The sequence below is a fragment of the Mobilisporobacter senegalensis genome, assembly GCF_003752155.1.
GTDB lineage: Bacteria > Bacillota > Clostridia > Lachnospirales > Lachnospiraceae > Mobilisporobacter > Mobilisporobacter senegalensis.
This window is the reverse complement of sequence record NZ_RJVG01000001.1, coordinates 576,713-634,383: the sequence shown is the minus strand read 5'-3', so window position 1 is coordinate 634,383 and position 57,671 is coordinate 576,713. Positions and strand designations below refer to the sequence as shown.

At 33.5% G+C, this 57,671-nt stretch carries 53 protein-coding genes, 1 other RNA gene and 1 riboswitch (2 of these 55 running past the window's edge); of the genes, 34 read left to right on the top strand and 20 right to left on the bottom strand.

Features of this window, described 5'->3' with window-relative positions; genetic code table 11:
- The 5 genes from tadA to EDD66_RS02815 all read left to right on the top strand — a co-directional run.
- Positions 1–265, top strand: partial view of a tRNA adenosine(34) deaminase TadA gene (tadA, locus tag EDD66_RS02835; RefSeq protein WP_123608030.1) — the 3' portion only. The gene continues 191 nt to the left of window position 1, outside the view; the window shows 265 of its 456 coding nt (coding positions 192–456); its start codon lies beyond the left edge, outside the window; the stop codon is at positions 263–265.
- Positions 266–360: 95 nt separating this feature from the next.
- Positions 361–622, top strand: an RNA gene (ffs, locus tag EDD66_RS02830) — signal recognition particle sRNA large type.
- A 319-nt stretch (positions 623–941) separates the two neighbouring features.
- Positions 942–3,278 carry a cyclic nucleotide-binding domain-containing protein gene (locus EDD66_RS02825; RefSeq protein WP_123608029.1) on the top strand — a complete coding sequence of 779 codons (2,337 nt, stop codon included), beginning with the start codon at positions 942–944 and terminating at the stop codon, positions 3,276–3,278.
- A 120-nt stretch (positions 3,279–3,398) separates the two neighbouring features.
- The gene (locus EDD66_RS02820; RefSeq protein WP_123608028.1) at positions 3,399–5,003 is read left to right on the top strand and encodes a hypothetical protein; all 1,605 of its coding nucleotides are present in this window, start codon (positions 3,399–3,401) and stop codon (positions 5,001–5,003) included.
- Between the two features lie 34 nt (positions 5,004–5,037).
- Positions 5,038–6,696: a putative manganese-dependent inorganic diphosphatase gene (locus EDD66_RS02815; protein WP_330510797.1), complete on the top strand. Its 1,659-nt coding sequence runs from the start codon at positions 5,038–5,040 to the stop codon at positions 6,694–6,696.
- Between the two features lie 35 nt (positions 6,697–6,731).
- On the opposite strand, the gene EDD66_RS02810 is transcribed toward EDD66_RS02815, so the two are convergent.
- Positions 6,732–7,073: an Ig-like domain-containing protein gene (locus tag EDD66_RS02810; RefSeq protein ID WP_123608026.1), complete on the bottom strand. Its 342-nt coding sequence runs from the start codon at positions 7,071–7,073 to the stop codon at positions 6,732–6,734.
- 129 nt (positions 7,074–7,202) lie between these two features.
- On the opposite strand from EDD66_RS02810, the gene EDD66_RS02805 reads away from it, so the two are divergent.
- From EDD66_RS02805 to EDD66_RS02795, 3 genes are all read left to right on the top strand, one after another.
- Entirely contained in the window at positions 7,203–7,772 is a 570-nt protein-coding gene (locus tag EDD66_RS02805; protein WP_123608025.1) for a flavin reductase family protein, read from the top strand.
- 25 nt (positions 7,773–7,797) lie between these two features.
- On the top strand, positions 7,798–8,304 hold the full coding sequence (locus EDD66_RS02800) for a shikimate kinase (protein WP_123608024.1): 507 nt from the start codon (positions 7,798–7,800) through the stop codon (positions 8,302–8,304).
- Between the two features lie 126 nt (positions 8,305–8,430).
- On the top strand, positions 8,431–9,729 hold the full coding sequence (locus EDD66_RS02795; protein ID WP_123608023.1) for a UDP-N-acetylglucosamine 1-carboxyvinyltransferase: 1,299 nt from the start codon (positions 8,431–8,433) through the stop codon (positions 9,727–9,729).
- 177 nt (positions 9,730–9,906) lie between these two features.
- Here EDD66_RS02795 and EDD66_RS02790 read toward each other — a convergent pair whose 3' ends face one another.
- The gene (locus tag EDD66_RS02790) at positions 9,907–10,998 is read right to left on the bottom strand and encodes an HD-GYP domain-containing protein (protein WP_123608022.1); all 1,092 of its coding nucleotides are present in this window, start codon (positions 10,996–10,998) and stop codon (positions 9,907–9,909) included.
- 463 nt (positions 10,999–11,461) lie between these two features.
- Between EDD66_RS02790 and EDD66_RS02785 the strand changes: the two genes are divergently transcribed.
- Complete coding sequence (locus EDD66_RS02785) at positions 11,462–13,054, top strand: DEAD/DEAH box helicase (RefSeq protein ID WP_123608021.1); 1,593 nt, start codon at positions 11,462–11,464, stop codon at positions 13,052–13,054.
- A gap of 225 nt (positions 13,055–13,279) precedes the next feature.
- Here EDD66_RS02785 and EDD66_RS02780 read toward each other — a convergent pair whose 3' ends face one another.
- The 7 genes from EDD66_RS02780 to EDD66_RS02750 all read right to left on the bottom strand — a co-directional run bounded on the left by EDD66_RS02780 (position 13,280) and on the right by EDD66_RS02750 (position 19,627).
- Positions 13,280–13,822, bottom strand: a complete 543-nt coding sequence (locus tag EDD66_RS02780; RefSeq protein ID WP_123608020.1) for an NADH peroxidase — start codon at positions 13,820–13,822, stop codon at positions 13,280–13,282.
- 152 nt (positions 13,823–13,974) lie between these two features.
- Positions 13,975–14,367, bottom strand: a complete 393-nt coding sequence (locus tag EDD66_RS02775) for a Fur family transcriptional regulator (protein ID WP_123608019.1) — start codon at positions 14,365–14,367, stop codon at positions 13,975–13,977.
- Positions 14,368–14,493: 126 nt separating this feature from the next.
- Complete coding sequence (locus EDD66_RS02770; protein ID WP_123608018.1) at positions 14,494–16,239, bottom strand: NADH-dependent [FeFe] hydrogenase, group A6; 1,746 nt, start codon at positions 16,237–16,239, stop codon at positions 14,494–14,496.
- Positions 16,240–16,273: 34 nt separating this feature from the next.
- Positions 16,274–18,061: an NADH-quinone oxidoreductase subunit NuoF gene (locus tag EDD66_RS02765; protein WP_123608017.1), complete on the bottom strand. Its 1,788-nt coding sequence runs from the start codon at positions 18,059–18,061 to the stop codon at positions 16,274–16,276.
- Positions 18,062–18,064: 3 nt separating this feature from the next.
- Positions 18,065–18,439, bottom strand: a complete 375-nt coding sequence (locus EDD66_RS02760) for a (2Fe-2S) ferredoxin domain-containing protein (RefSeq protein ID WP_123608016.1) — start codon at positions 18,437–18,439, stop codon at positions 18,065–18,067.
- 121 nt (positions 18,440–18,560) lie between these two features.
- Positions 18,561–19,118, bottom strand: a complete 558-nt coding sequence (locus EDD66_RS02755; RefSeq protein WP_123608015.1) for an ATP-binding protein — start codon at positions 19,116–19,118, stop codon at positions 18,561–18,563.
- Between the two features lie 14 nt (positions 19,119–19,132).
- Entirely contained in the window at positions 19,133–19,627 is a 495-nt protein-coding gene (locus EDD66_RS02750) for an NADH-quinone oxidoreductase subunit NuoE family protein (protein WP_123608014.1), read from the bottom strand.
- Positions 19,628–19,914: 287 nt separating this feature from the next.
- On the opposite strand from EDD66_RS02750, the gene EDD66_RS02745 reads away from it, so the two are divergent.
- From EDD66_RS02745 to EDD66_RS02690, 12 genes are all read left to right on the top strand, one after another.
- Positions 19,915–20,265 carry a DRTGG domain-containing protein gene (locus EDD66_RS02745; RefSeq protein ID WP_123608013.1) on the top strand — a complete coding sequence of 117 codons (351 nt, stop codon included), beginning with the start codon at positions 19,915–19,917 and terminating at the stop codon, positions 20,263–20,265.
- Complete coding sequence (locus tag EDD66_RS02740; RefSeq protein ID WP_123608012.1) at positions 20,262–20,684, top strand: ATP-binding protein; 423 nt, start codon at positions 20,262–20,264, stop codon at positions 20,682–20,684. Before EDD66_RS02745 ends, EDD66_RS02740 begins: the two co-directional genes overlap by 4 nt.
- Before the next feature lie 82 nt (positions 20,685–20,766).
- The gene (locus EDD66_RS02735; protein WP_123608011.1) at positions 20,767–22,035 is read left to right on the top strand and encodes a [Fe-Fe] hydrogenase large subunit C-terminal domain-containing protein; all 1,269 of its coding nucleotides are present in this window, start codon (positions 20,767–20,769) and stop codon (positions 22,033–22,035) included.
- A gap of 11 nt (positions 22,036–22,046) precedes the next feature.
- The gene (locus tag EDD66_RS02730) at positions 22,047–22,382 is read left to right on the top strand and encodes a hypothetical protein (RefSeq protein ID WP_207667739.1); all 336 of its coding nucleotides are present in this window, start codon (positions 22,047–22,049) and stop codon (positions 22,380–22,382) included.
- Positions 22,375–23,085 (top strand): PHP domain-containing protein, encoded by a 711-nt coding sequence (locus tag EDD66_RS02725; RefSeq protein WP_123608009.1) that lies wholly within the window; start codon positions 22,375–22,377, stop codon positions 23,083–23,085. Before EDD66_RS02730 ends, EDD66_RS02725 begins: the two co-directional genes overlap by 8 nt.
- Positions 23,086–23,104: 19 nt before the next feature.
- Positions 23,105–23,350, top strand: coding sequence for a (2Fe-2S) ferredoxin domain-containing protein (locus EDD66_RS02720; RefSeq protein WP_123608060.1), 246 nt, complete (start codon positions 23,105–23,107; stop codon positions 23,348–23,350).
- Positions 23,347–25,077 carry a [Fe-Fe] hydrogenase large subunit C-terminal domain-containing protein gene (locus tag EDD66_RS02715; RefSeq protein WP_123608008.1) on the top strand — a complete coding sequence of 577 codons (1,731 nt, stop codon included), beginning with the start codon at positions 23,347–23,349 and terminating at the stop codon, positions 25,075–25,077. Before EDD66_RS02720 ends, EDD66_RS02715 begins: the two co-directional genes overlap by 4 nt.
- Entirely contained in the window at positions 25,074–26,246 is a 1,173-nt protein-coding gene (locus EDD66_RS02710) for a SpoIIE family protein phosphatase (protein WP_123608007.1), read from the top strand. The genes EDD66_RS02715 and EDD66_RS02710 overlap by 4 nt, the downstream gene beginning before the upstream one ends.
- 97 nt (positions 26,247–26,343) lie before the next feature.
- Positions 26,344–26,527, top strand: a riboswitch (cobalamin riboswitch).
- A gap of 90 nt (positions 26,528–26,617) precedes the next feature.
- Positions 26,618–27,028 (top strand): DUF4430 domain-containing protein, encoded by a 411-nt coding sequence (locus tag EDD66_RS02705; RefSeq protein WP_123608006.1) that lies wholly within the window; start codon positions 26,618–26,620, stop codon positions 27,026–27,028.
- A 1-nt stretch (position 27,029) separates the two neighbouring features.
- The gene (locus EDD66_RS02700; protein WP_123608005.1) at positions 27,030–27,515 is read left to right on the top strand and encodes a hypothetical protein; all 486 of its coding nucleotides are present in this window, start codon (positions 27,030–27,032) and stop codon (positions 27,513–27,515) included.
- A gap of 171 nt (positions 27,516–27,686) precedes the next feature.
- Positions 27,687–27,995, top strand: a complete 309-nt coding sequence (locus EDD66_RS02695) for a winged helix-turn-helix transcriptional regulator (RefSeq protein WP_123608004.1) — start codon at positions 27,687–27,689, stop codon at positions 27,993–27,995.
- Between the two features lie 248 nt (positions 27,996–28,243).
- Positions 28,244–28,843, top strand: coding sequence for a nitroreductase family protein (locus EDD66_RS02690; RefSeq protein WP_123608003.1), 600 nt, complete (start codon positions 28,244–28,246; stop codon positions 28,841–28,843).
- A gap of 137 nt (positions 28,844–28,980) precedes the next feature.
- Here the strand turns inward: EDD66_RS02690 and EDD66_RS02685 are convergent, their stop codons facing one another.
- Both EDD66_RS02685 and EDD66_RS02680 read right to left on the bottom strand, forming a co-directional pair.
- Positions 28,981–29,751: a hypothetical protein gene (locus tag EDD66_RS02685; RefSeq protein ID WP_123608002.1), complete on the bottom strand. Its 771-nt coding sequence runs from the start codon at positions 29,749–29,751 to the stop codon at positions 28,981–28,983.
- On the bottom strand, positions 29,744–30,235 hold the full coding sequence (locus EDD66_RS02680; protein ID WP_123608001.1) for an RNA polymerase sigma factor: 492 nt from the start codon (positions 30,233–30,235) through the stop codon (positions 29,744–29,746). The genes EDD66_RS02685 and EDD66_RS02680 overlap by 8 nt, the downstream gene beginning before the upstream one ends.
- 530 nt (positions 30,236–30,765) lie before the next feature.
- Between EDD66_RS02680 and asnS the strand changes: the two genes are divergently transcribed.
- Both asnS and EDD66_RS02670 read left to right on the top strand, forming a co-directional pair.
- Complete coding sequence (asnS, locus tag EDD66_RS02675; RefSeq protein ID WP_123608000.1) at positions 30,766–32,157, top strand: asparagine--tRNA ligase; 1,392 nt, start codon at positions 30,766–30,768, stop codon at positions 32,155–32,157.
- A gap of 105 nt (positions 32,158–32,262) precedes the next feature.
- Positions 32,263–33,300, top strand: coding sequence for a LacI family DNA-binding transcriptional regulator (locus tag EDD66_RS02670; protein ID WP_123607999.1), 1,038 nt, complete (start codon positions 32,263–32,265; stop codon positions 33,298–33,300).
- Here EDD66_RS02670 and EDD66_RS02665 read toward each other — a convergent pair.
- Positions 33,288–34,301 (bottom strand): aromatic acid exporter family protein, encoded by a 1,014-nt coding sequence (locus tag EDD66_RS02665; RefSeq protein WP_123607998.1) that lies wholly within the window; start codon positions 34,299–34,301, stop codon positions 33,288–33,290. The genes EDD66_RS02670 and EDD66_RS02665 overlap by 13 nt on opposite strands.
- A 237-nt stretch (positions 34,302–34,538) precedes the next feature.
- A complete protein-coding gene (locus tag EDD66_RS02660; protein ID WP_123607997.1) occupies positions 34,539–35,027 on the bottom strand; it encodes a QueT transporter family protein in 489 nt (162 codons plus the stop codon).
- Positions 35,028–35,329: 302 nt separating this feature from the next.
- Between EDD66_RS02660 and EDD66_RS02655 the strand changes: the two genes are divergently transcribed.
- From EDD66_RS02655 to EDD66_RS02645, 3 genes are read left to right on the top strand one after another with little or no spacing between them, the layout of a single operon-like run.
- Positions 35,330–36,394: a metallophosphoesterase family protein gene (locus tag EDD66_RS02655; RefSeq protein WP_123607996.1), complete on the top strand. Its 1,065-nt coding sequence runs from the start codon at positions 35,330–35,332 to the stop codon at positions 36,392–36,394.
- A gap of 4 nt (positions 36,395–36,398) precedes the next feature.
- On the top strand, positions 36,399–38,219 hold the full coding sequence (locus EDD66_RS02650; protein ID WP_123607995.1) for an ATP-binding protein: 1,821 nt from the start codon (positions 36,399–36,401) through the stop codon (positions 38,217–38,219).
- Between the two features lie 35 nt (positions 38,220–38,254).
- Positions 38,255–40,543 carry a transglycosylase domain-containing protein gene (locus EDD66_RS02645; protein WP_123607994.1) on the top strand — a complete coding sequence of 763 codons (2,289 nt, stop codon included), beginning with the start codon at positions 38,255–38,257 and terminating at the stop codon, positions 40,541–40,543.
- 103 nt (positions 40,544–40,646) lie between these two features.
- Here EDD66_RS02645 and EDD66_RS02640 read toward each other — a convergent pair whose 3' ends face one another.
- The 4 genes from EDD66_RS02640 to murC form a co-directional block, all read right to left on the bottom strand.
- Positions 40,647–41,813: a ribose-phosphate pyrophosphokinase gene (locus EDD66_RS02640; protein ID WP_123607993.1), complete on the bottom strand. Its 1,167-nt coding sequence runs from the start codon at positions 41,811–41,813 to the stop codon at positions 40,647–40,649.
- A gap of 140 nt (positions 41,814–41,953) precedes the next feature.
- Positions 41,954–42,943: an ATP-binding protein gene (locus EDD66_RS02635; RefSeq protein WP_123607992.1), complete on the bottom strand. Its 990-nt coding sequence runs from the start codon at positions 42,941–42,943 to the stop codon at positions 41,954–41,956.
- 11 nt (positions 42,944–42,954) lie between these two features.
- Positions 42,955–44,013 (bottom strand): DnaD domain protein, encoded by a 1,059-nt coding sequence (locus EDD66_RS02630; protein ID WP_170164225.1) that lies wholly within the window; start codon positions 44,011–44,013, stop codon positions 42,955–42,957.
- Positions 44,014–44,494: 481 nt separating this feature from the next.
- Positions 44,495–45,877 (bottom strand): UDP-N-acetylmuramate--L-alanine ligase, encoded by a 1,383-nt coding sequence (murC, locus tag EDD66_RS02625; protein ID WP_123607990.1) that lies wholly within the window; start codon positions 45,875–45,877, stop codon positions 44,495–44,497.
- Positions 45,878–46,337: 460 nt separating this feature from the next.
- On the opposite strand from murC, the gene EDD66_RS02620 reads away from it, so the two are divergent.
- From EDD66_RS02620 to EDD66_RS02605, 4 genes are all read left to right on the top strand, one after another.
- Positions 46,338–47,612 (top strand): glucose-1-phosphate adenylyltransferase, encoded by a 1,275-nt coding sequence (locus EDD66_RS02620; protein WP_123607989.1) that lies wholly within the window; start codon positions 46,338–46,340, stop codon positions 47,610–47,612.
- Positions 47,609–48,730, top strand: coding sequence for a glucose-1-phosphate adenylyltransferase subunit GlgD (glgD, locus tag EDD66_RS02615; RefSeq protein WP_123607988.1), 1,122 nt, complete (start codon positions 47,609–47,611; stop codon positions 48,728–48,730). The genes EDD66_RS02620 and glgD overlap by 4 nt, the downstream gene beginning before the upstream one ends.
- Positions 48,731–48,790: 60 nt before the next feature.
- Positions 48,791–49,081: a septation regulator SpoVG gene (gene spoVG / locus EDD66_RS02610; protein WP_123607987.1), complete on the top strand. Its 291-nt coding sequence runs from the start codon at positions 48,791–48,793 to the stop codon at positions 49,079–49,081.
- Positions 49,082–49,227: 146 nt separating this feature from the next.
- Positions 49,228–49,698 (top strand): GNAT family N-acetyltransferase, encoded by a 471-nt coding sequence (locus tag EDD66_RS02605; RefSeq protein ID WP_123607986.1) that lies wholly within the window; start codon positions 49,228–49,230, stop codon positions 49,696–49,698.
- Between the two features lie 431 nt (positions 49,699–50,129).
- Here EDD66_RS02605 and EDD66_RS02600 read toward each other — a convergent pair whose 3' ends face one another.
- On the bottom strand, positions 50,130–51,257 hold the full coding sequence (locus EDD66_RS02600) for an aldo/keto reductase (protein WP_123607985.1): 1,128 nt from the start codon (positions 51,255–51,257) through the stop codon (positions 50,130–50,132).
- A 278-nt stretch (positions 51,258–51,535) separates the two neighbouring features.
- Here EDD66_RS02600 and EDD66_RS02595 point away from each other — a divergent pair, with 278 nt between their 5' ends.
- Positions 51,536–52,363, top strand: coding sequence for an undecaprenyl-diphosphate phosphatase (locus EDD66_RS02595; RefSeq protein ID WP_123608059.1), 828 nt, complete (start codon positions 51,536–51,538; stop codon positions 52,361–52,363).
- Between the two features lie 26 nt (positions 52,364–52,389).
- Here the strand turns inward: EDD66_RS02595 and EDD66_RS02590 are convergent, their stop codons facing one another.
- Together EDD66_RS02590 and EDD66_RS02585 are read right to left on the bottom strand one after the other, a co-directional pair.
- Positions 52,390–53,040, bottom strand: coding sequence for an SdpI family protein (locus tag EDD66_RS02590; RefSeq protein ID WP_170164224.1), 651 nt, complete (start codon positions 53,038–53,040; stop codon positions 52,390–52,392).
- A 5-nt stretch (positions 53,041–53,045) separates the two neighbouring features.
- Positions 53,046–53,330: an autorepressor SdpR family transcription factor gene (locus EDD66_RS02585; RefSeq protein WP_123607983.1), complete on the bottom strand. Its 285-nt coding sequence runs from the start codon at positions 53,328–53,330 to the stop codon at positions 53,046–53,048.
- A gap of 386 nt (positions 53,331–53,716) precedes the next feature.
- Between EDD66_RS02585 and EDD66_RS02580 the strand changes: the two genes are divergently transcribed.
- The 3 genes in view from EDD66_RS02580 to EDD66_RS02570 are tightly spaced (at most 53 nt apart) and all read left to right on the top strand, a layout consistent with a single transcriptional unit that may run on beyond the window.
- Positions 53,717–55,414, top strand: coding sequence for a methyl-accepting chemotaxis protein (locus EDD66_RS02580; protein ID WP_170164223.1), 1,698 nt, complete (start codon positions 53,717–53,719; stop codon positions 55,412–55,414).
- 53 nt (positions 55,415–55,467) lie between these two features.
- Positions 55,468–56,475, top strand: coding sequence for a substrate-binding domain-containing protein (locus EDD66_RS02575; protein ID WP_170164222.1), 1,008 nt, complete (start codon positions 55,468–55,470; stop codon positions 56,473–56,475).
- On the top strand, positions 56,459–57,671 hold the 5' portion of the coding sequence (locus EDD66_RS02570) for a histidine kinase (RefSeq protein WP_170164221.1). It continues 317 nt past the right edge of the window; only the first 1,213 of its 1,530 coding nucleotides appear in the window; the start codon lies at positions 56,459–56,461; the stop codon falls past the right edge of the window. Before EDD66_RS02575 ends, EDD66_RS02570 begins: the two co-directional genes overlap by 17 nt.

Genomic DNA, 57,671 nt, shown 5'->3' with positions numbered 1-57,671 from the left:
AGGAGACTGGAGATTAGAAGAGTGTACTATGTATATAACATTAGAACCTTGCCAGATGTGTGCTGGAGCCATTGTACAGGCCAGGGTGAAGAAAGTTGTAATTGGCAGTATGAATCCGAAAGCAGGATGTGCAGGTTCCATCTTAAACCTTTTACAAATGGAGGAATTTAACCACCAGGTAGAAATAGAAAAGGGAGTTATGGAAGAGGAATGCAGTAATCTTTTAAAAACTTTTTTTAAAGAACTAAGAGAAAATAAAAAGTAAATAAAAGGAAGCCGAAACCACTTGACACCGTCATAAAAAGCATATATACTAAGTGTTACACTGTTTAAAAGTGTATTAAATATGTCATAAAGTTTCCGTGCAGCCGGGGAGATAGCGGTGCCCTGTACCTGCAATCCGCTATAGCAGGGGTGATGTCTTGCCTCGGATCCTTCATTGTAGGGCTGCCCTTTATAAGTGATGTTGACGTCTGGGTCTTACGCAACAAGAATTTGTGAACCGTGTCAGGTCAGGAATGGAGCAGCACTAAGCAAAACCTCTTGTGTGCCGTAAGGCTACCTGGGCCGAGTTAACTGTAAAGGTAACGCCTATGAGGAGGATACAAAGTAAGACGCACGGAATTTAAATAAGAATCGAACCCTCACTTGGCAGAGGGTTTTTTTATTATAGGAAAGTCCATGCCGGTAATGTATGAAAGTATATAATTATATGAATAGATACATATTCTTCAAAGACATCAGATATCGCTCCATAAGACTGGGAATTTTATGGTAATTTAGTCCTATTAGAATCGAATTTTATCGTATTAGGGAAATTTTTGCTTTCCGTAATAGCAAATATGGATTATAATAAGGTTAGATTAAGCATTATAATAAGATTAGATTAAGGGAGAAAAATAGAAAAAAGTATATGAACTTAATTCTATAGAGGTGACTAAATGGCAACGAATCTTAACTTAAATGCGGTAAACCAAATTACAAAAGGTTCATTCCTATATGAACAAAATCAGAAAGTAAATACCATAAGTTTAATTCTAAAAGGAAGAGTTCTTGTCTATAATAATGGGATAAAGACTCTTATGGGATCGGGTAGTTTTCTTGGTGTCAGCGATTTTTATCAAGGAAATTTTGTTAGTAATTACATTGCATATGAGAATCTTGTAATTTATGTTTTTCCCATTACCAGTATTGAAGAAATTGAGAATATTATAAATGTGAATAAAGATTATAGTGGTCTTATGGTAGCATATTTAAACAAATATCTTTTTGAGCTTAATAAAACAGAGACAGCACTTAGAAAATGTGCGGATAGTATATATATGTTCGTGAAAGAAAAGTATGAGGATTATATCAGAATATGCAGACAGAGCGGGTTTACCCCCGTTTCTATCAGAGGAATCTCTGAAATTGAAAATTATGATTCAGATAATATTCTTGATAGAAATAAAATAAACTATTATGTGGAGTGTACTAAAATTCCTAATGATATTCAAAAAGATTTCTTTTCCTATAGCAATCAGGTTACATTATATCATGTGAGTGATCAATCTGAAATTATTGGATTACAGAATAAAGAATGTATCCAATTAGTTACGTTTATCAGCAAGTTTTTTGAAGCACTAATTAATAAAGATACGGATTGTTTATATAAAACAATTGCCAAACTTGCACTTGATATTGCTTCTAATGGCGGAAGAAATGAAGAACTCCTATCTATGATAGATGAAATTGTTGAGCATATTAATAGTACTGAAAAGCTATTTGTAGAGAAATCAGGATATAAACTGGATGCAGACAGAGAGAAGATGGAAGAAATCTATTTCATGCTGATCACTGGCGGTAAAAAAGATTCTGTAAGCACAGAAACACAGATGAAATATACAAACCAGGATGCAGAAACAGCTATGAATGATATGAAGGATTCTTTAAAACAAATTCTTGATTATTCAGAACTGGAAGAGGGTAGGGCACAAGAAGTTACGAAGTTAATTATCAATTTTAATAATTTAGTTGATAAAACATCTACGGAAGATAAGATCAGGACACTTAGAAGAAGAATATCAGAAGCTTTTTATGAGATTTATCAAAAAGTATTTTTAAAGGCATATAAGGATGATAACGCTGGAAAAGTAATTGACATGTTCTTAAAATATGGTTTTATGGATGAAAATCTTCTAACAAAAGATCAATGTATTGAACTCTATTATTTGCAGGATGAAAATAATAGAAAGGGACCTTGTAAAGTATACAACATAAAGGACTGGTTAATTGAAATTTATGAGGGAAGAAAAGAACCTTCTAAAAGTGAATTTGATTTAGATTATGCAGAAAATCTCAGGGAAATAAAGAAAACACAGAAAGTTTCTGAAAAAGAAGAGAAAGAATATCTGACAAATCCAATTCGCAAAGTAGAATATGAGATTAAAAATATGTTCCGATATAATAATAGACTTGCTAATGGACAAATTAGTATTTTTGTGCCTATTCTTTATAAAGAGAACATGAATGGATCTTTTAGCAAAACTTTTTTAACAACGGATAAAGTAAATACAACATTAATTCAACTTCTTGAGATCGATTATTCTGTTTTTTATAGAGAAGTTTTATATTATGATAAAGAAAAGGGAATCAAAAAAGAATATATTATGAAACAGGTATTCCCAGATATTATCCTTTTGCCAACAGTTGGTGTGAACTCTGTTATGTGGCAGGAAATTGACGGAAAGAAGAGAGATACAAGTGGCAGATTCTTATTTCCTATTTTCTGTGAAAGTGATTTGACGGATCTGTTTATCAAAGCACTTGGAAGATTCCGCTTTGAGTTATGCCGTACAATACAGGGAACTGCATGGAATAATATAAAAGAGAGATCATTAACATCTGAGTATGTAGATTACATTCAGTTTTATAGAAAAAACAGAGAATTAACAGAAGAAAAAAGAGAAAAACTTAAGCTTCAGATTCAAAAAGGAAAGAATAATATGAGAGAGATTTTTTTAATTGACTATATTCTGTGGGTTAAAAATGAATCACAAGGAGCCATAAGGCTAAATAAACCAGTCAGAGAAATTCTTTCCACATATTGTCCATTTTCAAAATCCATTAGAGAGAAAATGATGCTTCAACCGTTATTTGAAGAAAGTATGGCCAGGTATAATAGAGAAAAAACAAAGAAAATAAAAGATTATGATTTGCGGATCAGGGCATTAATAAAAGAAGGAATAGAAGTCCCTGTTGAAGTGGAAGAAACTCAAAAATATTATAATGATCTATAGACTTAACTTATATACCCACGACTTTGGTTGTGGGTATTCTTGCATAAGTAGTTTATAGGACAAAAATATTTAGAAAGGTAAATATGGGACTTAAATCGAAATCCTATATAAGGTAAAGATATGGATAGAGTAACAAATCTAAAAATGACCGAAATTAAAAAGTTAGTGAATGAAGATCAATATGAAGAAGCTTTAGATGTGTTAAATACAATAGATATAAGTAAATTTAAAACGGTAAAAGATTTAAGTTTATTCGCCTTTATTTATGAGAAAAACAAACACTATATGGAAGCTAAAAATATATTATTGGAAATTTACAATAAAAATAAGACAAGAAGAGTAATTCACTATCTTGTTACTATTTTTATTAAAATGAAATATTTAGAGGAAGCAGAGAAATTTTATAAGGAATATTTAATAATTGCCCCAGATGACATTGACCGCTTTGTGTTAAAATATAGGCTAGATAAAGCAGCAAATAAGCCTTATGATCAATTAATCAAAGATCTTGAAGAATTAAAAGTACAGGAATATATGGAAGAATGGTCTTATGAGCTTGCCAAATTATATCATAAATCAGGAAATAAAGAGAAATGCATTAAAGAATGTAATGATATAGTGCTTTGGTTTGGGGAAGGAATTATTGTTGAAAAGGCAAAATTATTAAAAGAATATTATTTGGGTGATTATGAAACAATGGATGCCCTGTGTGCCAAAAAGCAGGAGAAAGAAGATAAAACAGAAGAAATTAATATAAATCAAGAAGCAGAAGGCAGAACAGAAGAAACTGATATAAATCAAGAAGCAGAAGGCAGAACAGAAGAAACTGATATAAATCAAGAAGCAGAAGGCAGAACAGAAGAAACTGATATAAATAAGGAAGAAGAAAACAAAATAGATCAAATTAATATAAGTAAAGCAGAAGAAAATAATACTGAAATAATTAAAGAGGCACAAGAGTATGATGATATTAATATTAAAATAGAAGACACTAAGTTAAAGAACATTCTGGGCAGTTTTCTGGAAGTAGATGGTTTGAAGGAGCAAATTATTACTGTCCTGGAAAATTATTCAGAAACGAACAAACACCTGATTATTACAGGTTTGGATAGGTGTGGAAAAACGAGTCTTGCAAAAAAACTATTGACAGCTTTCTTTAAGATGGGTTATATTAAGACAGCTAAAATTGCTAAAATAGAGAGCAATAAATTAAACCAGCTGAATTTAGAAGAGAAATATGAAAAGCTTTTAGGAAGATGCTTAATTGTTGAAAATGCAGGTTCGTTAAGCTATGCATCTTTAGAACAATTAATCTGCCTTATGAATCAATTTGGAGAAGAAATTATTGTCATATTAGAAGATAAAATAGAGGAAATGAACCAATTAATATTAGATAATCCAGAGCTATTAAAACTAATACATCAAAGAATAGATATCCCGGAATATGGTTTGGAAGAATTAATAAACTTTGTAACGGAATCCTTATTAAAAGAAGAATATGTACTTGATGAAGATGCAAAGATAAAATTATATGAGATAGGGAATAAACTTATCAAGAAGAAAAAGCCAGAGGAAAGATTAGGTGGCTTATTCCAGGTCGTAAATAAAGGAAAAGAATTAGCAGAGCAAAGAGGTATATTAAATCTAGGCAAAATTGCAGAAAAAGGGGATTATGAGAAGCTGGATTTATTTAAAATCAAAGCAGAAGATTTGATATTTGATTAATAGCCTTTTTGAACAATATAAAAGGAGGAATATGATGGAAACAGGTACAAGTCAAACAATATATGTAATTGGGCATATTAATCCTGATACAGATTCAATATGTTCAGCTATTGCATATGCTGAATTAAAGAGGAAAATAACTGGAGGTATGTATAAGGCAAAGAGGGCCGGTCAAATTAATTCGGAAACAAGATTTGTATTAGATCGATTTAAGATGAATCCACCAGGATATCTTCCGGATGTACGAACACAAGTCAGAGATGTTGAAATAAGGCAGGTTGAAGGGGCAAAGAATAATATATCTTTAAAGAAAGCCTGGGAATATATGAGTGAAAATAATATTTCAACATTACCGATTGTAAAAGAGGGTGAAGTTTTAGAAGGTCTCATTACTATAGGTGATATTGCACGGTCATATATGGATATATATGACAACAAAGTATTGGCAACAGCAAAAACACCATATATAAATATTATTGAAACATTAAATGGTGAAATCATTGTTGGAGATAAAAATGCTTATCTATCCCAAGGCAAAGTCTTAATTGCAGCAGCAAATCCGGATATGATGGAAAATTATATTGAAGAGCATGATGTAGTGATTTTAGGAAATCGCTATGAGTCACAATTATGCGCTATTGAAATGAATGCAGACTGTGTTATCGTATGTGAAGGCGCAACGATTTCCAAGACAATCACCAAGTTAGCACAAGATAAGGCATGTACCATAATTAGAACTCCATATGATACATTTACAGTAGCCAGATTGATCAATCAAAGTATGCCAATTAATTTCTTTATGAGAAATGAGGATTTAATTACATTTACAAAAGATCATTTTATCGATGAAATAAGAGAAATCATGGCAAAAAAGCGTTTTAGGGATTTCCCCATCGTAGATGGAGAAGGAAAACTAATAGGTATGATCTCCAGACGTAATTTATTAGGAGCCAAAAGAAAACCTTTAATTTTAGTGGATCATAATGAAAAATCACAGGCTGTAGATGGGCTTGAAGAAGCAGAGGTTCTGGAAATAATAGATCATCATAGACTTGGCAGCATTGAAACAATGAGCCCGGTATTCTTTCGTAATCAGCCACTTGGATGTACAGCCACTATTATCTATCAAATGTATAGGGAGAATAATGTGTCAATTGAGCCTAATATTGCAGGGTTATTATGTTCAGCGATTATATCAGATACGTTAGTATACCGTTCTCCAACTTGTACTGCAGTCGATAAAGAGGCAGCAGAAGATTTAGCAAAAATTGCTGGTATAGACGTGGCGGAGTATGCGAAAGAAATGTTTGCAGCAGGAAGTAATCTGCTAAATAGATCCCCTGAAGAAATTTTCTATCAAGATTTTAAGAAATTTACAGCAAGTGATGTGGTGTTTGGAGTTGGACAAATTAATTCCATGAATGCAGATGAGCTTGAGGCAATTAAAGGAAAACTGGTTCCTTATATGGAAAAAGCATTTAGAGACCATGAAGTATCAATGATATTCTTTATGTTAACCAATATTATAGAAGAATCAACAGAGCTGCTTTTCGAAGGTAATGGTGCCAAGGAAGTAGTGAGGGATGCCTTTAGAATCCGTGAGGAAAATGATAAGATATTCTTAAAAGGTGTGGTATCCAGAAAGAAACAATTAATACCGGCACTTATGTCATCTCTTCAAAAAGATAATTAAAAAATCCCCAATATAATCATATTGGGGATTACAGGTCAAAATTTAAACTGAATCCGTACGTCACTATTTAATTTTTTCCCACCTTTCGATTTTACATTTTTAGTAACATGTAAAATATAGGATTCATTCTGGGCATAAGGTTCAAGTGGTTCTATTTCTATACAATTATTAACAGCATCATAACGGATAGCTGTCTTTAAGGGAGCTTGGTTAAGAGTTGTCACGTATAAATTCACATTGTTTACACTTTGGGGATTTAAGGGAATGTTAAATTTAATTCGCCACACGAATTTACCTGTTTTAAATTTTAAGTTCTGTTTGATTTTTTCTTTAACAATACCAGAAGAAGATTGGATATCAAGATAATTCATTTGCATCTAGCATCACCTCTTTTGTTTTAAAGCTAATCCAAATTAATATTAAAGTATGTATAATATTTCGGCATTTCATGATAAAATGTTAATAGATCTAATTGAAATTATTATATGTAAAAAAAGGAAATTATTATGTCGAAAGAATTTTGGAAACCGGGAAATATGGTCTATCCTCTGCCAGTTGTAATGGTTAGCTGTAAAGATAAAGATCATAAAGCCAATATCATAACCGTAGCCTGGACAGGAACAATCTGTACCAATCCATCTATGGTGTATATATCAGTAAGACCAGAGCGTTATTCTTATGATATCATAAAGAATTCAGGCGAATTTGTTATTAATCTGACCACGAAAGAATTAGTAAAAAAAGTGGATTTTTGTGGTGTTAGATCAGGTCGGGACGTAGATAAGTTTAAAGAAATGGATTTGACACAGGAACCTGGAAAGATCGTTAGTGCACCAATGATTAAGGAATCACCAGTAAATATTGAATGCAGGGTAAAAGATATTATTCCATTGGGATCTCATGATATGTTTATTGGAGAGGTTGTTGGAGTCAATGTAGATGGTAAATTTATGAATAAAAATAATAAATTTGAACTAGATAAAGCAAACCCCATTGTTTACTCACATGGAGAATATTATTCTCTGGGAGAACGTTTAGGCAGTTTTGGTTACTCTGTGAAAAAACGGGCAAAATAAGTTATAGGATATATGAGGTTTTATAATGAAAAATATAGTATTAATTGGGATGCCAGGTGCGGGAAAAAGCACAATAGGAGTTATATTAGCAAAGGTATTAGGATTTCAGTTCATAGATACCGATTTAGTGATACAGGAAAGAGAAAATAGACTTTTAAAAGATATTATTAAAGAAGAAGGACTAGAAAATTTCATAAAGATTGAAGACAGAATTAATCAAAGCATTCAGGCCACCAAGGCAGTAATATCCCCTGGAGGAAGTGTAGTATATGGCGAAAAGGCGATGGAGCATTTTAGAGAAACAGGGATCGTCGTATACATAAAGCTAAGTTTTGAGACAGTACAAAAAAGGCTTGGAAATATTAAAAAGAGAGGAGTTGTTTTAAAGGAAAATCAGAGTTTAAAAGATTTATATTTGGAAAGATGTCCTTTATATGAGAAGTGTGCTCATATTATAATAGATGCAGAAAATATGGATATAGAATCCGTTATGGAAAAGATTAAAAATGAAGTAGAAATATATACCAAATAAGATTGTTAGGAATTACACAATTAAAAGTTTACAAATTTAAACTTTGTGGTATAATCATATTTAGAAAAAAATAAACAATTAGAGTGACGTATTATGTCCATTTTATAATAAAATCAGAGGTGCGCAATGGAGCAATATATAATTAAGGGTGGAAGGCCATTAGTTGGTGAAGTTACGATTGGTGGGGCAAAGAATGCCGCGTTAGGAATTTTGGCAGCAGCAATCATGACTAATGATACCGTAACAATAGAAAATTTACCCAATGTTAGAGATATCAATGTCTTATTACAGGCTATAGAGGGAATTGGAGCTAAAGTTGAAAGAGTAAATAGCAATATAGTTAAAATAAATGGAAGTCAAATTGGTTCTGTAAGTATTGATTATGAATTTATCCGCAAAATACGTGCATCTTATTACTTATTAGGTGCATTATTAGGAAAATATAAAAAAGCTCAAGTAGCACTTCCTGGTGGATGTAATATTGGCAGCAGGCCAATTGATCAACATATTAAAGGATTTGAAGCATTAGGGGCAAAAGTTAATATTGAACATGGTATGATAGATGCCCATGCCAAAGAATTAATAGGTAAACATATTTACCTGGATGTGGTAAGCGTGGGAGCAACTATTAATATTATGCTGGCTTCATGTTTAGCAGATGGTAAAACTACACTGGAAAATGCGGCGAAAGAGCCACACATTGTAGATGTAGCCAATTTTTTAAACAGTATGGGTGCAGATATTAAAGGTGCTGGTACCGATGTAATTAAGATTACCGGAGTGAAAGAATTAAAAGGAAGTGAATATTCTATTATTCCAGATCAGATTGAAGCAGGCACTTTTATGCTGGCTGCTGCAGCAACACACGGAGATGTTCTAGTCAAGAATGTAATACCAAAGCATTTAGAAGCAATTACTGCCAAACTCGTAGAAATTGGTGCTCAGGTTGAAGAATTTGATGATTCTGTTCGAGTTGTTGCCACAAAAAGATTGGGTCATACTCATATCAAGACATTGCCATATCCCGGGTTCCCAACAGATATGCAGCCACAGATGGCCAGTTTATTGGCTGTATCAAAAGGGACAAGTATTGTAACAGAAAGTATCTTTGAAAATAGATTTAAATATGTAGATGAACTGTCAAGAATGGGAGCAACTGTTAAAGTGGAAGGTAATTCAGCTATTATCGATGGAGTTAAGGGATTAACAGGTGCTGTTGTAAGTGCTCCGGATTTGAGAGCAGGTGCAGCCTTAGTCATTGCCGGATTAGTAGCAGAGGGATTTACCATTGTTGATCAAATTGAATATATTGAAAGAGGATACGAAGATTTTGATGAGAAGTTACAAGGTCTGGGAGCTCGTATGGAAAAGGTAGATATAGAAGATGAGAAAGCCGTTAAAAAATTTAAATTAAAAGTCAGCTGATTATAATAATATATAAGGACTATTTTTTAAGGTACAGCCTATTAGGATTAAATTCGAAATAGGCTGTATTTTAAAAGATAGTCCTATTTAATATTTGTTAAGTGAAAGATCCAGTGAATCTCGGCCTGCATAGACACTACTTGTGGTCCAAGAAGCCGGTTTGGGGGATAAAAATGGTTATATTACTTCCATTATTGATATGTCAGGATGCTTTGATAAATCGATGAATGATTTACCAATCTGTATGATTGGTTTTGTCAATGCATTTTTATTAAGCATTACAATCTTCCCTTTTTGTCCAGTGCTTAATCGCACATCGTTATGCATATATGTCTGAACGATTCCATCAAGAAAAGTCAGAAGATAATGAGGATCATATTTTTGATATCCCTCTGCCTCAAAAAGTTCAATTACTTCAAATGGGCATAAAGGCCCCCTGTATACCCTGGCAGAAGTCATGGCATCATATACATCAGCTATGGCAACTATCTTTGCGAAGTCATCTATTTGATCTCCAATCAATGCATTTGGATAACCACTTCCATCACAGCGCTCGTGATGCATTAACGCGGAATTAATTATTCTTTGATCCAGAGTCTTATTTTTAAGGATATTATAACCTTTGATGGTATGCATTTTAACAGCCAGAAATTCAACATCTGTAAGTTTAGATGGTTTTTTAATAATTTTTGCAGGTACTTTAATTTTACCTATATCATGAAGTAAACCACAAGTCGTCAAGACACGTATATCTTCGTCCGGAAGTTTCAACCAGCCTCCAAATACATTGCATATCAAAGAAACATTCAGTGAATGAACGTATGTAAGGTCATCAAACTTCCTTGTACTATGAAGCATATTTAAAACATGTAAACCATTGCGGCTTTCTGATAATACTTTATTTGTATGATCTAATAATTGGTCAAGGTTAAAATCTGTGTCATTCAAAACAACATCATCAATCGTAGTCTTAAAATCATTTACATTATCTTTAAAAGATGTAACAAATTTACGAAATTCCGGAGTTTTTCTTATCTGTGCTGCATGGAGTTTTGATTCTGTAGATTGGAGATTTATATCGTTGACTTTTACTTCATCTTCAATAAATACCGAAATTTCAAAAACTGAATAGAATTTTAATCTAGTAATGATACGGTCTGTCAAACATGTATTTTTCCCAATAATTAAGATGTTGTTAAATGTATAAACATCGTCAGCAGCAATCATGCCTGGTACTGCTTCACTTGCCAGTATTTTTTTGCATAACATAGTTCCACCTCGTATGATAATTTTACCATTCCCTATATAATAGTATAAGAACTGTCTTGTCAATTGTCAATTAAAAATAGGTAAATTTGTTGTATATCTGAAAAATATGTAGAAAATTACTAAAAACATACTCAAGTATTTGTAAAATTCACAAATAAAATGTATATTCATGTCATTTGTATAAGAGAAATATAAAGTATAAAAAATATAAAAATGGATAATCTTTAAATGAAATAATAAATATATGATATCATTTCTTGACAAACATCATCCTACTGTGATATATTGGTCAAGGTGTGTTCTCTAGGCAAAATGTTTAGAGTATAAGGATTAGTGTAGGATGATAGAATACTCTTCGTCAATAAGACCAAGAGTTTTTTTTGTAGATTTTTAAAATAAAAGTAATATATTTTCTTAGACTGATGCTTAAAGAGCAAAAGCGAAACAAGGAAGGAAATAATGAATGGAAACAATTAGATTTGAAGAATTAGAGATTGCAGAACCAATATTAAAAGCAATATTAGAGATGGGATTTGAACAAGCAAGTCCAATTCAGGCGAAAGCAATTCCGGCAGTATTGACCGGACAGGATATTGTTGGTCAGGCACAAACAGGAACAGGAAAAACGGCAGCTTTTGGAATTCCTCTATTACAGAGCATTGATACCAAAAGTAAGAATCTGCAAGCAGTTGTATTATGTCCAACAAGAGAATTAGCGATACAGGTTGCGGAAGAAATAAGAAAGCTGGCCAAGTTCTTGCATGGAATTAAAGTTTTACCTATTTATGGCGGACAAGAGATATCGAAACAGATTCGTTCGTTAAAAGCAGGTACGCAAGTAGTGATTGGTACTCCTGGTAGAGTAATGGATCACATGAGAAGAAAAACAGTAAAATTTGATCATGTTAAAATGATTGTACTTGATGAAGCAGATGAAATGCTGAATATGGGATTTCGCGAAGATATTGAGACAATTCTTAAAGAAATGCCTGAAGAGAGACAAACAGTTTTATTCTCAGCTACGATGCCAAAACCAATTATGGATATTGCAAGGACATATCAAAAAGATGCAACTGTTATAAAAGTAGTGAAGAAAGAACTTACAGTACCTAAGATTGAACAATATTATTATGAAGTGAAGCCTAAAAATAAGGAAGAAGTATTATCAAGACTCCTTGATATGTATGATCCCAAATTATCTCTGGTATTTTGTAATACTAAGCGTCAGGTTGATGAATTAGTAACAGCACTTCAAGGAAGAGGTTATTTTGCGGATGGACTTCATGGAGATTTAAAACAGCAGCAGCGTGATCGTGTAATGAATGGTTTTAGAAATGGTAAAACGGAGATTTTGGTAGCTACAGATGTAGCTGCAAGAGGAATCGACGTAGATGACGTAGAAGCGGTATTTAACTATGATATTCCACAGGATGATGAGTATTATGTGCATCGTATTGGACGTACAGGACGTGCAGGCAGGACTGGTAGAGCATTTACTTTTGTTGTAGGTAAAGAAGTTTATAAATTGAAAGATATACAAAGATATTGTAAAACAAAAATTATAGCGCAGCCTATACCATCCATCAATGATGTTGCAAGTACGAAAGCAGAAAAATTACTTGATAAGATTAATAATGTGATAGAAAATGAAGATTTATCGAAAATGATTGATATCATTGAAGAAAGAGTAAATCGGGAAGATTACACATCTTTAGATGTAGCGGCCGCATTTCTTAAATTGAGCATGGGTGAAAGTGAACAGATTGAGCAGAACAACCCCAACTATGAAGATTTCGGAAATACAGGAGCAGAAGCAGGGATGGTTCGTTTATTTATCAATATAGGTAAGAAACAAAATGCAAGACCAGGTGATATTCTTGGTGCTATTGCCGGCGAAACCGGAATGCCAGGAAAGCTCATTGGATCAATTGATATGTATGATAAATATACATTTGTTGAAGTCCCAAGAGAATATGCTTCAGATGTTATAAGAGTCATGGGCGAAGCTAAGATTAAGGGTAAAAGTATTAATATTGAACCTGCAAATCAAAAATAAATAAGCAAAAAGCAAAACAAGAGAGTGAACTGGGTGGATTCACTCTCTTGCTTTTATGATAGGGAAAATTAAAAAGGTGTATATTAAGTAAAGCTTGATTCAGATAAAATTTGAATTATATCTGAATGCCGGCTTACTTATCAAGGGGCATAGTAACTGGTGTCTCCCTCTTCTAAAGGGAGAGTTACATCTATAAATCTAAAACAGATATATGTATAAGAGAACTTATGCAAAATATCTATCCAGTAATCCTTTGAATGCTTTACCATGTCTTGCTTCATCCTTGGCCATTTCATGAACCGTATCATGGATGGCATCAAGGTTAGCCGCTTTTGCTCTGGAAGCTAAATCTTTCTTGCCAGCACAAGCTCCATTTTCAGCATCTACACGTAATTGTAGATTTTTCTTTGTACTATTAGTGACTACTTCACCAAGTAATTCAGCAAATTTAGCAGCATGCTCTGCTTCTTCATATGCAGCTTTTTCATAATACATACCGATTTCAGGATATCCTTCCCTGAATGCTACTCTTGCCATTGCTAAGTACATACCGACTTCAGTACATTCTCCAGTATAATTATCTCTTAAATCTTTAATAATATCTTCGCTGACACCTTGTGCAACACCTACTACATGTTCATCAGCCCAAGCCATTTCACCATCTTGCAATGTGAATTTCTCAGCAGGTGCTTTACAGATTGGACAGGCTTCTGGAGCAGAATCCCCTTCATGAACATATCCACAGATTTGACATACATATTTACTCATTTTTTATTCTCCTTTAATTATGAATTTAATTTTTGTGCAATCAGAGATTGTCTGATTCAAAGTAATAATTAATAAACTAATAATAGTAATCATTACTGTTATATACATATAATAAAACTTTACTTGAGAAATGTCAAGTAAAGTTTTAAAAATTATTTATTTTTTTTACATTCTTCACATATACCATAGAAATAAGTAACATGACCTTCAATATCTCCATTAAAGCCGACATTTGCTATGGCATTAATCTGATCGATCGATTCCATTTCAAGATCAAGTAATTTGTGACATTCTTTACATATAAAATGATTATGGGGTTCTCTATTACCATCAAAATGGTCGCATCCGTCACCGCATTCAACTTTAATAATTTCACCCTGCTCTAATAAAAAATTTAAATTACGGTAAACCGTACCTAAACTTATGTTAGGGTATTGTTCTCTTATATGCATATATATGGTATCAGCAGTAGGATGTTCTTTAGTATGGAATAAATACTCTTTAATTGCTTCCCGCTGTCTGCTAAATTTTATAGTAGTGGCCATAGTAACCTCCTTAAAATAGTAATAGTTACTATTATAATAATTGATAATGGCTTTTCTGTCAATGAAAATAATTGGTAAATAATATAATTAAAAAACAGCGTGTATATAACACGCTGTTTAAATTAATTATTGATTAATCGTTCTCTTTACATAAGTTGTGTGTAAAATTTCATGAGCTTTATGGCTACCTGGTTTTCCAAAGTAAGTATCGTATAATTCTTTCACGGCAGGATTTTCATGAGATTTTCTATACTTCATAGAAGAATCTAAATCATATAATACTTTAGCGCGTAGTGATCTAACATCTGTAAAGTTTCTGATGCTTGCAGGTACCTGAGGCATACCACCACCATTTACACATCCACCAGGGCATCCCATGATTTCAATAAAGTGATAATCAGCTTCACCAGATTCTACCTTTGTTAAAAGCTCTTTTGCATTGCTAAGGCCAGATGCAACAGCAACTTTAACATCCATACCAGCCACATTATAAGTAGCTTCTTTGATTCCGGCAATGCCTCGTACATCAGTAAAATCTAAATTTGCTAATTCTTCTCCTGTTAATGTTTCAACAGCAGTTCTAAGGGCTGCTTCCATAACACCGCCAGTTGCACCAAAGATAACAGCTGCACCAGTGGAAATACCTAATGGTTGATCAAAATCTTCGTCTGGCAGGGATAAGAAGTTAATACCGGCACGATCAATCATTCTGCTAAGTTCGCGAACGGTTAATGAAACATCCACATCTGGAACACCAGCTGCATCTTGATCTTCACGGCCAACTTCAAATTTCTTGGCAGTACATGGCATAATTGCCACAGAGAAGATATCTTTCGGATCAATACCTAATTTTTCTGCATAATAAGTTTTAATCGTTGCACCAAACATTTGCATTGGTGATTTACAGCTGGATAAATTCTCTGTCATATCTGGGAAATAGTGCTCACAATATTTAATCCATCCTGGAGAACAAGATGTGATTAAGGGAAGTTTGCCACCATTTTGTACACGGTCAAGGAATTCATGAGCTTCTTCCATAATAGTAAGATCAGCTGCCAGATCAGTATCAAATACTTTATCAAAGCCTAAACGGCGAAGAGCAGCTACCATTTTCCCTTCTACATTTGTGCCAATAGGAAGACCGAATTCTTCACCCAGACCGGCACGAACAGATGGAGCGGTTTGTACAATAACATATTTTGCAGGATCTGCAATCGCTGAAAATACTTCAGCAGTATTATCTTTCTCAGAAATTGCTCCAGTCGGACAGACTGCAATACATTGTCCACAGGATACACAACTGGTATCACCAAGTCCCATATCAAATGCAGATGCAATGGTAGTCTTAAATCCACGTTCATTTGGTCCAATTACACCAACTGCCTGAATCTTTTCACAAACAGCAGAACAACGTCTGCAAAGAATACATTTATTGTTATCGCGATACATGTGAGCCGCCGAATAATCAATTTCATATTCATTCTTTTCGCCATCGTATAAGCTTTCGTTATCTACGCCAAAGTCTTTTGATAATTTTTGTAATTCACAATTACCACTTCTAACGCAGGACAAACATTTTCTGTCATGATCAGAAAGAATTAATTCTAAAGTCTTCTTTCTTGATTCTAGTACTTTAGGGGTATTTGTCCAAACTTCCATTCCCTCGTTAACTGGATAAACACAGGAAGCGACAAGACTTCTTGCACCTTTTACTTCAACAACACAGATACGGCAGGCACCAATTTCGTTAATCTCTTTTAAATAGCAAAGAGTTGGAATATCGATATGAGCCAGTCTGGCAGCTTCTAGAATGGTTGAACCCTTTGGTGCAGCTACATCGACACCATTTATTTTAATATTTACGGTTTCCATTATTAACCTCCTTAAAGAATCTAATCTATCGGTATTAGTGTTTGGAAATAGCACCAAATTTACATTTTTCCATACAAGCGCCACATTTAACACATTTATCTTGATATATTACATGAATTTCTTTTACTTTGCCTTCAATTGCTCCGTTTGGACATACTCTTGAACATAAAGTACAACCTTTACATTTATCCGGATCAATTACGAAGGAGAGTAAATCTTTACATACTCCGGCTGGACATTTTTTATCTACAACATGAGCTATGTACTCATCTTTAAAGTAACGGAGTGTAGATAGAACAGGGTTTGGAGCTGTTTGGCCTAAACCACAAAGAGAATTCTCTTTGATGTGATAGCATAATTCTTCTAATTTATCGATATCTTCCAGAGTACCCTGACCTTTTGTAATCTTATCAAGCATTTCATACATTCTCTTGGTACCAATTCTACATGGTGTACATTTACCACAGGATTCATCAACAGTAAATTCTAAGAAGAATTTAGCTATATCTACCATACAGTTGTCTTCATCCATAACGATAAGACCACCGGAACCCATCATGGATCCAATTTCAATAAGGTTATCATAGTCGATTGGAATATCAAAATGTTCTACAGGAATACATCCGCCGGAAGGTCCACCAGTTTGTGCTGCTTTAAACTTCTTGCCATTAGGAATGCCGCCGCCGATTTGCTCTACTACTTCACGTAATGTAGTACCCATAGGAATTTCTACAAGACCAGTATTTTTGATCTTACCACCAAGGGCAAATACTTTAGTTCCTTTTGATTTTTCAGTACCCATCGCTGCAAACCATTCTGCGCCATTTAATATAATTTGAGGAATATTTGCATAAGTTTCAACGTTATTTAAAATGGTTGGCTTACCAAAAAGACCTTTTTGTGCCGGGAATGGAGGACGTGGACGAGGTTCTCCTCGGTTACCTTCGATGGAAGTCATAAGAGCTGTTTCTTCACCACATACGAATGCACCTGCACCGAGACGTAAGCCGATATCAAAGCTGAAATCTGTACCAAAAATGTTTTTGCCTAAAAGTCCATATTCTCTTGCCTGAGCAATGGCAATCTCTAAACGATCTACGGCAATTGGATATTCTGCACGTACATATATGTAACCTTGAGAGGCACCAATTGCATAACCTGCGATTGCCATGGCTTCTAATACCACATGAGGATCACCCTCTAATACGGAACGATCCATGAATGCACCCGGATCCCCTTCGTCAGCATTACAGCATACATATTTTTGATCTGCATCATTACCTTTTGCAAGTTTCCATTTTAATCCTGTAGGGAAGCCGCCGCCTCCACGGCCACGAAGACCACTGTCTAAAATTGTTTGGATTACTTCATCCGGTGTGTATTCAGTTAATACTTTACCTAAAGCCTCATATCCATGAGTACCAATATACTCTTCAATATTCTCAGGATTAATGACACCACAGTTACGTAAAGCGATTCTGTGCTGTTTCTTATAAAAATCAGTTTCATTTAATGATTTAATGCCATCTTCCGTAACAGTTTCATTATATAATAACCGGGTAACAATTCTACCTTTTGCCAAGTGCTCTGAAACAATTTCAGGGATATCATCTTCTTTTACCATTGAGTAGAAAGTTGCTTCAGGGTATATAATCATAATTGGTCCTAACGCACATAAACCGAAGCAACCTGTTTGTACCACAGATACTTCTTTCGATAGACCATTTTTCTCTATTTCTGCTTGTAGGGTATCAATAATCTTATGACTTCCAGAAGAAGTACATCCAGTACCACCACAAACTAAGACGTGTGAACGATACATGCTCTAAATCCTCCCTTCGGAATTAATTGTGTATTTACTTACGATCTGACCGCGAATAAGGTGCTGCTCTAAAACCTCGAGAGCTTTTTCTGGTGTCATCTTTATATAAGTAACTTTATCTTTACCTGGTTCCATAACTTCAACAATAGGTTCGTACTGGCATAGACCAATACAACCTGTTTGAGTAACAGATATATTAGTTAAATTCTTGGTCTGAACTGCATCAGAAAGAGTAGTCAATACAGGTCTTGCCCCGCTGGCAATTCCACATGTTGCCATACCAACAACAACTCTTGTTTGATTAGCATCTTCAGAACGTAAGCCAACTTGACCTTGCATCTTTTCTCTAATTGCTTTTAACTCTTCTAGAGTCTTCATATAGTATCCTCCTCGTTATTTTTTGACTTAAGTCAATCCTGTTAAATAATTGACAAACATAATTTAAATAAAAGGGCCCGAATAAATTTATGCCAAATTAATAAGATATATCAACCCATAATTAAAAAAATCTTCCATTGTTAACTTCATCTTGGTTCTCACGTAAAAAATCTTTAATATATTCAGAAATTTCTGGAATGTTAAAAGGTACATCACCAAGGATTTTACGAAATTCACGAGTGTCTAAGATAAAGCTTTTATTATCTACAGTGTAAGAATACAAAAAATCAATATCAGTATTAAATGTTATTAAAGTATGAACAGTACTTGTCATATCTCCAAGGGGCATCCTGTCTATATGGGATAGTGAAAATATTGCCGTCACACTGGTACCCTTACCTGGATCTGAATCGATACGAAAAACTCCGCCGGTGCTCTGGGCTGCATATTTGAAAAAAGGAATTCCAAGTCCCACCGACCTGGTAGTACGTGTTGTAAAAAAAGGATCTTCTACTTTTTTTAATTGTTCCTTTGACATGCCGAGACCGTTGTCCAGTATTTCAATTAACAATTGATCTTGCATAGTATTAATTGAAACAGTTATCTGTATAAGGCTCGATTTAGCACGTATAGAATTTTGCGCCACATCTAATACATTAAGTGAAAGTTCTGTCATCATAATCTATGTATCACTTACTCATATTTCTTAAGTATACCAGATATGTCGTCAACAGTTAATCGTCCATAAACATCTTCATTGACAGTAAGAACAGGAGCCAGGCCACATGCACCAATACAGCGGCAGGCTTCCAATGAGAATTTACCATCTGGTGTACATTCACCACCATCAATGTGAAGCAAGTCTTTTAACTTATTGTAAAGATCACCGGAGCCTTTTACATAGCAAGCGGTACCAAGACAGACAGAAATCTTATACTTTCCTTTTGGGCTTAATGAGAATTGTGAATAGAAAGTAACTACACCATAGATTTTTTCTAAAGGAATATCCATCTCATTAGATATCATGGTTTGTACTTCAATTGGTAAGTAACCATAAATGTTCTGTGCCTGTTGTAAGATTGGCATTAAAGCACCTTTGTCATCTTTATGTGCATTAATGACTTTAAGTAGTTCCGACTCTTGCTCTTTTGTTCCTGCAAAAGGGACTGTGTTTGTTTTGGAACTCATTTTTAAACCTCCTTGATTAATAGCTTTTTTAATTCTAAGTTAATATCGACCGGTATTTGTAATTCTCTGTCGATAAGTAACAACAGTATATCATGTATTTGATAAAAAATCTACATTTTAATGACTTATTATGGTGGAAATAATGTATTTTTTTATGAAATACTAATAAATCGTAATGATGAATACTGGTTGAAAACTGGAGGGGTTAATGCTATACTTAGTTAAATAATAAGGAAATATTATACTGCTAATAAAGATACTTTTTAATAAAAGCAAAGGGGAACCGTATGACTGTAAAAGATGTGAAAACTATATTAGATGGAAGTATTATTTGTGGAGAAGAATATCTGGAGAAGGAAGTACACACAGCATGTGGGGCAGATATGATGAGTGATGTACTTGCATTTTCTAAAAATCAATCGGTATTATTAACAGGTTTATGTAATCCTCAGGTAGTTCGGACAGCAGAGATGATGGATATTGTCTGTATTGTGTTCGTAAGAGGGAAAAAGCCGGATGAGGGTATGATTTCATTGGCAAAGGAGAGAGGTATTGCTTTATTAACAACAGATCACAGGATGTTTTCAGCTTGTGGTTTGCTTTATGAACAAGGACTACGGGGAGGTGCATGCTCTTGAGTGATCAATTACATTTAACCTACAACATATCCCCGGATGATTTTACAAGGGCAGGAGAAGCATCCAGTGATGTTAAAGGGAAGTTAAAACAAATGGGAGTCAGCCCTGAGGCAGTTCGTAAAGTAGCTATTGCAATGTATGAAGGTGAAATAAATATGGTAATCCACGCCAATGGAGGAACCATAAATATTATAGTTTCTCCAGATGAAGTAAAGATGATTTTGGAGGATGAAGGCCCTGGAATTGCTGATATTGAATTAGCAATGCAGGCAGGTTATTCAACTGCACCGGATAAAGTCCGATCTTTAGGGTTTGGTGCAGGAATGGGATTACCTAATATGAAAAAATATTCAGATCAGATGAAGATACAAACAGAATTAGGTGTAGGAACCACAGTAACAATGACAGTTAAACTATAAAATATGAATCAGGAATGATAAAACTTATTGTTATTAAATTAACAATTTCCTGATTATAAATAATCGTAGAGAGGATAAGAAAATGGATAAGTTTTTTACTGCTGTCCGATTAGAAGAGAATTTATGTAAAGGTTGTATTAACTGTATTAAAAGATGTCCTACCGGGGCAATTCGTGTACGAAATGGTAAAGCTGTGATAACGAAGCAATTTTGTATCGACTGTGGAGAGTGTATTCGCATATGCCCTCACCATGCAAAACTTGCAGTTTATGATCCTCTTAATGTTATGAATCAGTATGAATATACAGTTGCACTTCCCGCACCATCTCTATATGGGCAATTTAATAATTTAGATGATATTAATATTATACTCACTGCTTTAAAACGAATGGGGTTTGATGATATATATGAAGTGAGCGGAGCTGCTGAATTAGTATCTGAAATGTCTAGAAAATATGTGGAAGAGCATAAAAGTAATTATCCACTTATTAGCACTGCCTGTCCTTCGGTGGTACGTTTGATCCGTGTGCGTTTCCCCAATCTTCTGGAACATTTACTTCCAATAAAAGCACCGGTTGATATAGCCGCAGAGTTAGCGCGAAAAAAAGCCATGGAGGCAACAGGATTATCAGCTGATAAAATTGGAATAATTTTCATATCCCCTTGTGCAGCGAAGGTCAGTGCTGTAAAGGAACCTTTGGGATATGAAAAGAGCGATGTAGATGCGGTAATAGCCATAAAGGAAATTTACCCAAAGATCTTAAATTATATGAGCCAGATCGAAAAGAAACAGGATATTGAAGATATTGCCATATCAGGTAAAATCGGAATCAGCTGGGGAGGAACAGGTGGAGAAGCCGGTGGCTTACTTACAGATAACTATCTGGCAGCAGATGGGATTGAAAATGTAATCCGTGTTTTGGAAGATTTGGAAGATCAGAAATTTTCCTCTCTGGAATTTATAGAATTAAATGCCTGCAATGGTGGTTGTGTAGGAGGAGTCTTAACGGTTGAAAATCCTTTTGTTGCCAAAGTGAAGTTAAAAAGGCTGAGAAAATACATGCCGGTAGCCCGTAATCATTTATATAAAGAGGAGATCTTAGATGGGTTCTGGACAAAAGGAGTTCAATACGAACCGGTATTTAATTTAGGATTAGATGTCAAGGAAAGTATTGGTAAGATTGCAAAGGTTGAAGAGCTATGCGAAAAATTCCCGGGACTGGATTGTGGATCATGTGGAGCACCAACCTGTAAAGCATTGGCAGAAGATGTAGTAAGAGGTGTGGCAAGTGAGATGGATTGTATTCATATATTCCGCCAGTATATTAATGAATGCCACCCAGACTCTTAAAGGAGGTTATTATGACTGTAAAAGAATTGATCCAGAAAGAAAAATACAATGTGGTAAATTATGGAGACGACCTAGAACAGGATATAACCAAACCATTTTGCTGTGATTTACTTAGTATTGCTATGAGTAAAGCACCGGAAAAATCTGTTTGGGTCACGGTTATGGGTAATATAAATACTCTGGCAGTTGCAGAATTAACGGATGTAGCATGTATTATTTTAGCTGAGGGGGCAGAGTTGGATAATATAGCGTTACAAAAAGCGAAAGCTCAGAATATCACAGTGCTTAGTACGAATGAGCCGATCTTTGAGGCAGCTCTGACTGTATATCAATATCTTCATGATTAGTCTTTCATACGACTTTCATATACATTCCTGTCTGTCTCCATGCGGTGATGACGATATGACCCCAGCCAATATAGTAGGAATGGCTGTAGTAAAAGAATTAGATGTAATTGCCTTGACAGATCATAATTCCTGTAAAAATTGTCCGGCATTTTTAAAAATTGCGAAGGAGCATGGAATTATAGCCATACCGGGAATGGAATTATGTACTGCAGAAGAGGTTCATGTAGTTTGCCTGTTTCAGAATTTGGACGATGCAATGAATTTTGATGAATATATTTATAAACAGCTAATATATATTCCTAATGAGGAAGCCATCTTTGGAAAACAGCAGATTTATGATGAAAAGGATAATGTCATAGGAAATGAACCTAATTTATTGATCAATGCTACCAATATTCCATTTCATCATGTTTATGATCTGGTCAAAAAATTTCATGGTATAATGATTCCAGCACATATTGATAAAAACGCAAACAGTCTGTTATCTAATTTAGGATTTGTACCACCAGAATCTAAATTTACATGTTTTGAATTAAAGGATATGGGAAAGCTTCATCATTTAAGGAAAGTGAATCCATACCTTGAAAATTGTAAAATAATAACCAATTCTGATGCACATTATTTGGAACATATAAGCGAACCAGTTAATTATATTTATAGTAAAAGCCGTGATATAAAAGATATCTTTGATACACTAAAGTAAAGGAAGTAAAGGACATATGATTAAAATTACAGTATGTATAGGAAGTTCCTGCCACTTAAAAGGTTCCAGGGAAATTGTAAACAGTTTAGAAGAATTTTTAATAACACATAATCTAAAAGATGAAGTAGAATTGAGTGGATCGTTTTGCATGGATCATTGTATGGAAGGAGTCTGTGTAAAATTAAATAATCAAATATTCTCCTTAACTCCTCGCGATACAGAAAAATTTTTTAATGATGAGATTTTAAGGAGGCTTTACAAATGAATGTAATTGGATTTAAAGAGGCCAGATGTAAAAATTGTTATAAATGTGTAAGGACGTGCGAAGTAAAAGCAATCTCAGTAAAGAATGCCCAGGCCCAGATCATGAATGATAAGTGCATTTTGTGCGGTCATTGTCTTGAAGCCTGTCCTCAGAATGCGAAATCATTTATAAGTGATCTTAACAGGGTAAAAGGATTTTTAAAGGAAAATACAAAAACCGTGGTTTCTATTGCTCCTTCTTATTTAGGGGTTTTGAACTATAAAACACCAGGGCAGGTAGTTAGTGCACTTTTAAAGTTAGGATTTTATCAAGTTCGTGAAACTGCAGAAGGTGCAGTATATGTTACCAATGAATATAACCGGCTTTTAAAAGAGGGAAAAATGAAAAATATTATTACAACCTCTTGCCCAAGTGTAAATGATTTAATTGAAATATACTATCCAGAATTAACAAAGTATATGGCACCGGTAGTTTCTCCAATGATTGCTCATGGAAAGATGATAAAGGAAGCATTTAAAGATGATGTGAAGGTGGTTTTTTTAGGACCATGTATTGCAAAGAAAAGAGAAGCAATGGGAGATGAACGTACAAAGGGATACATAGATGCAGTAATTAATTTTACTGAGCTTGAGGAATGGTTACAGGAGGAGAATATTAATATTCTGGATTGTGAAGATACAAAGCCTCATAATCCGGACCCTTTAGTAAATCGTTTATACCCGATCAGCAGCGGAGTGCTATCTTCAGTTATTGCCGGTGAAGATGAATCCAATACATATCGGAAGTTTTATGTCCATGGAATTAAGAATTGTTTAGAATTATTTGAAGGTATGGAAAAAGAAGGCATGAAAAACTGCTTTATTGAAGCAAATATATGTAATGGAGGCTGTATTAAAGGCTCTGCCCTTGAAAATAAATCAGTATCCAGATTTAAAATTAAATTAGATATGGAAGAAATGATAGAAAAGAGATCACCAGATAATGCAGAATTTCCTGTGATAAGCAGGCAAATCTCTTTAAATAAAGATTTCTATGACCGTTCGCCGAAAGAAGAGATGCCATCTGAGGAAGATATAGTAAAAATTCTTGGAAAGATAGGAAAATTTGATAAGGATGGAGAGCTTAATTGTGGAGCGTGTGGATATTCCACCTGCAGGGATAAAGCAATTGCAGTATATCAGAAAAAAGCGGAACTTAATATGTGTATCCCTTTCTTACATGAAAAAGCACAATCTTTATCTAATCTTGTGTTAGAATCTACTCCTAATATTATTATTATTGTAGATTCAGAAATGAAGATTATTGAATTTAACGGGGCTGCACAAAAATTATTTAAAACCTCAAGGATTAAGGCTTTAAATATGTATTTATACGAATTTATTGACCATTCCTATTTTGAAGAGGTATTAAATACTCATAAGAATATTTTGGGCAAGCTGGTAAAGTATGAAGACAGATCTATCACGACCCTTCAAAACATTGTATATATTAAAGAACAAAATAGTATACTTGGGGTATTCCAGGATATGTCGTCAGAAGAAGAAAGAAAGCAGCAGGCTTATAAGATAAAAGTTGAAACTATTGAAATGGCTCAAAAGGTAATTGATAAACAAATGTTAGTAGCCCAGCAAATCGCAGGACTTCTTGGAGAGACCACTGCTGAAACAAAAGTCACACTTACCAAACTTCGAGATACCATTCTTTTTGATGGGGAGGAGAGTCTATGAATATCTGCGTAGATGTATCCTATAAGAGTCTGAATAAATATGGAGAAGAATTATGTGGAGATAAAGTTGAAGTACTAAAAACAAAGGATTCAGATATTATTATTCTAGCTGATGGCATGGGAAGCGGAGTGAAAGCAAATATCTTAGCTACCCTTACCACTAAAATTCTGGGGACTATGTTTTTAAATGGAGCCCTTATTGAGGAATGTATTGAAACAATTATTAAAACGTTACCAATCTGTCAGGTAAGAGAGGTTGCCTATTCAACTTTTAGCATTCTACAGATTTTTCATAACAGAGAAGCTTATCTGGTGGAATTCGATAACCCGGGCTGTGTTTTTATCCGGAACGGGAAACTATATCATATGCCTTATAAAGAAAGAAAAATATATGATAAGGTCATTAAGGAGTACCGTTTTAAACCAGAGACGGATGATACATTTATTCTAATGAGTGATGGAGTTATTCACGCCGGTGTGGGAAAAGTTTTAAACTTTGGATGGACATGGGATAGTATGGCTGAGTATTCTGTGAATATGAGCAGAGAGACCAGATCAGCAGCAAGACTTGCAACCATACTTAGCAAAGCATGTGATGACTTATATCTGCAATTGCCGGGAGATGATACTACAGTAGCGGCAGTCCGGGTTATGGATGCTCAAATAGTGGATTTGTTTACCGGACCTCCATTAAATAAGAGCGATGATAATTTGGTAATTGCAGATTTCATGAAAGAAGATGGAACGAAGATCGTATGTGGGGGAACCAGTGCCAATATCGTTTCCAGAGTCTTGAAGGAAGAAATTAAAACATCATTAAATTACACTGATCCTGACCTGCCTCCTATTGCTAAAATTAAGGGAATAGATTTGGTCACAGAAGGCGTTTTAACATTAACAAGAGCATTATCCCTCTTAAAACGATATGTTGAGAATGAAGTGGATGAAGAATTCTTCATGGAGTTAGACAAGGAGAATGGAGGTTCTGCTATTGCTAAATTATTGATAGAAGATTGCACAAAATTAAATCTATATGTTGGAAAAGCAATGAATGAAGCACATCAAAATACTGCCCTTCCATTTGATTTAAGTATCCGAATGAACTTAGTAGAACAATTGAAGGAAGTTCTTCTCCGTATGGGTAAAAATGTTAATATAAAATACTATTAGAAAAAATCTTGATTTCAAGTGACGGATAAGATAGAATTGAAGCGGTAAGAAAATATAAAAGGATGATATTAGTATTCATCAAATAAAAATAAGAAAACTGAATATATTTATTTCAAGTAATTATATTAGGAATCATTAATATAAAGGGAAACAGGTTAGAATCCTGTGCGATCTCGTCGCTGTATTAGCGGAGTTCCACCAATAAACCACTGGGTAACTGGGAAGGTAGGTGTGAATGTTGATGCTTAAGCCAGAATACCTGCTTGAAATTTTGTACGAATATCCACGAGGAATTGGAACAGGTACGTTTTATACAAGTATAATCTTTCCTCATTTTTTGTGGAAAGATTTTTTAATGGGAGGACAAAGAAATGATACCAGTAAAATCAAATAGTAATAAAAAGATTTGGATAGGAATTGTTAGTCTAATTTTAGCAATAGGAATTTTATTTGCGATTTATACAAATTTTTCACCCAAAGGAGTAGCAGGCAATAAAAACATTGTAGTGGAGGTAGTCGTACCAGATCAAGTATCCAAAGAATATAGAATTAATACAGATGAAGAATATCTAAGAGGTGCTTTAGAACAAGAGAAATTAATTGAAGGAACGGAAAGTGAATATGGATTATTAGTTACAGTCGTTGATGGTATAAAAGCAGACGATTCCAAACAGGAGTGGTGGTGTTTTACGAAAGACGGCGGGCAGTTAAATACCGGTGTGGATTCAACTCCAATTCAGGATGGAGATCATTTTGAAGTAACTTTAACTGAAGGTTATTAAAATGAAAACAAAAGATATTGTATTGATGGGTATGCTCGGTGCCTTATTATTTATTTTTCAGGTAGCCTTTGCATTTTTACCTAATATTGAATTCGTATCTTTATTTATAATTATATTTACTTTAAAATTTGGTAAAAAAGCTATCCTTAGTATTTATGTATTTGCATTGCTGGAAGGTCTGTTATATGGATTTGGAATCTGGTGGATCATGTATTTATATATTTGGACTATATTGGCATGGGCTGCCTTAATATTTCAAAAAAAGACATCTGTTCTTTTTTGGGCGACTTTATCTGCTGTTTTTGGACTGAGTTTTGGAGCTCTTTCTTCCTTTCCATATTTCATTATAGGAGGAGTGGGAGCTGGAATTGGATATTGGATAAATGGAATTCCATTTGATATTGTACATTGCATTGCTAATTTTGTGGTAGTTCTTGTATTGTTTCAACCTATGAGGATCTTTTTTGACAGAATTAAAAAAATTTAAAATCTGCCGTAGTATATTTAAATAACCTACTTACTTTTATCTAGTAGTTGTGGTATAATATGAACACTTCGCGAGGTATTTACGAGCTTAGTGAGAACATATACCTATCCACTTAATGAGGTGGTTTCGAATTTAGTGGATAAGGTAAAATATTTGTAGGTGGTGATTAATTTGGAAAAATATCATATGTGCCCCAAATTTGAAAATGCCTTTGGATTATTAGGAAAAAGATGGACCGGGCTAATCATTAGGACATTATTAAGCGGGCAAAAAAGATTTTCCGATATTGCAGAAGCAATTCCTAACATGAGTGCAAGGATGTTAACAGAAAGATTTAAGGAGTTAGAGGACGAAGGTATTATAATAAGAAAAGTTTATCCAGAAACTCCTGTGCGTATAGAATATGAGTTAACAAGGAAAGGACTTGAACTTGAACCAGTTATGGATGAAATACAAAAGTGGGCAGAAAAGTGGAATTAATAAATGATAAAAATAAAAGAATCTTCTAAATTTATAGAAGGTTCTTTTTATTTTTAAAAAGCTCTTGACTAATTTCAATTATTGTGCAATAATTAATCTATAGTTAGTTACTAAATGTAACTTAATATAAATAAATAATCACAATTCAAAATATATAGATCACTTAAACTTTTATTAAGTACTATATAGAAATGAGTAAATAAGCTTAACATATAAACATTAATTAATAAAAATTAGGAGGAATTATTATGTCAAAAGATTTTTTTAGTGCAGTGGAAGACAGAAGATCATTTTATGGAATAAGCAAGGAGGCTGTAGTTTCAGATGAAAGATTAAAAGAAATTATAGAACATGCAGTGAAACATGCTCCATCTGCATTTAATTCTCAAAGTGCCAGAGTGGTTTTATTATTAGAAAATAAACATGATAAATTATGGGATATTACAATGGAGGCTTTAAGAAAGATAGTACCAGAAGCTAGTTTCAGCTCAACAGAACAAAAAATCAATTCATTTAAAAATGGATATGGTACAGTTTTATTTTTTGAAGATATCAGTGTAATAGAATCCCACCAACAACAATTTGCTCTTTACAAAGACAATTTTCCTGTCTGGTCAGAGCAATCAAGTGGAATGCATCAGTTTATTATATGGACAGCATTGGAAATAGAAGGGTTGGGTGCATCATTGCAACACTATAATGAGCTTATAGAATCTGAAGTAAAGAAAGAATTTAACATACCAGATCATTGGAAGTTAATTGCTCAGATGCCTTTTGGAAAACCTACCGCACAACCAGATGAAAAGCAATTTCAGCCATTAGAGGGTCGTGTTAATATTCTGAAGTAATACAGTTATCCGGTGCACTTCGTAAAACTATTATGCCAAATGATTTTGTTGTTAAAAGATCATATAAAAAGGGTGACCTAAGCAGAATTGCTTGCAGGTCACCCTTTTATTTCTCAATCTTATAGTGATTTGAAAATTTATTGATCTATTAAGGAATATAATTTTTCAGAATCTGTACTATTTAATTCAAACCATTCATTCTGATTCATTTTTAAAAAATGTTCATTCAGATAAATCACATCTTCATTTATATCATTCCCATATTCAATGGTCATCACCAATTGTTTGGAATCATCAAGGGAAGGAAGCGCTGAAACAGGGGTTAGTACAAGTTCATTGATATAGTTAACGATATCTGAGATTTTAGTACTATCTGTAATCGCTTGCTGTGAAGCAAGATTATCTGTATTTTTATTTATAAGTATAGAAGTTACAGTGTCTTTTGAAATTACTATTTTTTGGTCCGTCAAAGAACTGGATGGAGCCATCTCTATACTGACTTTTGCTTCCTCGTCCGCTTCTTTGTATATTCTGCTACTGGAATCTGAAACTGCTCCGGAATTTTCTGAAGATTTCATGGAATATTCCTCCACAGCTATATCCTGGGAATTAGCGGAGGTCTCTGCACTTGTTGTTTCTTGCGTCGTTTTAGAGTTCTTAGATCCGGTGAACAAGCCTGAATAAGTTATAGATACAATTAAAACAAGAAAACAGGCTGCAAAGCTACTATATTTGAGCAGTAATCTAAGATTGACAGAAGAAGGTTTTACATTCAAATCTTCTGTAGTTGTATCATTAATATATTCATGGGTTTTGGCATATGTCTTCATTTGAATTTTAAGAGAAGCTAATAACTGATCATCCGGTTTAATCATTTCATTGTCTAAAATATATTTTTCTCTAAACATCAAAACCCTCTCCTTTCAAAATATCCTGTAAGAGCTTTCTTGCTCTGTGAAGTTGCGATTTGATGGTAGTTTCTTTTGTTTCTAAAAGAGAACTCATCTGGGCGATCGATAAGCTTTCATAATAAAACAGATGAATAACAGTACGATATTTTGCAGGAAGCTTTAAGACAGCATAATATACTTCACTTTTTTCTTCCATAGTGGTATATAGATGATCCGGCATAGATGTCGTTTTCTTAAACCACGCGGATGTTAATAACGTCTTACTTGTGTTAATTGTTGTCTTAATCAGCCATGCTTTTTTATGTTCTTCACTTGTATAATCCAGATTATATTTTATATATTTCATAAATACTTCTTGCAGAATATCATCTGCATCATATTTATTCTTTGTTCTAGAAAATGCGATTCGATATACCATATTTGCATATTTCTCCAAAGTTCTCTCAATTGAATCTTCTGTGCACAAAGATTGTTCGGCCATTTTAAAACCTCCTCCCACCTACAATACTAATGAAATATTCAAAAGGTTGCATCAATTAGTAAAATAATAACACATGAATGACTCTTTGCCTATGGGGTAGCCTTGAATAATGATAACAGGCTATTTGGGCATCATACATATCCTTTCAATTATAATTCACCAAACTGTTATTTTGAAGAGGGATTGTCTATTTTTCATTTTTAATAGTGTAATTATATAGTTATGATAAAATTAATGGCATCATGTAATAATTAACATCAAGACATGGAATTATAGATCTTATGACCAGTTTTATTTCACTATTCAGGGGCAGAGAATACATTTCATATAAAAAATTATCAGTTGTAAAATGATTTTGATATGATATAATGAAAACAATGAGCCAAGCGCAAAGCATTTGGCGAATGTAACAAGATCATGAACTTGTTCATGGTATAATGAAAACAATGAGCCAAGCGCAAAGCATAAATTAGAGTACCGTTTTATGGTACATTTTTCAGGAAGAAAATTATAACAAAGGAGTTAGGCTAATGGAGTTGACAACAGTTAGGGAATTATATAAGAATCAAGATAAATATATTGGACAAACGATATCAGTGGGAGGCTGGGTCAGAAGTATTAGAGATTCAAAATCTTTTGGTTTCATTGTATTACATGATGGGACATATTTTGAAACACTTCAGATTGTTTATCATGATAAGATGAGTAATTTTGCAGAGATTTCTAAACTTAACGTAGGAGCTGCAATCATTATTAAAGGAGAATTAGTTGCGACACCAGATGCAAAACAACCATTTGAGATACAGGCTGCACAGATTGAAATAGAAGGTGCATCCACTGCAGAGTATCCATTACAGAAGAAGAGACATACTCTGGAATATTTAAGAACGATTTCACATTTGAGACCCAGGACAAATACTTTTCAGGCGGTATTCCGTGTTCGTTCACTGATTGCATATGCAATTCACCAATATTTTCAAGACAGAGACTTTGTATATGTTCATACTCCATTAATTACTGGAAGTGATGCAGAAGGTGCCGGAGAGATGTTCCAGGTAACAACTTTGGATTTAAAGGATGTCCCTAAAACAAAAGAAGGACAAATTGATTTCACACAGGATTTCTTTAATAAACCAACCAATTTAACAGTGAGCGGACAATTAAATGGTGAGACATATGCAATGGCTTTCCGTAATATCTATACTTTTGGACCTACATTTAGAGCTGAGAATTCCAATACTACAAGACATGCGGCAGAATTCTGGATGATTGAGCCGGAGATTGCCTTTGCGGACTTAAATGATGATATGATGCTTGCAGAAGGCATGTTAAAATATATCATCAACTATGTATTAGAACATGCCCCAGAAGAGATGAATTTCTTTAATCAGTTTGTAGATAAGGGATTGATAGAAAGATTAACTCATGTGGCTTCTTCTGATTTTGGGCATGTAACTTATACGGAGGCAATTGAGATTCTGGAAAAGAATAATGATAATTTTGAATACAAAGTATCCTGGGGTACGGATCTTCAAACAGAACATGAAAGATATCTGACAGAAGAAGTATTTAAGAAACCTGTATTCGTTACTGATTATCCAAAAGATATTAAAGCATTTTATATGAAGATGAATGAAGATAATAAGACAGTAGCAGCCATGGATTTATTAGTTCCAGGTATTGGTGAAATTATTGGCGGAAGTCAAAGAGAAGATGATTTTGATAAATTAGTAAATCGCATGAAAGAAATGAAATTAAATGAAGAAGATTATGGTTTCTATCTTGACCTTAGAAAATATGGTTCAACCAGACATGCAGGATTTGGACTTGGATTTGAAAGGTGCGTTATGTATTTAACTGGTATGAGTAATATTCGTGACGTAATTCCATTCCCAAGAACAGTAAATAATTGTGATCTATAAAATATATTTTAAAGAATACAAAATAATAGTACGTTAATTTTTATAATGTACTATTATTTTTTACATAACAGGAAAAGGGTTTCCTGTTAGATTGGAGGAGAAGTAATGTCAATAACGATTGAAGATATTGCGAGAGAAGCAGGGGTATCCAAAGCGACTGTATCAAGAGTAATGAATAATACAAAAGCAGTAAGTGCAGAGTTAAAAGAAAAAGTAAATCAGATTATTGAAAAGAATAATTTTAAGCCAAATGCTTTTGCCAGAGGACTGATTACAAAAAAAGCCCAAACGATAGGTGTGATTGTTCCAGATATAAGTAATCCAGTGAATGGAGTTCTAATGAAAGGAATAAATCAAATTTGTCAATCAGAGGGATACACAGTAATGATCAGTGAATCCAGGGAAAAGACAGAAAAGGACTTGCTGAAAATATTAGAAGATAAGAATGCAGATGGAATTATTATTATCAGTAACAATAGGGATACATCTTTGTCCCATGAATTAATGAATAAAGAATACCCAATTGTTTTAATAGGAGAAGCTGATAAGGATTCCAATTCTTTAAGCCGGATTTCTTATGACGTTTATAAAGCTTCAATGGAAGCAGCTGATCTGATTACAAGCTTTGGACATAAAAGGATTGGATTTATTGGAATAAAGGCAGACCCAGATTCCAATAAATTCTATGAAGGGTTTCATAATGGGCTGGCGGCTAAGAACATGATAATAACAGATTCGTATATTCAATTTGGTGAACACACTTTGGAGGCAGGTTATGAATCCATGAAAAAGATTCATGAAGAGAATAAAGACTTACCAACAGCTATCTTAGCCTGCAGTGACTTTATTGCAACCGGTGCAATTCACTATATACAGAGTATTGGGCTAAAAGTACCCGAGGATATATCTGTGATAAGTATAGGGGGATTAGAATATACGTCTTATTTAAACCCGGCTCTTACAGCTATTGTAATACCTTATGAAGAAGAAGGGATTATGGCAGCTAAGCTATTATTTGACAAAATAAAAGGCGGGACTAAAACAAGCAATTATTATATAGACCATAAAATAGCAGAGAGAGGCAGCCTGGCTCACTGTGAGAATTTATCTTCAGGAAAAGAGATGGAAGTCTATTTACTCTGATTCCAGAATGTTTTTATCTGGAAAGGAGTTAATGCAACAACAAAGTCTCTTTTACAGATTAAAAATATCTCCAGCTCATGAATGATTTGAAAGAGGACTGCTCTATTTTCAAATTCTATCCGGCTTACAGGGAGTGGGTCTGATTTGAAGGAATCAGAGATCTTTTCCAATTCTTCCAAAAGATCAATTGCATTGTTATATTCATGGAGAGTGGTTGCGATATGGTTTATATAATCAGCAATCGTAATTGCCTGCACAGGGACTGTATTTAGTGATTCTATAGAAGACTGAATTCTTTTTAAAATATGATATTGATCTTTACGCATTTGCATGTACTGAATATAATAGCGCACATCTCCAAATAGAGTATTATTCATATTTTCATAAGCACGGGACAGCCCCTCCTTTAACTGGTCATTAAGTTGTTCCAGATTTTCTTTTGAGGCAGAGCCTCGTATGGGGTCTAATAATGATGAAGCCATTTGACACAGAATATCTTTAATATTATCTTCTATTGTTACCTGATCCTGTTTAATGACCATAATGTTCTTAGGAATATAAAGATTTAATAACAAACCAATTCCAGAACCTAATAAAAATAGAGATAGTTCATTCATTATCCAATGATAACTCATGGAGCTTTCAATTAAGAAATGAGTTGCCAATACTGCATTCATTGAGATGCCAACCTCTAAATCCAGCAAATAACATACACCTACAAAGAGAAGGAGATATAAACCATAGGACAATGGATGATATCCTGTGAATTGAAAGATAATATAGGCTATAATAAGAGAGATTAAAAATGAGAGAAACCGTTTCAATGTAATAAGTAAGGTTTCTTTCTTTGTATTTTGAATGGTAAGAAGAGTAATAACTCCGGCGGAAGAACTATAGCTTAAATGAAAAAAGTCAGCTATTAGGATAGAGATGCAGCTACCAATAGCAATCTTAAGAATCTGGATGTAATTTATTTTTTTAAAACTTAGTATGGATTTCATATGTTCACCTCATATTTCTATCAAAGATAACCCAATTTTGCATAAAATTTAAAGTGGAAGATGACAGCTGTTATGTCCCTTGATAAATGGGACTAAATTGTGTTGTAATTGAAACATATCTGGCTTGAATTTCACTTGATATATTAATTAAGTATACAATACCATGTTACATTCTATACTTTCAAGTAAAAAAGAGCTTCCATAGTCTATTAAACTCTGGAAGCCCAAAATATCATCTTAATTTATATTTTTAAAAATTACGTCTTTATATCTATCTAATGCGAATATAAGTATAATACCAAGTACTCCACAAGAGATCACTTCCCCGATTCCCACTGTAAGCATCATAAAAGGAATCGCATCCGGGATATTATATGCATAACGTAGAATCCATGGAACGATAACAATATTGGCTATTATTGGTGGAAGAGGTACAAGGAATTTGTATCTTCTAAGTCCATAAGAACCAAGTGCTCCAAGTAATGTGGCTAAGGAACCAAAAATCACATCTAACATATCTGCACCAGTTAAGAAATTTCCTAAGAAACAGCCGAGGGTCAATCCAGGAATGGCAGCAGGAGTAAACATTGGTAATATGGTTAAAACTTCTGCAATTCTGACTTGGATGGCTCCAAAGCTGATTGGTTTAAATATGTAGACTAAGACTACATAAATTGCTGCAATCATAGAAGATTGCACTAAAAATAATAAACTTTTGTTTCTCATATTCAATTCTCCTTTAGTTTTGTTTTACGAGTGGAAGGTTACGAACACTCGAAAGTCATTCTGATGAATCATCAGATTTTACAGCACTATATAATATACAAGACTTTTTTAAAAAATGCAAGAGATAATATTTTTGAAAGACTTTATTAATAAAAACTTAAACTTAAAAACATTTAAAAGAACACACATTTGTGTTATACTAGCTAGATGATATATTATGAAAGAATACAATATTCTTACATTAATTTGTCAAATAGAACTAGGATATTAGATTTGCTTGGCTTGACTTGGAGGAGAAAATCATGAAATTTATCCATATTGCAGATGTTCATCTTGGAATGCAGCCAGATAAGGGCATGCCTTGGAGTGAATTAAGAAAGGAAGAGATTAAAGAGACTTTCTTTAACTTATTGGAAATATGTAATCGGGAAGCAGTTGATTTTTTGTTCATAGCAGGAGATCTTTTTCACAATCAGCCCCTGGTTAGAGATATAAAAGAGATCAATTATGGTTTTTCCAAATTAAATAGAACAAAAGTAATTATAATTGCAGGAAATCATGATTATATAAATGAACGTTCCCATTATATTAATTTTCAATGGTGTGAACAAGTATTTATGCTGGATAATGAAAAGCTGGATAGCTTATACTTTCCTGAGCATAATACCAGAGTTTATGGATTTAGCTATCATCAGAGAGACATCTTAGAAGCAAAATACACAAATGCATATCCTGAAGATAAGGAGTGCATCAATATTTTAATAGCTCATGGAGGGGATGAGAAAGATATTCCAATTGACAAGAATAATCTTAAGTCATTGGGATATGATTATGTTGCCTTAGGCCACATACATAAGCAGGAATTTATCACTGACAGGATTGCTTACTCTGGCTCACTGGAACCTCTTGATAAAAATGAGACAGGAAGACATGGATATATCATAGGAGATATACAAAAGGATATGGAGGGGAATAAAAGTGATATTTCTTTTATTCCATTGGCAAAAAGGGAATATATTCATTTAGAGGTTGAAGTAGAACCGGATATGACCAATGGAAAAATACTTGATTTTATTAAGGGGAAAGTTGCTGAAATTGGTGAATATAATATATATAAATTAATTTTAAAAGGAATTAGAGATTCTGAAAACGAAATTGACATAAATTCGTTATATGATATAGGAAATATAATACAGGTTATGGACACAACTGTCCCTGACTATGACTTTAGTGAATTATATTATATGAATAAAGATAATATCATTGGAATGTATATAGAGAGCATCCGTCGTACCGGTTTAGAAGACGAGATTGCAGATAAAGCTTTATATTATGGTATAGAGGCATTACTAAAAGCAAAGGGGTGATACCTTGAAGTTTACGACATTAAGACTAAAGAATTTTGGGAAATTTCTGGACAAAAATATAGAATTAAAAGAAGGAATCAACCTTATATATGGAGACAATGAAGCTGGAAAATCAACCATCCATAGTTTTCTCACCGGAATGTTATTCGGAATTGAAAAACAAAGAGGAAGAGCCTCCAAAGACGATAGTTATTCAAGGTATCAACCATGGGAAACACCGGCAATTTATGGAGGGAGTCTTGATCTGGAATATAAGGGTAAAAACTATCGTATCCATCGAAACTTTCATAAAGAGAATAAAGAATATAAAGTGATAGATCTGGAAAATGGAAGAGAAGTCTTGCCAACCTCTGTAAAAGGGGTTTCCTTTATAGAGGGACTAACGGAAGATAATTATAAAAATACTATTAGTATTGAACAATTAAAAGCCAGGACAGACAAGGAACTGGCATCGGAAGTTCAGAACCATATTACAAATTTGTCTTTATCAAAAAGTAATCAGGTGGATATTGGAAAGGCAATCAATTATCTGAATCTTAAGAAAAAGCAGATGGAAGGCAACCAGACAAAGATTAAAATTGATACTCTTGAAGTTCAGACAAAAGAAGATATGCTGGAAGAAGTTAAGATAGAAGAACTGGCATCCTCAATAAAGCAGTTAGAAATAAAGTTAAAACAAGAGGATGAATTGAATCAAAAAGAAGAATTGGACAAAATTTATGATTTTATTTCTTTATATCCGGAAATCAGGGAAAAATATAAACAATTGCTAAGGTTATCAGAGCAAAAGAAAAGCTATGAGGAATTACTGAATAACTTTCAGGTAAATTCAAAGAAAGATGCAAAAGCTTCAAAAAGTAAAATTATATATTGGGTTCTTAGTTTATTAATTATAATAACAGGAGTAATATTTTTTAGGGGAATTAACACATTTAATTCACTCATTATAATCTTTGGTATAATCCTTACATGGGGCGTATACTATATAATAAATAAGCCTGTTCATGGAAAGAATCCGGTACCTGGTTTTGAAAAGGAGAAAATTCAAAATTCTATAAAAGATATCTCTGCTCTGATCAGGGAAGAGGAGAAATACATACTTAATTATGGAGCTAGAATATGTGAAATTACAAAGGTTGACTTTTCATCCATGAATAGACTGGAGAAAGAGATCCATTCTCTTAAGGGCAGCCTTGAGCTTAAGAAGGAAGAGTCCAGAAAGAAAAAGGAGAACCTTAAGATTGACCTTGAAAAACGGAAATGGGAGTTAAGTATTCTGGAAGAGAAAGAATTAAATCTTTATGAGAAAAAAGAAGCCCTTAATGAATTGAAAAGAAAACTTAGAGATGAAGAAAAAGAGATTTTAGCAATCAATTTGGCAATGAATACCATTAACCATATTTCTTCAAATATTCATGATGATTTTGGGCAGAATTTAAATAAAATCCTATCTGGAATTATGAGAGAGCAAACGGATGGTAAATATGATGATATTAAAATCGATGAAAAGTTAGATGTTAAAATAGAATATAAAGACCGATTTATAGATTTAGACAAGTTTAGTGTGGGAACAATAGAGCAGCTTTATTTCGCATTACGTTTATCAGTCGCCGGATTAATATTTGCCGAAGATAATATGCCATTAATTTTGGATGATACTTTTGCATACTATGATGAAAAACGTTTGAGAGGTGTATTGAGGATGCTTACCAAAGAAAAAGACAGACAGATTTTAATATTTACTTGTCATAAAAGGGAAGAACAGCTATTGAAGGAACTAAATATTCCTTACCATAAAATTCTATTAACCGATGAATCAAGGTAATAAACAGTAAATATAAGCAGAATAAGAGGTATAATATGGCTACAAAAAAGAAACAGAAAAAGAAGAATAAAGTTTGGCATGCAATAAAAACATCACTTAAAGTATTTACTTTAATCATGTTAAGTGCAATGCTGGTATTAGGGATACTTTTTTATCTCAGGTACGGAAAAGATCTGATCAATATGCAGGAAGAAGCAAAAACTTATATTGCTAAGTCTACGGAAGAAACATTCAGGCAGGCGGAAACAAGCTTTGTATATGATATAAACGGTAAATTATTATCAACTTTAAAAGGAACAAAAGATGTTCATTATATTCCTTATGAGGATATTCCAGATTCCGCGGTAAATGCCATGATTTCTATTGAGGACAAGAAATTTTTGAGCCATAAAGGAGTCGACTTAAAAGCAATCATTAGAGCCGGAGTTGCCCTTGTTCGTAACAGAGGGGATATCCACCAGGGTGCAAGTACCATTACTCAACAGTTAAGCAGAAACATATTCCTGACCCATGAAGTAAGTTGGGAGCGTAAAATAAAAGAAATGTTTATTGCATTGGAAATGGAGAAAAAATATGAGAAATATCAAATAATGGAATTTTATTTAAATAATATATATTTCTCCAATGGATATTATGGGATTGAAGCAGCAAGTAAAGGATATTTTAATAAGAATGTAAAAGATTTAAGCTTATCCCAGATTGTTTTCTTATGTGCAATTCCTAATAATCCTACCATATATGATCCCGTTGATTATATAGAAAACACAATAAAAAGAAGAGACCGTATCTTAGGGCAAATGCTTGAGGATGGAAACATTACAGAACAAGAGCATGATAAAGCAGTAAAAGAGGAAATCAAGCTTAATATTAAGACAATTAAAAGAAATAATTATGTTGAAACTTATGTATATCACTGTGCAATCAAAGCATTAATGAAGAGACAGGGATTTGTATTTCAATATGAGTTCAATTCTGATCAGGAAAAAGAAAAATATGATGCATTATATAATGAATATTATAAAGAGAGCCAGCAATCCTTATATAAAGATGGATATCGAATCTACACTTCTATTGATCCAAAACTTCAAAAAGAATTGCAAAAAGCAGTGGATGAAACTTTAAAAGATTTTAAAGAAAAAGGCGACAATGGTGTTTACTTACTTCAAGGGGCAGCAACAAGTATTGATAATGCCACAGGAAGAGTTTCAGCGATCGTTGGTGGAAGAAGCCAGAATTTAGATGGATATACTTTAAATAGAGCTTATCAAAGTTTTAGACAGCCAGGAAGTTCAATAAAGCCGTTAATTGTATATACACCAGCGCTGCAACTTGGATATACTTCAGAGCAAATAGTTGAAGATAAAAAGTTTAAAGGCGGACCAAGCAATTCCGATGGCAGATATTCGGGCAAAATTACTTTAAGAAAAGCAGTGGAACAATCAAAGAATGTAGTTGCATGGAAAATATTTGAAGATATTACACCGACGGTGGGATTAAGCTTTATAAAAAAGATGGATTTTGCCAGAATTGATAAAAATGATTATTATCCGGCTGCGTCTTTAGGTGGTTTTACTTACGGAGCAAGTACCGTAGAAATGGCATCTGGCTATGCGGCTATTCAAAATGATGGTATCTATAGGGAACCTACATGTATTGTAAATATTACAGACTCAAAAGGTTTAGAATTAGTAACTGATCATATTAATCTGGTGCCCGTTTATGAAGAGAATGCGGCAAGGACCATGACTAATATATTAACAGGTGTATTAAAATATGGAACAGGTAGAGGACTTGCCCTGACGAATATGAGTTGTGCAGGGAAAACAGGGACAACGAATGATAAAAAAGATGGCTGGTTTGTTGGATATACCCCATATTATACAACAAGTGTCTGGGTTGGATATGATACTCCAAAAACTTTAAATAATCTTTATGGATCTTCTTATCCAGGTAACATATGGAAACAATATATGAATATAATTCATGAGGGATTAGAGAACAAGCAGTTTAAAGGCTATGTAAGTAATGAAAAGACAGAGGAAGCAACCGTTGAAGAAGTTGAAGTGGAAGAAGAAATAAAGGAAGAAGAAACAAATACAGAAGAACAAGAGGTTATTGATACTCCGCCTACAGATATTGATGATGGTACAGAAGATATTGATAACAATATTCCAGATGAGAATATAGATGATGATGGTGAAGAAATAGATGACGGTATGGGAGAGGAACCAATAGAAGAGGAACCCATAGGTGAAGAACCGGATATCGTAGGAGAATCAACGGATAATATAGGAGATTATTATGTTGGAGACTATCAGCAGTAAATATTAAGCATTTAAGTAGAAGAGTTCTATAATTATAAGAAAAACCTTGAAGTCAAATCCAAAGGGATGACATCAAGGTTTTTTCTGTCTGTAATAATATTTTCTATTTTTTATAACGATTCAAAACATTTTGAATACGTTCTGTTGGACTTAAGAATCCGCTGATAGATGCATCATGATTTAATGTATCTATTAGCAAAGCGATATATTTACTCATATCAACACTGATATAATAAGGTTTTGATAGAAGTTCTTCTGATTGATATACTAAATTTGTTGTTAGCACACGATAGATTAAACCACTTTCATACGCCTTATCAAATTGCTCTAATCCATTGGTAAATAACCCAAAAGTAGAAGCTACAAAAATTCTGCCGGCATCACGGCGTTTTAACTCAGTAGCTACATCAATCATACTGTCTCCAGAAGAGATCATGTCATCAATGATAACAACATCTTTTCCTTTTAAGTCTGTCCCCAGGAATTCATGTGCTACAATTGGATTACGTCCATTAACGATTGTTGTATAATCACGACGTTTATAGAACATACCCATATCAATTCCAAGTACATTGGCAAAATAAACAGCTCTGCTCATGGCACCTTCATCCGGACTGATTACCATCATGTGATCTGCATCTACAGTAAGATCGGGTACATTCTTAAGCAGTGATTTAATAAACTGATAAGTTGGCTGAACTGTTTCAAAACTCTTTAGCGGGATAGAATTTTGAACTCTAGGATCATGAGCGTCAAAGGTAATAATACTTTCAACACCCATATTTATTAGTTCTTGAAGTGCTAATGCGCAATCAAGGGATTCTCTGGAACTACGTTTATGTTGTCTGCTTTCATATAAGAAAGGCATAATAACTGTGATTCTACGTGCTTTGCCACCTACTGCAGCAATAATTCTCTTAAGATCTTGATAATGATCATCAGGGGACATATGATTGGTCTGTCCAAAAAGATTGTAAGTAATACTGTAATTACATACATCAAGCAAAATATAAAGATCATCCCCTCTTACAGATTCTCTGATATGACCTTTTGCTTCTCCTGAGCCAAAACGTGGGCATGCAGCATCTAAAAGATAAGAATCTCTTTGGTAACCAGTAAAAGCAATCGTTGATTTATGTTCACTATCTTTCTCCTGTCTCCATTTTACAATATAATCATTTACTTTGTTACCAAGTGCTCTTGAACTTTCAAGTGCAATGATACCTAATGTACCAACCGGTATGGTTTCGACAAATTTTTCCTGTGACATTACTAAGTCCTCCGTTAATCGTGCAATTCAATAAGTTACAAAGTCCATTAAATTTATACCATTATCGAAATATTTAGTCAAGGCTAAAAAACAGAAAAAATAATGTAAGTATAACGGCATAAACTTAGTAATAATAACTATTAAGAGAAAGCTTTCTTGAGACGGATGTCGTCTCCTACGATTTTAAGCAATATGTAATTGCTCGTAATCCTGGAAAATATTCGTTCACTATAATTAGTATTTAAATCATTCCAGGAAAGATTTGTAGAAATAATGGTAGATTTTTGTCTTAAATGACGTTCATTGATGCATAAATATAATTGTGAAGTTACAAATGTATTATTTAACTCCGTACCAAGGTCATCAATGATGAGTAAATCACAATCTAAAATATAATCAAATTGATTCTCTGCTTCATAATTATCATCATTTTTTCTGAATTTATTCTTCTCAAGAATATCAAATAATTGAAATGCCGTAAGATATATTACAGTATGAGCACTATCCAGAAGCTCCTTCGCAATACAATTTGCAAGAAAGGTTTTTCCAACACCGGTATTGCCATACAAAAGTATATTCTCATATTTCTTATCAAAATCTTTAATAAAATTTTTGCAGGAATCCACTACTTTGTGAATATTGGCATAAGGGGTCAGTTTAGTGGTCTCTTCCACATAGTCGTTAGAATAGTGATCAAAGGAGAACGTACTAAAATTCTCCATAGCAATGGCCCGCTTAATATTGGACTGGGAATATACCAGATCAACAATTGCCTGTTTAAAACAGTGGCATTTTTTATTTCCAATGAATCCGGTGTCTTTGCAATCAGGGCAGGCACAATCAGGAGTTAGATAATCCGGACTATATCCATGCTCACATAATAATTCTATTTTCCTCATGGACAAATCAAGATTATCTTCTTTTAATTTTTCTAGAACAGATTCGTCACCCATCAATAATTTTTTGGTATCTGCAATAGAACCGGCAACTATTTTTTCATCAATTTCTTTTAATTCTGGAATCTCTTTATATATTTTGGCAATACGCATATCTAAATCATGTTTATTTTTTAATTGTCTGCTGTCATATTCACGAAGTATGGTATTATATTGAAAATTTTTCAGCGCCATTATGATTCTCCTTATTTTGTGAGTAAACGTTGTTCCATGGAAGAATAATCTTCTTTCGTATAATTTCTTTGTGGAAAAGCATTGAACTTATTATTAGATGGCTTTGCAATTACTTCTTTTCCCTGTAATTTTGGAGAAGATTTATGAAGGTCATCTAATTTAGAAACATCACTCAAATGATGTACATGATTCTTATACCAATTCTCTAAAATTTTATCTGCATATTTAAAATCAGGTTTTTGCACCATTAAAAGAGTTCGATTGCAAGCTTCCACGATAATATCGATATCAAAACCATATTGGTTAAGCCATTTATTGATAAACTGGCGCTCTACATTACCAGGCGCTCTGTTGAGTCCAAATGCCTTATTCACTGCATTGTAATTTGTATTATAAATTGCTGTTGAGGCTTCCGCTTTTTCTACAGTATCAATTCCTTCTTCTGCCCAGGAAATAGCAACGGCCTCTATGTAAGATGGATTCTTTTTATTTTTTGATACACAGTATTCATATAAATACATAATGAGTTCGACTGAGAACCCTACACTTTCATATAAATATAAGATCAACTGAATATCTGCAGGTTTTAAAAACCTTTCTAAATATATTTCAATGATTTTTAATAACCATTTTACCTCTTCGTTTTTAGTCAATTCTTCTATTTGGGCAGGTGTATATGTTGGCTTATCTGTATGTAAAGCAGTTTCTTTCGTGGCGGAAGACTCGGTTTCAAATAAATTAAGATTATTATCTGTACTGGCTTTTTCGCCAGGGCTTAAATCGTTAAAAATGATTTGGGTAATCTCATTATTTCCATCTCTGCAAAGTGTCAATATATTGACCTTTTCCCAATATGTTAATGCACGAATAATATCTTTTTCTGAATCTTCAAGACGATCTGCAATTGAAGATATTGATATATCACATTTAGAATTAGAAATACAGCGAAGCAAATATAAATATACTTTTACGTAAGAGCCATTAGCTACAGGCATATATGTATCAATAAATAGATTTGAAACTAAGGTGACATTTGACACATGATTAGAACACAATTCAATTGAATTCATTGCTCCACTTACTCCTCTCATTTTATATTTTTAGGATAGTTAATTCTTGCAAGCAAGCGATACTCACGATCTGTGACATAAAATTAAAATTTTATGTCCCCGTGAACACATTCACTCTTGCGAGCAAGTAACCTTTGCACATCACTTATACCATAAAAATAAATTTTTATGGTCCCGTGAGCAAATTTACCCTTGCAAGCAAGTAAATTTGCTTTCACGAGCATTATAGCATAGAAGAATGAAGAATAAAATAGTGCATTTATAAGGGGTTCAGGGATTTGTGAAAATGTGGATAATGTGGATAAGGTGGATAACATCAAGGGGCTGATATGTAAATTTTTGTCATATTATAGAATTTGCCAGTAAAACTGCCTATTTGAACATATCTATTCTATAATTGTAGAAAATCTATGCACCAAATAAAAAATCCACAACCAAATCGGACAAAATATGTTGATAAGGTTGTGGATAATGTGGATAACTATTTTCCTAAGAGTGCTTCACCTATGGTTACAATATCTCCGGCACCCATAGTTATCAACAGGTCGCCGTTAGTACAATTTAGTAATAAAAAATTTTCAATTTCATCGAAACATGGGAAATAGTAAACTTCTTTACCCAAATTTTCAAGCTCTCTCAACAAATCTTTGGAAGAAATATCACCTGGATCTGGTTCCCTTGCGGCATAAATATCGGCGAGAACAATTTTATCAGCTAAGGAAAGAGCTTTTGCAAATTCTTTTAAAAATGCTTTGGTCCTTGTGTAAGTATGAGGTTGAAATACGCACCAAAGCTCTCTGTGGGGATATTTTTCAGCAGCCTTAAGAGTTGCTTCAATTTCTGTAGGATGGTGGGCATAATCATCAATGATCTTTACTCCGCCAATAATTCCTTTGTATTGGAACCGCCGGTCCGTTCCCTTAAATGCAAGCAGGCCATTTTTAATCACTTCCAGAGGAATCTTAAGTTCTCTTGCAATGGCAATCACAGATAATGAGTTGGATATATTATGTAAACCAACTAAACTAAGGTGGATGTGATCTACTATCTTACCGTTTTCAGACAAATCATAATATCCGTGTCCAAGCTCATCATAGCCAATATTTAAGGCAGAATAATTGCTGTCAGGATTATTAATACCATAGGTTACAACCTTACAATCAAGGTCTTTTGCAAAAAAATCATAATCATTAATTTCACTGTTTAAAATTAAAAGGCCATCTTCTGGTAACCTTTGGGCAAATGCTTTAAAAGAATTACGAATATCATTAATATCTTTGAAAAAGTCTAGATGATCTGCCTCTACATTTAAGATAACACTGATCTTAGGATTAAATTTTAAGAAGCTGTTGGTATATTCACAAGCTTCTGTAATAAAATTATCAGAATTACCGATACGAATATTTCCATCAATCGCTTTTAAGATACCACCCACCGAGATTGTGGGATCTAACTCAGCTTCCAAAAATACATGGGATAACATAGAAGTAGTAGTAGTTTTACCGTGTGTTCCAGAAATAGCTATAGAATTTTTATAATTTGACATTACCTGACCGACCATTAACGCTCTATCCATGGTAGGAATATTATTATTTAAGGCTGCTTGATATTCTTCATTATCTTCTCTTATAGCAGCAGTATAAACGACCAAATCTATATCTGAGGTTATATTTGAAGCTCTTTGTCCATATAATATATTAATACCTAGAGATTCTAGATGCTTCGTTATCTGACTTTCTTTCGAGTCGGAACCAGTTATGGTAAAGCCTTTTGTATGTAGCAATTCAGCAAAACCACTCATGCTAATACCACCAATCCCAATAAAATGTATATGGATTGGATTATTAAAATCAATTTTGTACATATATTTTACACATCCTATTCTAATATATTAAAGTGTGAATATAAATCTTTTGAAATATCTCTTTTGTTTTATGAGTCAACTTAAAATTATGTTAATATATTGCTATTATAACCATTTGTTATAAAAAAACAAATACAATTTATAATATTTTATAGAAAGATATATTAGAATATTCGAAAAAGTTACCCTAGTGCTAAAAATAATCTATATATAATGCTAAAAAATTTTAAAAATCAACTTGTAATATTAGTAAAATTTTAGTAAATAGGTTGAATTAGTAGTGGTATTTATAATATGTGTCAAAAAATTAATAGTATTTCAGTAAAATTTGGTAAATATTATTCACATTTGGAATTTTTAATGTTATAATATTTGTGAGAGTAATTTATATACAAAGGCAACACTGATAGCAAACTAGTAATCCGTAGAATTGTTCCAATAAACTAGAAGAGGTGATTACGTGATTAGAAAAGAAATGATAGCCATGTTACTTGCAGGAGGACAAGGTTCAAGGTTGGGTGTTCTAACTTCAAAAGTTGCCAAACCAGCGGTAGCCTTTGGAGGAAAGTACAGGATTATTGACTTTCCACTTAGTAATTGTATTAATTCAGGAATTGATACGGTAGGAGTATTAACACAGTATCAGCCATTAAGACTTAATACACATATAGGTATCGGAATTCCATGGGATCTAGATCGAAACATAGGGGGAGTATCCATATTACCTCCTTATGAAAAAAGCGGGAATAGTGAATGGTATACAGGAACTGCCAATGCCATCTATCAGAATCTGGAATATATGGAGTATTATAATCCAGAGTACATATTAATTTTAGGTGGCGATCATATTTACAAGATGGATTATGAAGTCATGCTTGATTTTCATAAATCAAAAGGGGCAGATATCACTATAGCTACAATTCCAGTTCCACTGGAAGAGGCAAGCAGATTTGGTGTTGTAATCACAGACAGTAACAAACAGATAATTGAGTTTGAAGAAAAACCACAAAATCCGCGAAGCAATTTGGCCTCTATGGGTATTTATATATTCTCCTGGAAACTATTGAGAAGCGCCTTGATCCATTTATCAGATCAAGCGGGTTGTGATTTTGGTAAACATGTAATTCCATATTGCCATAAGAACGGAAATCGTATATTTGCTTATGAATATAACGGATATTGGAAAGATGTAGGTACTTTAGGTTCTTATCATGAGTCCAATATGGAGCTTATTGATCTGGTTCCGGAATTTAATTTATATGAGGAATTTTGGAAAATATATACAAAGAGTGATGCCATTCCTCCTCAATATATTTCAGAAAATGCGAAAGTTGAAAGAACAATCATAGGAGAAGGATCTGAAATTTATGGGCAGGTGTATAATTCTGTCATTGGTACGGGAGTGTACATAGGAGAAAACGTTATTGTCAGAGACTCCATCATCATGAAGTCGGTGCATATAGGAGAAGGGTCAATCATAAATAAATCAATTATTGCAGAAGGTGTACATATTAGCAATAATGTTGAACTTGGGTGTGGAGATGAGGTTCCCAATATTGTAGAACCTAATATTTATTCTTTCGGGCTTGTTACAATTGGTGATAAATCCTATATACCGCCTGGAGTTAAAGTTGGTAAAAATACTGCAATCTATGGTCAGACGATACCAGAAGATTATCCAAATGGATTATTAGCAAGTGGAGAAACTTTAATTAAGGTGGGTGATATTATATGAGAGCAATAGGTATTATTTTAGCAGGAGGAAATAGCAATAGAATGGGTGAATTATCCAACAAAAGGGCAATTGCGGCAATGCCAGTTGGAGGAAGTTACCGAAGTATTGATTTCGCCTTAAGCAGTATGTCAAATTCACATATTCATAAAGTTGCTGTTTTTACACAATATAATGCAAAATCCCTGAATGAACATCTTAGCTCTTCAAAATGGTGGGATTTTGGAAGAAAGCAGGGCGGACTATATGTATTTACACCTACGATTACTACAGATAATAGTTTCTGGTATCGTGGCACTGCGGATGCAATTTATCAAAATTTAAGTTTCTTAAAGAACAGCCATGAACCCTATGTTGTAATCGCATCGGGAGATGGAGTATATAAATTAGATTTTAATCATGTTCTGGAATATCATATTGCCAAAAAAGCAGATATTACAATTGTTTGTAAAAGGCTGGAAGAAGGAGAGGATGCAAGTAGGTTTGGTGTCATTAAGACAGACGAAAATGGCAGAATTGAAGAATTTGAAGAAAAGCCTATCGTCACTACAGTGAATACCATATCAACCGGTATCTATGTAATTCGTAGAAGACAGTTAATTGAATTAATAGAAAAATCGGCAGGAGAAGAAAGATTCGACCTTGTTAAAGATATATTTATTCGCTATAAGAACCTGAAGAAGATATACGCATATGAACTTAATACATATTGGAGCAATATTGCTTCCGTAGAGTCTTATTTTAAGACAAATATGGATTTTCTAAAGAAAGGGGCCAGAGATTATTTCTTTAAAGAATATCCAGATGTTTATACCAAAATCGACGACCTTCCTCCAGCAAAATATAATGCTTCGTGTGCTGTGAAAAACAGTCTGGTATCTAGTGGGTGTATTATTAATGGACAAGTAGAAAGTTCTATATTATTCAAGAAAGTCTATGTAGGAAATAATTGCGTAATTAAAAACTCAATCATACTAAATGATGTATATATCGGGGATAATACATACATTGAGAACTGCATTGTTGAAAGCAGAGATACGATTAGGGCAAATTCCACACATATTGGAGAAGATGGGAAAGTACGAATTGTTGTAGAAAAAAATGAAAGATACGTTTTATAACAAGAGATAGCTATACTTATAGACTATATAACGACATAGGATTAAAGGGGGATATACGACATGCAAATTACCGATGTAAGAGTAAGAAAAGTTAACAAAGAAGGTAAAATGAAAGCTGTTGTTTCAATTACGCTGGATAATGAATTCGTAGTTCATGATATCAAAGTAATTGAAGGAGAAAAAGGATTGTTTATTGCGATGCCAAGCAGACGTGCTGGAGATGGTGAATACCGGGATATTGCACATCCAATTAATTCAGATACTAGAGAGAAGATACAAAAAATCATTCTTGAAAGATATGAAGCAGCCTTATTAGACAATGAATTAGAAGAAGAGGAACCTCAGGAATAATTCTTGCTAACAATGATTTACCTTTAGGGTTATCAAAGAACAACTGGTGGTTGTCTTAGTTTTGAACATGATTTACAAAATTAAGACAACCACCAGTTGTTTTTTCTGAACTAATATAAATAGATTTATTAAAAGAGGAGAGTAAAATGATAAGTTTAAGGAAAATTAATGAGGAAAATTTTGAAGAATGTATCAAATTAGAACCGAAAAAAGATCAAAAAAGTTTTGTTGCAAGTAATATAAGAAGCCTTGCACAGGCATACGTTGCTTTATCTAATGAGGAGTGCATCCCTATGCCTTATGCCATATATGAGAATGATATTATGGTGGGATTTACAATGTTGTCATATAATGAAGCGGCGGAAGAATCAGAAGAAAATACTTACTGGGTATGTAGATTAATGGTTGACAAACAATACCAAGGAAAAGGATACGGTAAAGAAGCAATGAAAAAGGCGCTTGATTTAATAAAAACAGAGCCTTATGGGAACGCATCCGGGGTTTATCTGTCTTATGAGCCGGAAAATGAAATAGCAAAAAAGCTGTATGCATCTTTAGGATTCGTAGCAACCGGGGAAATAGAAGATGGTGAAGTGGTAGCAAAACTGACTTTATAGACTATGTATATTAACAGGTAGTCCTAAATATTCAACGACTCCAATATTAAAGTGAGTTGTAGCATTAGAAAGGATAAACATTTCAGTATATAAGAGTGAAACAAGTTTTCATATGATTAAAAGGCAAATATAAATATTTAACGGGAGAATGATTTCCTTAATAATCAGCCTTGCTTCTAAGGCTAAATTAGAATAGAGGTATGGATATTAATTTGGAGCCTTTAAGGCTTTGTGTGGTTCTTATGATTCATGGGTTGGGACTATCCCGGCAAAAAATTCTGTCTGAGCACAGCGAGTTGGTTTTTTGCCGGGATGTTATAGCAAATTCATGAATCATTAGAACCACTAAAACCCTTAAGAGCGACAAATAAATATCCATATCTCTATTCTTAAGTAACCTCTAAGCAAGGCGTCTGTTATTCAAGAAACCCTTATGCCCCCTGTAAAAAGACATCTGTAATAGTGCCCATAACTTCACTTATTTTAATCTTTTGAGGACATACGGATTCACATTTTTTGCATTTCTTACATGCATCAGCCTTCGTTTCAATGGAAGAATAGAAAGCACCTGCTTTCTCCATCCCTACTGTAGCAGTACGATTGTATGCTTCAAAAGTAGTGGGGATATCAAGGCCAAATGGACAAGGCATGCAATAAGCACACTTGGTACAGGATACTAATGCCATAGTATCATAGATTTGTTTCGCTTCTGCCAGCATAGAGAGATCTTCTTCAGATAACATACCAATAGAAGAACGATCTGCATAGGTTATATTGTCAGTTGTTTGAGTCATATCACTCATTCCACTTAATAATAAGCTGACTTCAGGACGATCCCATAAGAAGTTAAGTGCCCATTCAACAGGAGTTTTGCTGTCCTTTAATATGCTTGCAACATTCATCGGCGGACTGGCCAGCTTACCACCAAGGAGTGGTTCCATAATAACAATGCCTAATCCCTTAGAAGCAGCATATTCCATTCCTTTTATTGTAGCCTGATTATCCACATCAATATAATTAAGCTGAATTTGACAGAAATCCCAGTGATCGTATCCGTCTATCATTGTGATAAAAGATTTGGCATTATCATGGAATGAAAAGCCTATATATTTTATCTTGCCAGATTTTTTTGCATTTTCCATTTTAGTTAATAAATCATATTTTAACACCTTATTATTCCAATGGTCCATATTAAGAGCATGGAGCAGATAAAAATCAATATATGGAGTATCTAGTTTCTCTAACTGTTCGTCTAAAATACGATCAAAATCTTCTGGTTTATGAATCTCCCAAACAGGACATTTAGTTGCTAAGTAGGTTTTTTCTCTATAACCATTTTTTAAAGCTTTTCCAACAAGGAGTTCACTCATTCCATTATGATAAGGATAAGCGGTATCAATATAATTAACTCCACTATCAATTGCATGACGGATCATTTTTATTGATTCTGCTTCATCTATTTCCTGACCCTGGTCTGTTTCGATTGTTGGCATCCTCATTGCCCCAAAACCAAGGGCAGATACTTTAATATCGTGTTTTCCAAAACTTCTGTATTGCATGGATCATCCTCCTTAAATATCAGACGACAGTTACACTGCCAATTATTTCTTTATAAATATATAATAATATTATTAATTTATTTTATCAATAAGAAAAATACCGTTCGTCTATTGAAAAGGGCATGAAAATATTTTATTATCTAACTAAGAAGTTTTGAAGTAAAGCATAGATTTATTTCGTTATATAAAGGGAATTACTGATAAGATCAAAAATTAAATCATATAATGTTTCAAATAACATGAAAAATGGAAGCATTAAGAAAGGCATGGTACTTAAAATGGATTTTATAGAGTTATTTAAAGTGATTATTTTAGGCATTATTGAGGGAATTACAGAATGGCTGCCAATTAGCAGCACAGGACATATGATATTAGCGGATGAATTCATAAAACTTAATATGTCAGATGAATTTATGGAGATGTTTTTTGTAGTAATACAACTTGGTGCTATTATTGCTGTAATTGCAATGTTTTGGGATAAGCTCTTCCCTTTTTCTTTTAAAAAGAATGAATCATTTATTAAAAATGATATTATGTCATTGTGGTTTAAGGTAATAGTGGCGGTTATTCCGGCAGCAGTTATTGGAATCCCTTTTGAAGATAAGATCGATGAACTTTTTTATAATTATAAAGTAGTTGCATTGACATTGATTATTTATGGTATTTTATTTATATTAATAGAAAACAGAAAAAAAGATTCTGTATTTAAAATTCAGGATATGAGCCAATTAACTTATAAAGTTGCTTTATATATTGGTATGTTTCAAGTGCTATCCCTGATTCCGGGGACTTCAAGATCGGGGGCAACCATTGTCGGAGCAATGCTTATTGGAACCTCCAGGATAGTAGCAGCAGAATTTACATTCTTTTTGGCGATACCAGTTATGTTCGGTGCGAGTTTCATCAAATTATTAAAATTTGGATTTACCTTTACTGGCAATGAATTAGCTATATTATTTACAGGGATGATTGTTGCTTTTGTGGTTTCAATATTATCAATAAAATTCCTGATGGGGTATATTAAAAAGCATGATTTTAAAATATTTGGTTATTATAGAATAGTGTTAGGATTGGTTGTTATATTATATTTCATGTTAAATAATTAATGGTAAAAAATAAAAGGGATATCATATCAGATATCCCTTTTATTTTCGTTGCGAAATATAACATAAGAATAGGCACTTACACTCATTAACAGAATGAACATTAGAATGATGCAGCCAATCATTATTTCTTCTATCGTTACAAAAGCGATGATTAAAAATAATATTCCTGAAATAGCAAAAGCATAACCACCTATCTTATGGGTCTTTTTCCAAACGATTTCATTAGCCAGTGTCCATGGGGTACGGATTCCAAAGAAATAATTGGGTTTAATGGTTGGCATGTAATTCCCCATAACAATGAATATAATTCCAATAAAGACCGGAATAATCACATTGATCTTAAGTTCCATCCCCAGGGAAACAGCAATGGTGATCCAAGATAACAGAATCATTAGCAGAACAATTAATAATTGAACTACACCATATGCTTTTTGATGTTTCATATAATTTTGTTTTTTGGGATCCAGATTTGGTAGTTTATCGAATAAAAGCATCATGATAATTGGAATAATTCCTAATATGAATATCATTTTTTTGTTGCTATAGTCATCAATGATTCCTTCAAAGTTCCAATGGGTCGGAATCATTTCAGGTAAAAACCGATAAGAGATTATAATTCCAATATATGATAATATGCACAAAGTATATAATAATTTTTTAGTTGTTTTAGATGACATAATAATCATTTCTCCTTTCCATCCTCTGAAATTTGTTTTCCTGTAAAGTCAAAAAACCACTTTAACACATCTTGAAAAATTGTGGTATTTAAAGAGTAAACAATTAACTGCCCTTGTCTTTCATCGGAGATTAATCCGGCATTTTTTAATATATTGAGATGGTGGCTAATGGAGGGTTTACTTATGTTAAAATAGTTGGCGATTTCCCCGGCACTTCTATCCTGACTGGATAGTAATTCCAGAATTTTTCGCCTTGTTGGATCTGCTAATGCTTTAAATGCCTCATTCATTAGAATTCCTCCTTTCAAAGGTTAGATATTTAGATAATTGTATAAATATCTAACTTAATAATAGCATTTATTTGCTATTGTGTCAAGAATTTTTAAACTACAGTTCAGCCATGTAATCTCCAATAAATTATGATGGAAAAAGCTTGCTTTTGTAAGCATAATTTATTGGAGATTTATATGGCGCTCTGCCTAAGCGAGGAGTAGCAAAGTGAATCCGAGCTTTATGGCTGAACTGTTACAGTTCTAGCATTATACATTTTGCCTATAAAATTGAGAAAATTAGCGAATAATTTGATATAAATCCCAACTTATATTTGTGTTTTATATACTCTTATGCTAAAATAAAGTAACTTTGAATGCTTATTTTACACGATGGAGGAAATATCATGAAATTAAAAACAAAATTAGTCTCATCATTTGCAGGAATATTACTCATTTTTTCAATTGCAGTTATTCTAATGGTTTCCAATAAGACTACGACCACATTGAATCGTTCTCTGGCTGATAGCACAGAATCGGGAGCAAAGCTAGCATATAGTTTATTATCTGCTAAATATCCAGGAGAATGGTCAGTAAATAAAGATGGATATCTAACGAAAGGTGATTATTATTTCAATGAAAGATATGATTTTGTAGATGAGGAAAGAGAGAATGGATATTATATCTCTTTGTATTCTGGGGCAAAGAATATATCTACAAATATATTTAAAGAAGAAAATAAGCGTGCAATAGGAGAAGAAGTACCGGAATTTATTAAAGAAGAGGTTATTAATAATAAGCAGGTCTATATAGGAAAAGTTACAATTGAAGGAGAAGATACATACGGATATTATCAACCATTAAGAGATGCCAATAGTGAAGTAATAGGGATTTATTTTTGTGCCAAAGATCCTGGTACTGTAAACAGCGACATAAACAATATAATTGGAACAATTTCCATAGTCATGCTGTTCGGGGCAATTCTCTCTCTAATAAGTATTTATATTTTGGGTTCCAAAATTACAAACCCAATTAAAATGATTAGTAATTTTTTAGATAAAATTGCAAATAATGATTTTACAGGAGAACTTCCAAGTAAACTTACAAAAAGTAAGAATGAGATTGGAGTTATGGCTCATGCAGCAGAAACCATGCAGGCCTCAGTAATAGAAATAATCAGTAAAATTGTACAAGAAACAAACAATATGAACGAGGATCTTCTTACTTCAACTGTAGAACTGGATAAATTAAATGAAAAAATTGAGGATATATCCGCGACAACGGAACAAATTTCTGCTAGTATGGAAGAGACAGTTGCATCCATAGAAGAAGTAAATTGTGCAGCTGTAGAAGCGAGAGAGGCAATAAAGGGTATTGCTGATAAGGCGACAGAAGGAAAAGAGTCTGCAATTACCATTAGTAAAAGAGCAAGAGAATTAAAAGAAAACGCCAGAAATTCACAGGTTGATACTTTAAATGTTTTAACCCAGAATAAAAAAGTGATGGAAGTAGCCATTGAAAAGTCTAAGACGGTATCTCAGATTGATTTGCTATCCAACGCGATTTTGGAAATTGCCAGTGAAACAAATCTTTTATCTTTAAATGCCAGCATTGAGGCAGCAAGAGCAGGAGAAGCAGGTAAAGGATTTGCAGTCGTTGCAGATGAAATCAGAAAATTGGCAGAAGCATCAGAGGATACTGTTGGAAAAATCCAGACAGTTACTCAGGAAGTCATAGATGCAGTAAACAACCTTGTAAATGGATCTAGCAGCCTTTTAGAATTTGTTGATACAAATATCATGAGAGATTATAAGAATTTAGCGAACACAGGAAAGCAATATGAAGAAGATGCATCTTTTATAGAAAACATGGTAACTGATTTAGAAAGATTATCAGATAATTCGTTAATATCTATTGAATCCATGACAAATTCCATTGATGCAATAGCCATAGGAGCTTCTGAGAACATGGGAGGGGTAAATAATATTGCCCAGAACACAGTGGATGTTGTAGAGAGATCTCTTGGCGTAGCTAAATTGTCAAATAATACAAAACTAAGTTCAGATAAATTGAAAGAACTGACAGAACGATTTAAGATTAAATGAAAGTAAACAGTATCATGAAGTGTTCATGATTGACTTAGAGAATGGGGATTTATATGAGAGGAATATTTGCAATTTTATCAGCTATGTTATTAACTCTTTTGCTAATGCTTGGCAATCTTTTCATAACCATAAATCAAACGAACGTGGAACAATTGCCAGGCAATTCTCCTGAGTATCATATACAAATTATTACCCAAAATACAGATGAACATTTCTGGACATTATTTCAAGAAGGAGCTTTGAATGCTTCTAAAGATTTAAATCTTTATGTGGAATTTGTGCCTATTGCACCAAGAAATGTGGATGTATTAGTAGAGACTGTGCAAAAGGCAATCTATTCAAAAATTGATGGGATTGCATTACAGCCTGCCGATTATATAGGAACACAGGAAGTAACAAAAAAAGCATTAGATGCTGGCATACCGGTTATTAATTATGAAAATGATAAATATTTAATTCCTGAACTGGCAGTAGTAGGTTCTAATAGCTATGATATCGGTTATACTGCCGGGAAGATGGTAAGCCCTGCTACAAATGGAGATGCCAATATTGCGGTTATTTTGGATGAAGGCAGTAAACAGGGAGATTCCGAGTATAAGAATATGAAAGTGCAAGGCATCATAGATGCTATTGCTGCTTACGGCCGGGTTAATATCTCAGAAATATATACCTTGGATGCCGGAATGTTTGAAGCAGAAAGATTAACGAATACTATTCTTACAGAAAAGAAAGATATCAATGTGATTATTTGTACGGATGAAAAAAGTACGCCAGCTGTAGCACAAGTTTTAGTTGACAGTAATAAAGTTGGGGATGTTAAAGTAATCGGCTATGGAACAATGTCACAGACCCTGAATTATATTCGTAAGGGAGTAATTTATGGTACTGTTAGTCCGAATGCATATGAGATTGGTTATCAGACAGTAGAACAGTTATATGAGAGTATAAAAGGAGAAGCAGTAAGTGACTCTATCTATACCGAATTATTTACCATTGATAATAGCAATGTGGATCAATATAATACGGAAAGTAAGGAACGAAAGGATGAAAATATTAAATAAGAGCGGAAGAGGATTTAAATACAGAACGAAGTTAATTTCATTTTTTATCCTGGCAATCAGTATCTCGACTTTAACAGGGTTATATAGTTATATATCTTCTCAGGTATTAATGAAAAGTACAGTAAAAGTACTTACAGAAAGCCAGGAATTAACGGTTGTATATAAAGAGATAGAAGCAATTCAAAATAATTTAGAAGTGTTTTTATCAACTAACAGTTCGGACAGCCTTCTTACTTTTTACGATCATAGTAATTCTATCTCTGCCAATATAAGTGATCTTGAGGAAAGTGCTGTATATACTTCAAGGGGAGTTAAGATTAAAAATGTAATCAATATGATACAACATTATTTAATCACTCTGGATGATACAGTAACGGCAAAGAGAAACCGTAATAGGGAAGCTTATACAAATGGATACCAAGAGGCTGTAAAAGAATATAATTACATTGGTACTTACATAAAAGAAATGATGAGTACTGATCTTAGTGAAAGTGCAGAAGAATATATACAGATCCAGCAGAAATATTCCCAGGTATCTAAATTTAATAATGGATTATTAGCTATTGTGGTAATTATTATATTAGTTATAATTATTATTTTTAGTATTGAAATAACAAAGCCACTATCTAAACTGGCTGCCTATGCGAAAGAAATATCAGACGGTAATTTTGATATTGAAGTAAATGTAAAGAAAACAAGTGGAGAAATTAATGTATTATATCAGGCATTTCATGTGATGGCTATTAATATTCGTAAACATGTTTATGAACTACAAGAAAAACAAAGACTTGAGAGTACCTTAAATGAAGAAAAAGTAAATAATTTAAGAATGAAAAGCGCTCTTCGTGAAGCTGAATTGTTAGCATTACAATCCCAGGTAAATCCACATTTTATTTATAATACAATTAATATTGGGGCAAAAATAGCCATGCTTTCGGGAGATAATGCTACCTGTGAATATCTTGAAAATGCAGCAGATATTTTTCGCTATAATTTAAAAGGATTAGAAACTCAGACAAATTTACAGGCAGAGATTGATAATGTGGTGTCATATATATATTTATTAAGAATGAGATTTGGAGATGTAATACAGTTTCAGCTGGATGAAAACCTGGAAGAAGAATATCGTAATTATACATTACCAAGAATGACTTTACAGCCACTAATTGAGAATGCATATATTCATGGCATTGGAG

Excerpts from the sequence above, each read along its gene's own strand:
- EDD66_RS02825 (WP_123608029.1), top strand. The coding sequence starts at position 942 with ATGGCAACGAATCTTAACTTAAATGCGGTAAACCAAATTACAAAAGGT.
- EDD66_RS02820 (WP_123608028.1), top strand. The coding sequence starts at position 3,399 with ATGGATAGAGTAACAAATCTAAAAATGACCGAAATTAAAAAGTTAGTG.
- EDD66_RS02815 (WP_330510797.1), top strand. The coding sequence starts at position 5,038 with ATGGAAACAGGTACAAGTCAAACAATATATGTAATTGGGCATATTAAT.
- EDD66_RS02810 (WP_123608026.1), bottom strand. The coding sequence starts at position 7,073 with ATGCAAATGAATTATCTTGATATCCAATCTTCTTCTGGTATTGTTAAA.
- EDD66_RS02805 (WP_123608025.1), top strand. The coding sequence starts at position 7,203 with ATGTCGAAAGAATTTTGGAAACCGGGAAATATGGTCTATCCTCTGCCA.
- EDD66_RS02800 (WP_123608024.1), top strand. The coding sequence starts at position 7,798 with ATGAAAAATATAGTATTAATTGGGATGCCAGGTGCGGGAAAAAGCACA.
- EDD66_RS02795 (WP_123608023.1), top strand. The coding sequence starts at position 8,431 with ATGGAGCAATATATAATTAAGGGTGGAAGGCCATTAGTTGGTGAAGTT.
- EDD66_RS02790 (WP_123608022.1), bottom strand. The coding sequence starts at position 10,998 with ATGTTATGCAAAAAAATACTGGCAAGTGAAGCAGTACCAGGCATGATT.
- EDD66_RS02785 (WP_123608021.1), top strand. The coding sequence starts at position 11,462 with ATGGAAACAATTAGATTTGAAGAATTAGAGATTGCAGAACCAATATTA.
- EDD66_RS02780 (WP_123608020.1), bottom strand. The coding sequence starts at position 13,822 with ATGAGTAAATATGTATGTCAAATCTGTGGATATGTTCATGAAGGGGAT.
- EDD66_RS02775 (WP_123608019.1), bottom strand. The coding sequence starts at position 14,367 with ATGGCCACTACTATAAAATTTAGCAGACAGCGGGAAGCAATTAAAGAG.
- EDD66_RS02770 (WP_123608018.1), bottom strand. The coding sequence starts at position 16,239 with ATGGAAACCGTAAATATTAAAATAAATGGTGTCGATGTAGCTGCACCA.
- EDD66_RS02765 (WP_123608017.1), bottom strand. The coding sequence starts at position 18,061 with ATGTATCGTTCACACGTCTTAGTTTGTGGTGGTACTGGATGTACTTCT.
- EDD66_RS02760 (WP_123608016.1), bottom strand. The coding sequence starts at position 18,439 with ATGAAGACTCTAGAAGAGTTAAAAGCAATTAGAGAAAAGATGCAAGGT.
- EDD66_RS02755 (WP_123608015.1), bottom strand. The coding sequence starts at position 19,118 with ATGATGACAGAACTTTCACTTAATGTATTAGATGTGGCGCAAAATTCT.
- EDD66_RS02750 (WP_123608014.1), bottom strand. The coding sequence starts at position 19,627 with ATGAGTTCCAAAACAAACACAGTCCCTTTTGCAGGAACAAAAGAGCAA.
- EDD66_RS02745 (WP_123608013.1), top strand. The coding sequence starts at position 19,915 with ATGACTGTAAAAGATGTGAAAACTATATTAGATGGAAGTATTATTTGT.
- EDD66_RS02735 (WP_123608011.1), top strand. The coding sequence starts at position 20,767 with ATGGATAAGTTTTTTACTGCTGTCCGATTAGAAGAGAATTTATGTAAA.
- EDD66_RS02730 (WP_207667739.1), top strand. The coding sequence starts at position 22,047 with ATGACTGTAAAAGAATTGATCCAGAAAGAAAAATACAATGTGGTAAAT.
- EDD66_RS02725 (WP_123608009.1), top strand. The coding sequence starts at position 22,375 with ATGATTAGTCTTTCATACGACTTTCATATACATTCCTGTCTGTCTCCA.
- EDD66_RS02715 (WP_123608008.1), top strand. The coding sequence starts at position 23,347 with ATGAATGTAATTGGATTTAAAGAGGCCAGATGTAAAAATTGTTATAAA.
- EDD66_RS02710 (WP_123608007.1), top strand. The coding sequence starts at position 25,074 with ATGAATATCTGCGTAGATGTATCCTATAAGAGTCTGAATAAATATGGA.
- EDD66_RS02705 (WP_123608006.1), top strand. The coding sequence starts at position 26,618 with ATGATACCAGTAAAATCAAATAGTAATAAAAAGATTTGGATAGGAATT.
- EDD66_RS02700 (WP_123608005.1), top strand. The coding sequence starts at position 27,030 with ATGAAAACAAAAGATATTGTATTGATGGGTATGCTCGGTGCCTTATTA.
- EDD66_RS02690 (WP_123608003.1), top strand. The coding sequence starts at position 28,244 with ATGTCAAAAGATTTTTTTAGTGCAGTGGAAGACAGAAGATCATTTTAT.
- EDD66_RS02685 (WP_123608002.1), bottom strand. The coding sequence starts at position 29,751 with ATGTTTAGAGAAAAATATATTTTAGACAATGAAATGATTAAACCGGAT.
- EDD66_RS02680 (WP_123608001.1), bottom strand. The coding sequence starts at position 30,235 with ATGGCCGAACAATCTTTGTGCACAGAAGATTCAATTGAGAGAACTTTG.
- asnS (WP_123608000.1), top strand. The coding sequence starts at position 30,766 with ATGGAGTTGACAACAGTTAGGGAATTATATAAGAATCAAGATAAATAT.
- EDD66_RS02670 (WP_123607999.1), top strand. The coding sequence starts at position 32,263 with ATGTCAATAACGATTGAAGATATTGCGAGAGAAGCAGGGGTATCCAAA.
- EDD66_RS02665 (WP_123607998.1), bottom strand. The coding sequence starts at position 34,301 with ATGAAATCCATACTAAGTTTTAAAAAAATAAATTACATCCAGATTCTT.
- EDD66_RS02660 (WP_123607997.1), bottom strand. The coding sequence starts at position 35,027 with ATGAGAAACAAAAGTTTATTATTTTTAGTGCAATCTTCTATGATTGCA.
- EDD66_RS02655 (WP_123607996.1), top strand. The coding sequence starts at position 35,330 with ATGAAATTTATCCATATTGCAGATGTTCATCTTGGAATGCAGCCAGAT.
- EDD66_RS02645 (WP_123607994.1), top strand. The coding sequence starts at position 38,255 with ATGGCTACAAAAAAGAAACAGAAAAAGAAGAATAAAGTTTGGCATGCA.
- EDD66_RS02640 (WP_123607993.1), bottom strand. The coding sequence starts at position 41,813 with ATGTCACAGGAAAAATTTGTCGAAACCATACCGGTTGGTACATTAGGT.
- EDD66_RS02635 (WP_123607992.1), bottom strand. The coding sequence starts at position 42,943 with ATGGCGCTGAAAAATTTTCAATATAATACCATACTTCGTGAATATGAC.
- EDD66_RS02630 (WP_170164225.1), bottom strand. The coding sequence starts at position 44,013 with ATGAATTCAATTGAATTGTGTTCTAATCATGTGTCAAATGTCACCTTA.
- murC (WP_123607990.1), bottom strand. The coding sequence starts at position 45,877 with ATGTACAAAATTGATTTTAATAATCCAATCCATATACATTTTATTGGG.
- glgD (WP_123607988.1), top strand. The coding sequence starts at position 47,609 with ATGAGAGCAATAGGTATTATTTTAGCAGGAGGAAATAGCAATAGAATG.
- spoVG (WP_123607987.1), top strand. The coding sequence starts at position 48,791 with ATGCAAATTACCGATGTAAGAGTAAGAAAAGTTAACAAAGAAGGTAAA.
- EDD66_RS02605 (WP_123607986.1), top strand. The coding sequence starts at position 49,228 with ATGATAAGTTTAAGGAAAATTAATGAGGAAAATTTTGAAGAATGTATC.
- EDD66_RS02600 (WP_123607985.1), bottom strand. The coding sequence starts at position 51,257 with ATGCAATACAGAAGTTTTGGAAAACACGATATTAAAGTATCTGCCCTT.
- EDD66_RS02595 (WP_123608059.1), top strand. The coding sequence starts at position 51,536 with ATGGATTTTATAGAGTTATTTAAAGTGATTATTTTAGGCATTATTGAG.
- EDD66_RS02590 (WP_170164224.1), bottom strand. The coding sequence starts at position 53,040 with ATGTCATCTAAAACAACTAAAAAATTATTATATACTTTGTGCATATTA.
- EDD66_RS02585 (WP_123607983.1), bottom strand. The coding sequence starts at position 53,330 with ATGAATGAGGCATTTAAAGCATTAGCAGATCCAACAAGGCGAAAAATT.
- EDD66_RS02580 (WP_170164223.1), top strand. The coding sequence starts at position 53,717 with ATGAAATTAAAAACAAAATTAGTCTCATCATTTGCAGGAATATTACTC.
- EDD66_RS02575 (WP_170164222.1), top strand. The coding sequence starts at position 55,468 with ATGAGAGGAATATTTGCAATTTTATCAGCTATGTTATTAACTCTTTTG.